Genomic DNA, 48,002 nt, shown 5'->3' with positions numbered 1-48,002 from the left:
TTTTTTAGTCTACATGCAAAACTGCAATTAAATTCCAGGAATCGCAAATAAAATTAAAAATTACCCATGCCAGTTACAGTATTGTGACATCTAAATTAGATACTTTCAAAACAAAAACTAGTAAATCTGTTCCAAATTAAAAAAAACTTGATAAAATCTGCTTACTATCTGTAAAAAGGTCAATCATATCAGCTTCAAGTTAACCTCTACTGGCGTCAGTACATTCCCTTTTTTAAAATATAAAAAAGGGCGCCTCATAAGTCAGTTAACCTGACTTATGAGACAGCCCCATTATTGTTATTAGCCTTCTCCATGTAATCGGTATGCCATGTGGTTTGTTGGGCCAACGTATTGATTAAGTGGGAATGAGTGACGAATTGCTTCAGTAATGAATTTCTTTGCAGTGTAGATTGCTTCTTTCGGTTCTGCTCCTTTAGCAAGCTCTGCACAAATCGCTGCAGAATAAGTGCAACCCGCACCGTGAGTATATGTAGTTTCGATTCTGTCCGATTCTAGATGCTCGATTTTTTCACCATCAAATAATACATCTATTGCATTTTCATGCTGAATTTTGCTTCCACCTTTAACTAAAACATATTTAGCCCCTAATTCATGGATTTTGCGTGCTGCTTCTTCCATTTGTTCAACAGTGCAGATTGGTGGCATTTTAGCTAATTGAGCTGCCTCAAATAAATTTGGTGTTACAACTGTTGAAAGTGGTACTAAAATTTCTCTTAATGCATCATTTGTCTCTGGGTGAAGAGCCTCGTCATTTCCTTTACAAATCATAACTGGATCGACAACAACTCGATCAATATTATGTTTTTTTATTGTTTTTGCAGCTAACTCAATTATTTCAGTTGAACCAAGCATACCTGTTTTCATTGCTTGAATTCCAACGCCAACAACGATTGTTTCTAATTGTGCTGCAATCGTATCTATATCAATTGGAAATACTTGATGATGCCAATGATTATGAGGATCCATCGCTACTAAAGTAGTAATTGCACTCATGCCATAAACATTACGTTCCTGAAACGTCTTAATATCAGCTTGTAATCCAGCTCCACCACTACTATCAGATCCCGCAAGTGTCAATGCTTTATAAATTGTCATGTGAAAAATTCCTCCTTTGAAGTACATAGAATTATTATACAAAAACATAAGTGCTAGGTACAAGACATGAGTATCATGAAGCGAAAATCAAGAAATAGATTTCTTAGGTTGAGTCTATTTTTGTCGAAATATTTATTGACAAACTAGATTAATAGATTGTATATTGAGTTTATAAAAATTAATTTAATATAATCTTTATCTCGTATGGATAGAGGCGCAGTTTTGATTAGTCGTTACTTTGAGGTTTATGGTACCTGTGAAAAGTAATAAAAGGTGAAACTGCCGAAGTAATAAATTTACCATTTAAATTTATTATTGGGCCTATTGCTGAATAAGCATAGGACTGTCACAAGATTTTCTTGTGGAGGGCTATTGAAGAGATGTTGATGCTGTTTGACACATATATATGAGTCTTAAACACGTGAACATTGCTTCACGTGTTTTTTTGTATTTTACCAGATTTTCCATTCTTTACATATTGACGAAAATACTGAGTAAAATACACATCATACAACACTTTTATACCGTCCCATATTCTCGCGTAAAGATAAGATTGCAAGAATGAAGAGGAGGCAATAAGATGGGACTAACAAACCCTAAAAATGATAAAGTAGTATCGAATACTCACGATGGTTCTTTAAAAAGGGGCCTTAAAGCAAGACATTTAACGATGATTTCAATTGGTGGTTCAATTGGGACAGGTTTGTTTTTAGCTAGTGGAACTTCAATTAGTCAAGCTGGTCCTGGTGGAGCTGTTTTAGCTTACGGACTAATTGGTATTATGGTTTATTTCTTAATGACTAGTTTAGGTGAAATGGCGACTTATTTGCCAGTTTCTGGTTCATTTAGTACGTATGGATCTCGCTACGTTGATCCTGCATTTGGTTTTGCTATGGGTTGGAATTATTGGTATAACTGGGCAATCACTTTAGCTTTTGAATTATTAGCTTCAGCAATGCTGATGAAATATTGGTTCCCACATTCTCCAGCTGTTTTATGGAGCGGAATCTTTTTAGTGATTATTTTAGGTTTAAATTTACTTTCAGTTAAAGGCTATGGTGAATCAGAGTTTTGGTTTTCATTAATTAAAGTTGTAACTGTAGTTGTCTTTTTAGTTGTTGGTATTGCAATGATTTTTGGTATTATAAGTGGACATCATGCAGGCTTTAAAAACTTTACTGTTGGAGATGCTCCGTTTCATAATGGATTTTTAGGCGTTTTATCAATCTTTATTGTTGCAGGTTTCTCATTCCAAGGTACAGAGTTAATCGGTGTTGCAGCAGGTGAGACAGAACATCCAGAGAAAAATGTTCCAAAAGCTATCCGTCAAATTTTCTGGCGCATCCTTTTATTTTATGTTTTAGCTATTATCGTAATTGGCTTATTAATTCCTTATACAGATCCTGGTCTAATGAAAAATGACGTGGCTGTTAGTCCATTTACTTTAGTATTTGAAAAATTAGGTGTTGCATTTGCGGCTTCTGTAATGAATGCAGTTATTTTAACATCAGTTTTATCTGCAGGTAATAGTGGAACTTATGCATCTACTCGTATGTTATATACTCTAGCAATTGAAGGAAAAGCTCCTAAATTCTTAACAAAAGTCAATAAAAATGGTGTTCCTACAAATGCTTTATATGTAACACTTGCAGTTGGTTCACTTGCTTGTTTATCTTCATTTTTCGGTGAAGGTCAAGTGTATACTTGGTTATTAAATTTATCAGGATTGTCAGGTTTCCTAGCTTGGTTAGGTATTGCGATTTCTCATTACCGTTTCCGTAAGGCTTATGTTGCTCAAGGTAAAGATTTGAATGACCTACCTTACCGCGCAAAATGGTTCCCACTAGGTCCAATCTTAGCATTTTTAGCTTGTTTATTTATTGTGCTAGCTCAAAACTGGCAAGCATTTACAGGTAATGCAATTGATTGGCAAGGTGTACTTGTTTCATACATTGGAATTCCTGTGTTTTTAATTGTTTGGTTAGGTTATAAAGTTAAACATAAAACGAAAGTTGTTCCTTATAAAGAGATGGACTTATCTAGAAAATAATAATAAAGTATAGCCCTTTCATCTATGATGGAAGGGTTTTTTAGTTATTTTAACGATTTTTTGTAAATTTGGAATTTTTGTTCACAAAAACTAATACCTTTAGTATTATAAAACTAAAGGTATTAGTTTTTATTATTAGGAGGTTATAAATTGAAGATTACGAAAAATAATTTTCTTTATGAGTTAAGCTTTTTACCCAATTTCTTTCCTGTAAATTGTTTTTTAGTTGAAGAAGAAAACGAACTTACGTTAATTGATACAGCACTTTCCTTTAGCGCGACTAAAATTATTGAAGCAGCTAATCAAATCGGCAAAAAAATCACGAATATCGTTTTAACGCATGCGCACGGCGACCATGTTGGAGCGCTTGATCAATTAAAATCACTACTTCCAGATGCAGTCGTCTCCATTTCAAAAAGAGATGCAAAATTATTAAAAGGGGACACTAGTTTAGAAGCTAATGAGCCTAATACTCCTATAAAAGGCGGCGTTCCTAAAAATATCCAAACCATCCCGGATCGATTACTCCAGGAAGGAGACACGATAGGGTCTTTAATAGCAGTTGAGGTTCCTGGTCATACACCAGGTTCAATGGCATTTTTAGATCAACGGACAAATGCCATTATCGCTGGTGATGCTTTTTTATTAAGAGGTGGTTTTGCGATTTCTGGACAATTAAGAATTTTATTTCCGTTTCCATCAATGGCAACATGGAATAAAGATGCTGCTTTAAATAGTGCTAAGAAAATTAGCGAATTAAAACCTACATTATTAGCAGTCGGTCATGGTACGATGTTAAGTGATCCACAAGAAGCAATTGACCGTGCTCTTAAAATGCAGTAAGTGGGGGATTATACGGAATGTCACCAAGAATTGGATTGAATTTTCATCAGTTACTGAGTACTTCAATTAACATTGTTGATACAGAAGGGTGGGAGGCTTTAACGATTAGTTATCTTGCAAAGAAGCTAACGATTCAACCACCATCGATTTATAATCATATTAAGAATTTGGATGAACTAAAAAATAGTGTTGCAGTATATGGAATTACACAACTTTATGAAAAACTTCGTGAATCGGTTGAAGGTAAAAATAATGAGAATGCAATTTTTGCATTAGCTTTTGCTTATCTTGATTATGCTAGAACCCATCCTGGTTTATATAAAGCTACCTTATCTCCGTCTCAAACACCAGGTGATGAGTATCGTTTAACTGGGAATAAAATTTTGAACTTAATCAATGAGTTATTGAAACCCTATAATTTAACGGACATTGAACTTATTCATGCGGTAAGAGGTTTTAGAAGTTTGCTTCATGGTTTTGTTTCGCTTGAAAAAAGTGATGGATTTGGTATAAATATTCCAATTGATGAAAGTGTACTTTTTGTATTGAAAAATTATGTAAGAAATTTAAAGTCGGATATAAAGCAATAATTAAAAGGATAGGAAGGTTTAAATACCTTCCTATCCTTATTTATAGAGAAAATACGTTATTATTTAAATTAAGCGTTTACGCCGTCTTTGAAGTTTTTATTCCAGTTTTTATCTCCCATATGTTCAAGATCTTCAGTAGTACGTTCTAATACGTCAATTAGTAACGTCTTCATATGGTGAATATTGTTATAAAATAATTTTTCTTCTTCTAAATCTGGTTTTGCATGATGAGCTGCCTTAATTGCTGTTTCTTCACGAAATCTTCTAACTTTTAAGTCTAACTCATCAAAGACGTGTTTTACATACTTTACAATATTTCTATGGTTTAACGTATTTCTCTCATTTAATTCCTCTAATTTGTTTACCATAGTCATTTTCCTCCATGAATTAAGATTAAAAGATTTATATTGATTATACTGAAACAATGTGAAAAAACAATATAAATTATAAATTTTTAACCATTATAATCAAACCCTTATGATTCAATTTGAGGTCAAAATTGTATTTTTTTCGATCTGATGTATGCTAAAATGATTTAATAATATTTTCTATTTTGAAAGAGGAGGCTATTATGAAAGCAATTGTCATTCATCAATATGGAGATAGCTCTGAGTTTAAAAATATTGAACTTTCAATACCGAAGCCATCTGGTCATCAAGTTTTAGTTAAGGTTTCTGCGACTAGTATCAATCCGATTGATACAAAGATTAGAAAAGGGATTGTACCAAATGCATTCCATCCTAATTTTCCGATGATTTTACATAGTGATTTTTCTGGTGAAGTTGTTGAAGTTGGTGAAAATGTTTCACGTTTTTCAGTTGGAGATTTTGTTTTCGGTTTAAATGTCTTTACGGGTACTCTTTCAGATTATTTTTTAATAGAAGAAACAGTAATTGCTAAAGCTCCAAAAAATTTACCTATTCAAGAAGCTGCAAGTTTACCATTAACAGCTATTACTGCATGGGAGGCACTTTTTGACAGAGGTAATTTAAAACAAGGTGATCATATTTTAATTCATGGTGGGGCAGGTGGTGTTGGCCATCTAGCGATCCAGTTGGCGAAAGCTTCTGGAGCTACTGTTACGACAACTGTTTCATCGAATGAAAAAGCTATTTTAGTTAAAAAGCTAGGTGCAGACCACGTCATTAATTATAAGGAAGAGACCGTCCAAGAATATGTTAACCGCCTAACGGATGGGCAAGGTTTTGATCTTGTTTTTGATACTGTCGGTAAAGAAAACCTAGATAAATCATTTATTGCAGTTAAACCAAAAGGTACTGTTCTAGCAATTGCTGCAAGATCGACGCATGATTTATCACTTTTACATAACAAATCTTTATCTTTACATGTAATATTTATTCTGCTTACTCAAAAAACTGAGGAAGGGCGTAAAGAACATAGTGCTATTTTAAATAAAATTGCTACTTTAGTTGAAGAAGGTAAGCTAAAGCCGCTAATCAATCCAAAATCTTTTACATTCGATCAAGTGAAGGACGCTCATGATTACTTTGAAAATAATGAAGTACAATTTGGTAAAGTATTGATTGAAAATAAGTAATTTTATTGAATCCCTTTTGCATATGCATAGGGATTTTTTCATATCATTTCATTTTGAGCTCGAAATCACACCTATCAATAAAAAAAGCTCAGTCTTCTGAGCTTTCAAGTTTTATGGTTGTATTTCAAATAGTTTTAATTATGATTATACTTTTACTACTGTAAAATGATTTAACACAGGTACCTTTGTATATACGTCACCTACATATTCCCATTTTCCGCTACCCATAACAGTTTTTCTATATTGCTTATATTTTTTAACTTCTATATCTTTATGAATTAAAAGTTTAACTGCTTGTCCAGTATATGGCGATTTTACTACAACCCCAGTTCCACTTATACTTCCTGGCGTTACTCCTATTGAATAAGCACCATATGCAACGGATATTGTAACTGTAACCTTACTTCCACTATTTGACCAATAAAAACTTCCTGGAGAGTGAAATATAGTCCCTTTTGGTGGTTGACCTTCTGCATAACCAATTTTGACCTTTTTTGCTATTTGAGTTCCCACTAGTTCAGTTTTATACTCATATAATGGAGTTCTTCCTTTACTATTTTGTTGTTCTAATTGTTGTTGTTCTTCTCTATCAATTTCTTCTTGAGGTACAGGGATTACAAAAGCTTCTTGGCTTGTCTCATCAGTTGGAATTTCTTGTGCGTTAATTGGGGTTGAAGAAACTAAGATGCTTAAAAAGACTAATAAACTTACTATTTTTTTCATAATCAAACTTCCTACTTTCATAATTTGTTTGGATACTCGGGTTTGCATCGATCTGTTTAAAGTAATATGTCTTTTCATTTATCATAATCTTGAAACCACTATTTTTATATGTGACTTCTATGTCTTTAAAAATCGAACTTTTTATTATATATTTGGATTCAGATTTTTTTAAAAATGTTCCTTTATCTAATTTTCCATTACGTTTTAAATCCTCGTAATAATAATAAAATGTATAGTTATTTTCTGGATCAAAGACCATTGATACAAATGGCAGTTCATTACAGGTAAACGTACCTCTCAATAAAAATGTCTTATTAGTGGAATTACAACTACTTGTTAGGAACACCAATATAAATGTAATAAGTATTTTTTTAGTACTAAGTTTTTCCATAAACCTATTTTTCTCCTGTAATAGAACTTGTAATGTTTTACTCACCAATAAAGAAAAAGGTTACCTCTTCATTTTGTCGACGTTAATCAAAGTATTAACTTATTTGTAACTTATTTGAAAACGACAGAAATATAAACAAATAAGATAAATGGTAAATATTTTTTAGTAAAATTTAACAGAGCGCTCAATTAAATTTTACTAAATTTTTTATGATGTTTTACTTTAACTATTGAATATTTTGTGAAATTAATCACAAAATGAGTATTCGTGTTTTCCTATGCCTTTTATTAATGAATACGTCAAGGTTTCATAAAACAATAAAATTATGTAATTAAGTGATTTTGTTTACAAATCATTTAGATTTATCTTTTCCTTCTCATGGTAATTAGTCAATAGTGGTATATAATGGAAATATAATTCGTGGAATAAAGGATGTGAAAACGAGGTAGAAATTTTCTCCCTCTATTCAAATGAACAAAATAAAATTAATTATTGCTGATGATAATTCATTTATTAGAGAAGGTCTTAAAATCATATTGAGCTCTTATGAAGAGTTTGAAGTATTAGAAACAGTAAATGATGGGAATGAAGCGTTAAAATATTGTCAAAATAATGAAGTAGATGTTGCGCTTTTAGATGTTCGAATGCCAAATATGAATGGGGTAGAAGCTACGAAGCATATTTCCGAGCAAACTAAAACAAAGCCACTTATTTTAACGACTTTTGATGATGATGAGTACATTATTGATGCTGTGAAAAATGGAGCAAAGGGTTATTTATTAAAAAATAATGAACCAGAACGTATTCGAGAAGCGATCAAAAGTGTTTATCACGGAAATACAATCATGCAAGATTTAGTACTGGATAAAATTAGAACAAATTTAACAAACAATGCAAATACAGCAGATACGAAAATCGATACGAGTTTGTTTACCCAAAGAGAGTTAGATGTAATGGGTTTAATTGCAAAAGGATTTTCGAATAAGGAAATTTCTAAGCAAATTTATATTTCTGAAGGAACAGTTGCTAATTATATTACTTCAATTCTCGGAAAAACAGGGCTAGAACATCGAACACAAATTGCTATTTTCTATATTACTGGGAAAGTAGACTAACGCGAAGGAGTTACATATGGAGCGTTGGATTATTTTAAATAAGCTCTCTGTTATATTGTATATAGCTCTAATTTGTATTCAAAAAGAAACTCCTAATTTCTCTTGGGTACTTTTTGTATTGCTTGTTTATTTTTGTTTAAATATTAGTCTTTATTTAATAAAAAATAGATCGTTGATAAAATTTTTACTAATCATATCAATTTGTTTAATTGTCTATTCCAATTTAAAGATTCAGCCATTATTTCTTTTACTACTGCCAATGTCAATTTTAGAGCTCGTTTCTTATTTCACTTCAAAAAAATGGATCGGTTGCTTTCTTGCACTATTTCCAATTTGCTACTTATCTAATTCTTTACAGCCTATCTATGGATTAATTTCATTATTTAGTTTTATCGTTTTTTCACTTGTTAATTTGTATAACACTAGATTACGGTTTAAAGAAGATCAAATTGATAAAATGAGGAGCACGATTCAAAAGCTGTCAAAAAAGATTAATAATCATAATGAGTTTATTGAGCAATCGGAATATACCTTTAAATTGGAGGAACGAAATCGTATTTCTCAAGAAATACATGATAAAATAGGGCATTCAATGACAGGTGCGCTATATCAAATGGAAGCAGCTAAACATTTAATGAGTACTAATCAAGATAAAGCATTAGAATTGCTTCAAAATGCGATTAATATTTCAAAGGACGGAATTGAAAATATAAGACTTACTTTAAAAAATATGAAGCCTCCAACTGAACAAATGGGAATTCATCATATGAAATTATTCATAGACGAATTTTCTGCTAAGCATGATTTAAAAACATTGTTTGTCTATAAAGGAAATCTCGATCTTATTACGCCAATTCAATGGAAAGTAATTCAAGAAAATGTAGTTGAGGCTTTAACAAATACGATGAAATATGCAAATGCTACAGAGGTTTCGCTTGAAATACATGTTATGAATAAAATGATAAAAACAAATGTAAAAGACAATGGTAAAGGGAAAGTGAAAATTAAAAAAGGTTTAGGCATCATTGGGATGGAAGAGAGAACAGTGGCTATAAACGGGAAAATAATAGTGGATGGTCATGATGGTTTTTCAGTTACAACTTTGCTTCCAATCCAATAATCTTAACATGTGATATGAATTTCTATTAAGTCCATCATGATTTTGCCTAAATAAAAACATGAATATTCTCATGTGAAAAGGGTGAACTAATACACTGATATTAGTTCACCCTTTTGCTTATAATAGCATCATAGTAAAAAGCTCAGAGAGGTGAGAGGATGAAAGTTTTAGAGATAAAAAATTTAACTAAAAAGTTCGGGGATTTTATAGCAGTAGATAATATGTCTTTATCAATTGAAGAAGGAGAAATATTTGGATTTCTTGGAGCAAATGGAGCAGGAAAAAGTACGACAATTAATATTATTTCAGGGCTACTTCGAAGTAATCAAGGTACTGTAGAAATCCTAGGTAAAAACAGTAAGAAGAATAGTAAGTTCGCAAAAATGAATATTGGAATGGTACCTCAGGATTTAGCTATTTATGAAGATTTAACTGCCTATGAAAATGTTAGATTTTTCGCAGGACTTTATGGTTTAAGAGGTTCGGAATTAAATGAAAGAGTAGAAGAAGCCTTACAATTTGTAGGGTTAGAAGATAAATTTAAGGAATATCCAAAAAATTTCTCTGGTGGAATGAAGAGAAGGTTAAATATTGCCTGTGCGATTGCACACCGACCTAAACTGATTATTATGGATGAACCAACTGTTGGGATTGATCCACATTCACGAAACTATATTCTTAATAGTGTACGTAAACTTAATGAAATGGGTTGTACAATCATTTATACGAGCCATTACATGGAGGAAGTTGAAGAAATATGCTCACGTATTTCGATTATTGACCATGGAAAAATCATCGCTGAAGGAACAAAAGAACAGCTTAAATCGATTATTACGAATACAAAGGATATTCGAATTGAAGTTAAAACGACTGAAAATATTGATATTACTGAGCTTAAAGCGATTAATGGCGTTGAGAACGTTCATATTTTAGATAATGTTATTACGATTACTTCAGATAATGGTGTGAATAATTTAAATAAAATCATTCAACATTTTATTAATAATGAAATCGAAATCAGTTCATTACAGGAAAATGCGCCTAACTTAGAAACTGTTTTCCTTACATTAACAGGCCGAAATTTACGTGATTAACTTCATGGGAAATTATTTAATAAGGAGGCAATTAGCTTGAATATTTTTAATATTGCTTTCATGGAAATTAAGCGTGACTTTCGAGATGTAAGGAACTTATTTTTTATGTTAGCATTTCCAATCATTTTAATGCTTGTCTTAGGTACATCACTTTCAAATGCTTTTTCAACATCCGTCCCGATTAAAGATGTGCATGTTTTATATAAAGATCAATCAACAACAGGTGAGTTTTCGCAGTATTTTAACGAATTAATTAAAAGTACGAAAAAGTCTGGAATTCATTTTGAAAAAACTGCGAGTAATACAAATGGTGAGAATGAAGTGAAACGAAATCATTATGATGGCTATATTTCTATTCAAGATAACGGAATTAAGCTTTATATCAATGAAGGAAACAGTGTTGAGGGTAGTGTTATTCAAGGAATGTTAACTTCTTTTGTAGATAAATATAATGTTGGCGTGGAAGTTGCAAAAGTCGATCCAACTCAAGTTAAAGAAGTCTTTTTAGGTAATTCTCATGATAATTATATTAAGGACACGTCGATTGCATCAAATAAACAGCCAGGTTCGATGGATTATTACGCGATTGCAATGACTACTATGATTGTTCTTTATGCAGCTATGTCTGCAAGTAAATTGATCACAGGTGAAAGAGTTAGAAAAACTGCTGATCGATTAATCGTTGCTCCTATTTCCAAATTTGAGATTTTTATCGGGAAAATACTTGGAAGTTTGGTTGCTAACTTTCTGTGCATTATTGTAGTTGTCTATTTCAGTAAATTCTTTTTTAAAGCCAACTGGGGTAGCCATCTATTATTAGTCTTTATTGTTTTACTGACGGAAGTTCTTCTATCAATTAGTTTAGGGTTAGTTGTAAGCTATATAACGAAATCAAATGCTTCATCTAGAGCAATCATCATGATTGTTGTGCAGCTATCTTCATTCTTTGGTGGAGCTTACTTTAAATTAGGCGATACTAGTGGGATTTTAAAATTCATTACTCAGCTTTCACCACTTACATGGGTTAATACAGCAATTACAAAAATTATTTATGCAAACGACTTATCAGCTGCTATCCCGGCGCTTGTCTTTAATATAGGTTTTTCTTTATTATTCCTATTTCTTGCATCTATTTCTCTACAAAGAAGGGAGGGGCTGTAGGATGCAGACAGTTTTTTGGCTAATTTCGAACACTTTAAGAGCTACTTTTAAAAATAAGAAAAATATTATTATGTATATTTTAGTGCCTCTAATTGGTATTTTTATTTCCTTTCTAGCTTATGGTGGTTCCAATAAAACGATCGTTCACGTTGGGATTGTCAATGAGGATCATCAATATATTGCAAATGATACGATTAAGTTTTTAGAACACTTAGATAACGTTCGAATTGAAATAATTAATACTACGGATGCAAATGATAAGCTCGCTTCAGGATCACTTGATTGTGTTATTTCGTTCCATGATGGCTTTACAGATAGTGTACGTTCTGGTAATCCAGATCATATTCAAATATCTTCTATAAAAGGTGCTCAAATTACGAGCTTTGTAAAATCTTATTTATATAATTATATCGATAATGTTTCAGCAATTGGTAAAGTGGCAAAAACAGACCAAACTAAATTTAATCAAATGTATTCCAACTACCAAAACGCAAGCTTCAAGGTAGCAACAAAAACATTATCAGATTCATCTCAGTCTGAAAATATGACGACATATAGTTTAGGCTTTTTGATTATGATTATGTTAATGTCTGCAGGGAATCTTTCTGAAATTATTTTAAAGGAAAAAGAAAATCGAATTTACTACAGACTTTTGTCAGCACCTATTAATGCTAGAAAATATATTTTCTCAAATGTTGTAGTAAATATGATTGTAATGACTATTCAAGTAATTATTACGCTTCTCTTTATGACTAAAGTGTTTCATATTGATATTCATATTCCGTTTTGGGAAGCGGCAATTGTTATGATGCTTTTTGCTTTGGTCTCGGTCGGGATCTCGTTAATGATTGTGGCGTTCTCTAATAGTTCAAAATCATCTGGCGCATTGCAGAATTTAATTGTTGTTCCAACTGTTATGATCTCCGGTTGTTTCTGGCCAATTGATATTATGCCATCATCCGTACAAAGAATTGCGGATTTTCTTCCACAAAGATGGACGTTAGAGACATTGACGAAGTTGCAACAAGGAAGTAGTTTAGGAAGCTTATATTTAAACATTTTAATCCTTCTAGTTTTTGCGGCTGCATTTTTCTTAATTGCTATTTATAAGTTTAGTCGCAATAGTTCTACTAGAAATTTTGTGTAGATATTAAAAAAATCCATCTCTTTATTAGAGATGGATTTTTTAGCTATTTTATTAGTCCATTGAACTACAAATTTCAATATAATGACCGTCTGGATCTGCTACATATGCTACTGTTTGGCCCCATGGTTTTGTAATTGGTTCTTTGATGATGTTTACACCTTTTGTTCGTAAATCTTCTATTGTAGAATGCACATCATCTGTTACAAATCCGATTTCAAATGTTTGAGAGGATGCTTCAGTATTTTTATAATTTAATCCAGTCAGCTCTTGAACATTGCCACGTTCAATCATAGCAAGTACGGTATTGCCAGTATCTAATTCGACATACGTACCATGATTTCCACGAATAGGAATGCCTAAAGACTCAGTATAGAAAGTAAGAGATTTTTCTAGACTTGAAACATATAAAATTAAATACCTCATTTTCAACATTTCATTAACCTCCAGAATAGTTTAATCTCTTTTTCTTTCTACATATATAAGGTATTTACCTTCTTACATTGGTTTTGGCAAGTTCTTATTCAAACTGATAGGTATAGAATGATTCCTTTGCAAAAAATGATTTTAATCGATCATCGGGTATATCCTCAAATTTTTCGATTTTTACAACGTCTTTTAGCATTGCCTCTGTCTGAGAACGGTGTGCTTTCATCGTTCTTAGTTTCTGAGTTGCAACATCCATTACATCATTCACGATATCGGGTTTTCCTAAAACTTCAAAGCGTTCTTTTGTAATCGCGATACACCATACTGTTGGACGATCTTCCTTATCCATTCGTCGAACTGCTTCAACAGCAGCTCTTGCAGTTGCATCATGGTCTGGGTGAACACCGTGTTCTGGATAAAAAGTAATTAATAATGTTGGCTGAATTTCGTCGATGATTTCCTTTATTGGACTAATTACATCCTCAGGGTCTTCGAATTCAATTGTTTTATCATGAAATCCTAGCATTCTTAAATCTTGGATTCCCATTTCTCTACAAGCGTCGATTAATTCGTTTTTACGTATTGTAGGAAGTGATTCTCTTGTTGCGAAAAATGGATTTCCCATATTTCGTCCCATTTCTCCTAAAGTTAAACAAGCGTATGTAACCGGAATCCCTTTATTTGTAAACTTCGAAATCGTTCCAGCAGCCCCAAAAGCTTCATCATCAGGGTGAGGGAACACAAGTAATACTTTTTCTTGTTTTTGACTCATTTTTAGTGCTCCTCTCTTAAAATGGCGTATAGCTTAAATGTATTGCGATTGCAAGCTTTCCATCCTCATTATGACCTGCTAGTAGGAGGCGACCTTGTTCATCAACTTCAAAATCAGTTAATCCTTCTGCAACAACCCAGCCTTCTTCAAGCTTTAATCCGACACGGAATGGGTATTTGCCTGTGATCGTAGCACGGCTAATGATTACTTTCGTATTTCTAATAAAGGCATTTACCGTCATTACTTTTTCATTAAAGTGATTAGCATATGCACCATTTGTAGTTTCTAAATGTAAATAGACTGTTTGATTTATATAATTTTGAAGTGCATCTTGGGCAGCACCAATTTCTAATTTTTGCATTTTCTCGTACCTCCTTTAAAAAGTATTATAATCCAACTTTCCCTAAATTGGTAATTTGTTGGCTTGTGATTTTGAACATAAAAAGATCCCTATCTAATTGGGTGATAGGGATTGGGGGGATGTGTATAACATGATTACTAAAATTTAACTGTTTAAATATTCAGTTAATTTATATTTAATATACATGATGGGAAAATATTCGTCAACCACTTTTGTTAAAAAAATTTAAAATATTCAAAAAATAAGAAAATGAGGTAATTAATGGTATCTTTTTATGATAATATACGTGACTAGAACTCGACAAAAAAGACGAGTTTCTGTGTAAAATAGTCAAATTTTTACTTGTTTTACCTTTTTTTTCTTTTCTAAAAAGATATTAATTGTTAAACTAGAGTAGAATAATATTTTTAAAGGGAGGTTTTTAACGTGAAGGCAGAAGCGCGAAAACTATTTAATCCACAAAGAGAAGAATTAAACAAGCCTTCTCGTAATCAATTTCCGCAGACTAAAAAAAGAAAAACAATACGAATCCATCGAATCATTTTGACAACATTATTTTTGTCTTTACTTATCGCGTCTGGAATATATATGTATAGTCAAAATAAGATCGCTTCGGCAAAGCAACATGAACTTTCAACATTACATGTTGAACAAAAAAAAGTAGCTAAAACTGAAAAAGATTTAAACAGACAGATTAGACTATTAAATGATCCGGATTTCATAGCAAACTATGCTCGTGATCAATACATGTTCTCTAAAAAAGGAGAAACAATCATCATTGTGCCGAAATCGGAAGATGAGATCACCTCAAACTAATAATTATTTAAACTTAAAGATTCTCATATATGTGGGAATCTTTTTTCTATATTCATTATAGAACTAATGTTCGTTTTGTACAAGTTTAAAGTCGAACGTAAGAACTTAAATAGGAAGAAGGGAATAGGATTTTTTCATATCTCTTACATTTTTGTCTGATAAACAGACTCTTTCTCTTATCAATTTGTTGTCTATTTAGTTCTAATTACCCACGGTTTCTACAAAATTTTTACTATTCTGAAAAATACATCTTTGATATAATTTAAATAAGCTTAAATAAGGAGGATTAACATGAAAAAGTTCATTTACGTTTTTGCTATTTTAATTGTACAAGTAATTTTGACGTTCCTTGTTAGTGTTCTCTCGGATTCATCGGCTAGTAATATTGCTATTATGGTAGGATTCGTTACGACGGTCTTCCTTTATTGGAAAACAGCTAAAAAAGTAAGTTATACTCCTCTGCAGCGATATCAATGGTTGCGTGCTGCTGGATTAGAATTTAATGACTTACATAAAGATTTTCAAAGAAAAATTGCTATTAAAGCATCGTTAATTTATAGTTTTTCAGGTTTAGTTGTTACTTTGTATACATCACATATTTTATTATAAGGCATAGTCAAAAAAAAATGGACAAGCATACTAACTGCTGTCCATTTTTTTATTTTTATTCCGATTCATGTTGTAGGCGTTTAATACGTCGTCTATATGCAATTGATGAAACAAGAATACTTAATTCGTATATAACTAACAATGGTAAGCTTGTCATCATATCAGATACAAAATCAGGCGGTGAAATTGCTGTTCCGATAATAATAAGGATAAAATATGCAAATCGTCGAGATTTTCTTAAAAATGCTGGTGATACGATTCCGATACTTGTTAAAAAAAGTATAATGACTGGTAAATCAAAGAAAAACGCAAAAGGAACAACTAAGTTAAATAAGAAGCTAAAATAGCGTTCAGCTGTGAATGTAACTGTTACTAAGTCTTCTCCAATGTCCTGTAAAAATTTTAAAACGTTTGGAAAGATGAAATAATAGCCAAATGCTAATCCACAAACGAACAATAAGAATAAAGCTGGTATGTAAAGCATTGTGCTTTTTCGTTCTTTTACATGCAAGGCTGGCTTTACAAACGCCCATATTTGGTAAGCTATGACAGGGATACTACACGCGATCGCGAACACTCCACCAATCATAAGATAAATCCAAAGGACATCACTTGGACCAAGTGCTAGAAGCTTTCCATGCAAATCTTGAACAAGGAAATTGAATATAGCTTTCGTATAATATAATCCAATCCCTAAAAAAATAACGAATGCAACAATCACTTTTATTATTCGATTTCGAAGCTCATCTAAATGGTCAATGACACTCATTTCTTTTTCTTGCATAATTTCCCCCAAAGCAAACTGTGAAAGTATTTTATTACACTTTAAAAAGTATAAATTGGCTAGCGTTGTTAATTACTCGATGTAGTTTGCCAATTTTAGGAATAAAGTGTAAGTGCAACTACGTCTTTAGTCTTCGCCTAAAAGGCTCGCCAATCGACTAGTTTTCTATAATATTGAGCTTCCTATATTTTGTCAGAAAAAAGAACAATCGTCAATGAATATAGAGACATTTATTATTCTTAAATTACCATCATTTGTTAATTTATTCATATGAAAACTAACCTTATCCGACTATAATAAAAGTATGAGTATGAAAGATAAGGATGGTAAATGTTTTGGATGGAAAAAGTCATGTAATTGTAGGATTATTTGCAACTGGTGTCACAATGTATGCAACAAAAAATGATTCTATGACCGTCCCACTTATAGTTGGTGCAATCAGTAGTTTGGCTCCTGATTTAGATCATCATAATAGTTCATTAACAAAAAAAGTTTCAATGCCGCTAAAAGTTCTCTTCAGCTTATTATTTTTAGCAGCTACATTATTTATTGTTGTGAAGACAGGGAAGTTAATTTATTCTGGATCATGGATTTATGCAGTAGGTATTCTCACATTATTTATTATTTGTGTGAGCTGGTTACGGCATTTAAAAACAATCTTAATGTTAACAGGCATATTAATTGCAGTTATTGGTTGGTTTTTCTTTTATGGTTATTGGTCAATCTTTGCGATTGGATTATTTATTGCTGTTTCATCGAGATTAAAGCATCGTGGACCAACTCATTCCCTTTACTTTTTAGCTGTTTGGAGTGGAATTTGTTATTTGCTGCAAAAAGACTTAAATGTAAATGGATTATGGTTAGCTGGTACAGTCGGTTATTTTTCTCACCTATTAGCGGATCAGTTGTTTACTAAACAAAGTATTAAGTGGTTATAGAGCTCTTTAATTATCACATTTTTTTATTAAAAATGATCCATACTAAGAAAGATGTGATGATGAAAGAAGGGTCAATATTGAAGAAAATAAATTCTCTAATATCCATATGGGTTTTGTTTTTTTTGTTAGCTTTGTCATTCCCAGTGGATGCAAGTAGCAATACGTATAACCAGCGAACTATTAAGGTAGAAGCCAATACTTTAGTTTCTAGTAAACAAACATCAACGCATCTTGCAATTAGGAGATCGTATCGTTCTAATAGAAGTTATCGTCCAACAGCACCAAGGTCGAGCTATCGTTCGTATAGAAGTCCTGGAAGGAATTTTTTAGGCTATGCAGGTGCATTTGGGTTAGGCTCTCTTTTTGGTTCGATGCTAAACCCATTTGGTGGCTACTATGGTGGTCAGCAATTTGGTTTTTCATTTTTTGGATTACTATTAGATTTTTTAGTAATAATAGTTATTATTTGGTTTATTAAGAAAATCTTTCGTAGAAACCGATATTAACTTTCCCCTTTTGAGGTGACTTGTGAAAATCTATTTTGATGAACAAGATGTTGCCAATGCAATTTGTGTATATGCGGCTGATTTGGAAGGAATTCGACCAGAAAGTGTACAAATTGAATTTCTATTTAATGAAGATGATGGTGTAAGCTGTGAAGTATCAGCTAATCATCGGAATTTAATTTATTTTGAGCAACAAATATCTGACGCAATTGGTTTTTACTTGGAAGAGATTCATCGTTTTTCATCCTATGCAATGGAAATCATTATTGGTTTTGATGAAGAAGATGGAATTACGAGTGAAATATCATTTGTCTATTCATAAAACCCGAGAGAGAACTGGATGTTCTTTCTCGGGTTTTTTCGATTGCTTAGGCATAATTCGTTACGTATTCGTAAACAATATCTTGTACTATTTCATATAATTCACGGTCATCATTTAATTGTTCGGTAACGATTTGTTCGTACAGTTTATCTAGCATATCAGCTGTAATCCACTGTTCGTGTTCTCCTCTATATTGCATTAACGCTCGTTTAATCATCTGCTTTACAAACTGTCCATCCACTTTAAGTCTTTCCTCCTTTAAGCTAATTTTAGTATAGCTAAAATTTTGTATTGTTCCTAGCGAAAAAATTTATTGAAATCGAACGTATATTCGTTTAATATATGTTTATAATAAAAACAAGAACATTAGTTCTGCTATTTTTTGGAAAATCGGAGTGATATGTATGAGCATTTGTTATGAAGAGTTACCACATCATCGGATATTATGCATCGATATGAAGAGCTTTTATGCAAGTTGTTCTGCGGTCATGCTCGAATTAGATCCATTAGAATGTTATTTAGCAGTTGTTGGAGATGTGGAGAGGGAAGGAAGTATCGTACTTGCAGCCTCTCCGCGATTGAAAAAGGAATTTGGGATTAAAACAGGATCAAGGGTTTTTGAAATACCAAAAGATCCTCGAATCAAAATTGTAAATCCTTCAATGTCAAAATATCTAGAAATCTCAACGAACATAGTAAAGTTACTAAATGAAATTGTCCCTTTAGAGGATTTACATGTATATAGTGTTGATGAATGTTTTTTAAAGGTGGATGGAGTGAAGAGACTATGGGGGGATGCGTGGGAGATTGCCGAAAAAATTCGTACTGAGATTATGGCACGATTTCAATTACCTTGTTCGATTGGGATTGGACCGAACATGCTTTTGTCAAAGCTCTGCTTAGATTTAGAAGGAAAAAAAGATGGGATAGCGGAGTGGACTTATGAAGATGTAGAAAAAAAACTATGGCAGGTAAGTCCTCTTAGTGAAATGTGGGGAATCGGTAAAAGAACCGAACGCACTTTAAATGCAATGGGTATTTTTACCGTAGGACAGTTAGCGAAATATCCTCTTCATTTGCTGGAGAAGAAATTCGGAGTGATGGGAAATCAACTATATCATCATGCGTGGGGAGTAGATCTGTCTGAGCTAGGTGCGCCAATAATGAACGGACAGATTAGCTTTGGTAAAAGCCAAATATTAATGAGAGATTATACAAAAGTTGAAGAAATTAAATTTGTTATTCGTGAAATGTGTGAAGAGGTTGCACGCCGAACTCGTAATGCTAGGAAGGCAGGACGTACGATTACATTAGGAATTGGATATAGTCGGGAAGAATTTGGTGGAGGATTTTCTCATGCATATACAATGGATGAACCTACAAATATTACTTCAGATTTGTATGAGATCTGTACAAAACTATTTGATCGATATTATGAAGGGAAGACAGTTCGGCAAATTCTCATTTCTCTTTCGAATATTGTAAGTGATGAAATCATGCAGTTAAATTTGTTTGATCAGAAAAAACCTCAAAAGCGCAATTTAGGATATGTGATGGACGCAGTCCGAAAAAAATACGGATCATCTTCGCTCCTCTGGGCTGTTTCTTATGCGGAAGGAGGAACAGCACTTGCCCGAAGCAAGCTGGTAGGTGGACATAAAGGTTAAAAAATTTCCTTTTGTCCTTTTCCCCTGCAAAGCCACTAGTTCTAACCCAGATAAAAAGAGAAGAAAAGGAGAAGAATGCCGATGATTCGTGACCGTGGCACCATTAAATGGACGTCAATGATGTTACCAGAACATGTAAAAATGCTTCGTGATTGGAAAGTATCACAAAATTATGAACAACAAAAAGAAGTAGATGAACAGCTATTAGAGAAAATGAACCGTCATCTTCAACAGGCAATTCACGAAGATGAAAGTGTACAAATTACTTATTATAAAGACCACTATCACCATAATGTAAAAGGAAAAATAGGGAAAATTAATTTACACCAAAATAGGCTATCTATTTATGAAGAACAGGCTGGATATATGGAGCTGTTATTAAGTGATATTGTGGACGTGAAAATTGGATCTTGAACATCCAAAAAAATAATTAACCATTAACGAAAATCCCCCCTTTTTTAAGTACATATACATCGAAAGGGGGAGTTGAAAATGGCTCAAATTGCTACTCAACAACTAACATTGTATGTAAATTTACATGCAGGAAAAGATGCACAAGGAAAAATCATTATCAAGAGGAAGGCATATAAAAATGTCCGAGTTGATGTTGATTTAGTGAAGCTAAGTGAAATCGGTAATGCCTTAGCATCATTGCAAGATCTACCATTAGTAGAGCTAGAAGTATTAAGCAATGGACTACTTTTAAACAGTTAAAAAAGGAGGAAAGCGATATGATTCAAACATTAGAACTTAAATTTTTAAATGAAAATGAAAAGATTGTTACGCTAACAGTAGACAATCCAACAATTCCAGTTGATCCAACATTAATCAATCAAGTAATGGATAAAATTGTAGCAAACAATGTATTCACTTCTACAACCGGAATTGTCGTAGCCAAACAAGGCGCCCGCTTGGTTGGTAAGGAGATTATTGAGATTGAGCTATAAGCTCTATTAGGAAAAGAGTTTTGTAGGCAGTCTAAAGACCTTCTGAATGCAGAAGGTCTTTTTTTGCGTTATAATAATAAAGAATGAAAACATAAAATAGAAAATAGTTAAATTGTAAAAAGAATGCTTTAGTAGAATTGGGGAATAGTTAGCATTCAGATTATAAGAGAATAGTAGAAAAGGAGAGAACGACATGGCACTAATTGCAATTGATATGGATGGTACACTGGTAAATGGTAAGAATGGAATACCAATGGAAAACATTGAAAGCATCCGAGCGGCACAAAAGGAAGGAATCCATGTTGTCATTTCTACAGGTAGAATGTATGAAAGTGCGAAGGAGGCATTAGATGAAGCTGGTCTAACTTGTCCGATTGTCTGTTTAAATGGCTCTCAAATATATGACTATGAGGCAAAAATATTGCACAACGATTCAATGGATAAGGAAATTTTTGCGAAAGCCTTAAGTATATGTGAAGCAGAAAATAAAACATTTATTATTAGTACTAGTGAAGGATCATTTACAAAGTGTCGAGATACACTATATGATGAATTTTTTACTGATAAGCAAACTGGCAAAACACACAAAGTAACAGCTACTTTAAGAAAAGTTCGAAATTACTCTTCTATTGAAGATTTTAATAATCTTGATGTATATAAAATATTATTTCTTTCTAATAATGAAGAGGTTATTAGTCGCATTCGTCTAAAACTAATGCAAGAAGAGAATTTACTAATTACTTCGTCAAGCTCAAATAACGTTGAAATTAATGCAGCAAATGTAAGTAAAGGGGCGGCATTATTAAAGCTTGCACCAATCCTTGGAGTAGATTTAAATGAGAGCATGGCAATTGGAGATAGTTTTAATGATGTCTCTATGTTTAATCGAGTAGGTTTTCCAGTAGCTATGGGAAATGCGAAAGAAGAGCTAAAAGGCCACTGTACATTTGTTACAAAAACAAATGAAGAAGCAGGCGTAGCCCATGCAATTTATCATTTTTTAGATCAAAAACAGAAATTGAAGCAAAGCTAATTAAATTCTGTTTGTCGACTGGCAAAAGAGGGAGTTCAAAAGTTAAAGTACTTTTTGAGCTCTCTTTTTTTATGGGATAAGTTGCTGATTTTTGTTATCTAACTAAATGGCAGTTTAGTTGCTTAAGGTATGTTACAATAAAAGGAAAATAATGGAATTCTATATATTGACATCCAAAAATATAAGGGGGTTTAATTTGAAATATTTAATTATACTTCTTGTAATTATTTCTACTTTTATTACGGGTTGTTCAAACTTAAAAGGAAACGAAGAACAAAATATAATAGTTCAAAAGCGTATTGCTGATGTAAATAATTATGAAGACTTCAAAGTAATTACTATAAATGAGAAAGTTCAAAAGGTAAGAGCGATATTAGATAATATTAATTGGGAACATGCAAAAGTAGATATGGTAGCACCAGCAGATTACAGATTTATATTTCAATTTAAAAATCCAGAAATAAATGGAAAAGCAGTGCTATATGAGCTTTGGAATATTCCTGATAAAGATAAAATAGAACTTGCAATAAGCGCCGAAAGTAAATTTGTTCAATTAGACAAGAACAGTTCAGCTAAACTATATAAAATACTAATTGGTGGAAAGTTAGATGACCAAAAATAATATTCTGAGCTCGAATGTAAGGTGTTTTTTATGTGCATCTTTGCATTGGTATAGTTGTGACTATTTAAAACAAACATTTGAAATTAGAGCTAACTAGTACTTCAATTTCTTATGCAACAAACGTATGCAATAGTTGAAGATCACAAGCTGCTAATATGCGGCTTTTTTTATTGAAGTAAATGGCAGATTAGTAGAATAAAGAATATAACAAAATTGGTAAATTATGTTATATTGGGTGAGTAGTTAATAATTATAGGAAGTAGTAGAAATCAATGAAATTATTTATGAAAATTGTCTTAACCTTAGCATTTTGTCTTTATCTTGTCGTCCTTACAAATCAAATACTATTTAAATATGTATCTCCATCAGAAATAATCAGTCATTTTAATTTTAACTATAATGATGATCGTTGGCATGGACATAATTTTATTCCTTTAAAAACTATTATTTATTATATTTTTTTAGCTGACATAAATTTAAATATTAGGATTACAAACTTAGTTGGAAACATTATTGGTTTTGTACCTTTTGGTTTCATCCTTCCAATATTATTGAAAGGGTTCAAAAATTTTAAAGTTATCGTAATTGCAACTTTTAGTTTAAGTTTAACTTACGAATTAATTCAGTTAATATTTGACTTTGGAAGTTTTGACATTGATGATTTAATTTTAAATACTTTTGGAGGGTTATTAGGTAATTTACCAATTAAACTTATTCAGTTAATTAATAATAGGAAAAACCATTTGAAAATAACCACCGATTTATAACAAAAATATGATTAAACTATTGAACTAACGTAATGCATTAGTTCAATAGCAAGAACCATTTGAAGTGGTTCTTTTTTTGTTATTAAATAATAACAATCGATGTATTAAGGGAAGATAACACTAGAGGTGAGTAGAAAATGAAGATGAAAGTGATGATTTTTATGTTCATTATGATGTTATCTTTCGGATCGATTGTAGGATACGCGCAACCTAAAAAGTGTCCTGTGTTAAGTGACTTAGATAAAACATTAATAAAGAATAAAAAAGAGGTAATTGAAGCCTTAAATACCTTAATACCAAAAACTTATGGTACAGGTTTAGAGGATCTTCCAGACATTTATAAGAAGTGGAATGTTGTTACGGCAAAGCCATTCCCTAAAACAGTTGGTGTTAAAGAAGAAGAGGATTATTTTGGAATGGCAAAGTATTTTTGTGGGAAAGAAATTGCTGAAAAATCTTGGCTTGTCCGTTTAGATTTTCCGAAAGCACCTGGAGCTAACTTAGCCCAGGGGCAAATATTTTTAGCCAAAAGTAAAGAAAAGGGCTGGTTTGTTTGGTTTCGTTATCATTAACCTTGTACAAATAACGCATGCATATATTCAATAAGAAATACAAAAACCCTTCTTAAAAAAGAAGGGTTTTTGTATGCTAGATTTTTTGTTATTAGAATAATCCTTATCACTTTATTAGTAAAAGGGATTATCATTTTTGCACAGAATTTACATATTATGGAAATGAAAAGGAGAGGTTTTATGAAGAAACTACTTTTATCACTTTTAGTTTTAACATTATTCGGATGTTCCAATAAATCGCTTCTTTTTAAAGGGGAAAGCGAACATTGGAAAGGAGAATACTCTGCTGATATAACCAATGATACGAGAGAAGATGGACAATTTATTTTTAAACTAAAGAAAGGTAATAAAGTAAAAAAGAATCTAGAGATTAATATCAATAATGGTCAAACTGTTCGCACAGAAGAATTAAATAACGAAAATACTATTACGATTCCTAATGCCTGCTCTGGTTGTTCTGTTACAAGTAAATCCTCACCTATTGAAGTAACGATAAAATGGAATAATCAAGAGGAAACCTTTAAATTAAAGAAAAAATAATCTGGTACTTTTATTTTTTGAAACTATGAAAACAGAAGATAAACCAATCACAGACTTAAAAAATCATATTAATCCTATTAAAAAAAGAGATAACATTGTCGTTGGATTAGTAATATTTTTGAGTGTTTTTTACTTATTTATTTTGATTTTTAGCATTCTGGGGCAATATTACTAATTCCTTGTTCAACTTACGCATGCGGTAGTACAATAAGGAATTTCCAGAGCCTTATCGTAAAGGATCATGGGAAGAAATGCAAACACTTGTGTACTTTATTGATAAAGCTTGTTTCTTATCCGAATTTTTCCTTTCTACTATTTTATAGACATAAAGATTATATAGTCTAACATAATCTAAATATAAACTATAAAGGATGTGGAAAGTTAAAATGGATGCAACCTTAAGTATAATTCCAATCATTATGATGCTTTTTAACATAGCAATTCCTGTATGTCTTATAGTAGTAGTCTACTACTTCTATAAATTATTTAAAATCCGAAACGAAGAATTAAAGAAGCAAAATGAACTACTAAATCGGATTGTAAATGTACTAGAGAGATCATAGACTTTTGCAATACATATGATTAAAAAGAACTTAGTCTGATGATGACTAGGTTTTTTTTAATCTATAAAAATTGAAAAAAAAATAAAAAAACTAGTGGACATGCTGTAACGAAAAGAAAAAACTTTCATATTAATAAACTATATCAACAATTATAGACAAGCCTTTAATATGTTACTCCTAAGAGGATTTATGTCTAAATAATAAGAAAAGGTGATACTATGAGATACCCAAGACCGCCAAGACATCATTTTCCACCAATACCTCCTGGCGAAAGTTTTGCATTTGTTACGAATAGTGGTGGAACAGTTTCCGTTATAAAAGAAGGTACAATTGTAACTTTTCCATCATTTCAGTTTTTAGGTGAAGGAGTTACAATTGATCAAGCAAATGAGCGATTAACAGTTCAGGTACCAGGTAATTACTTTATTACTTACACTGTGAATTTAAATGCGCTATTAGACGTATCTACAAGATTATTAGTAAATGGGAGACCTATAAATGCATCAGCAATCGTAAATGAAGTGAATAGATCCATTTACGGTAGTCAAATGATCTTACCATTAGACGCTGGAGATACAATTTCACTTCAACTGTTTGACTTTGTTGGAGATGTTAAGTTGTTACAAGGCGCAGGTGCAACAATTAATCTATTTAGAGTTCATTAGTATAAGATTTAATCATTACTCCTCGTGAAGATTCCCTATTCCGTTGCAAGAATGCACTGCTTTTTAAAAAGTAGTGCATTTTTTAATAGGTTAAAATCATAAAGTAATAAAGGTGAATCTAGTAATAACCACGAAAGTACATATCTTAAAGTATAAAATTAAAAGGGAGAATGATCTATGAGTAAAAAAGAGTTTATATTAGATCAATTAGAAGTCTGTCGTAATGTTGAAAGCTGGATTCAACCTTTAAGTGTAGCATTGGAGAATTTAAGTTTAGAGAATATTAGTTGGAGACAAAATGATTCTACTCATACGATCGGTGAAATCGTATACCACTTATATTTCTATAATGAAAGATGGTTAAGAAGATTTAAAGGAGAGATCCCAACTGAAGTGGTCGAAAGTAATGCTTCAACTTTTCAAGAGATGGAAAATTTAAAGAGGGAAGATTGGCAAGAGCTTGTTGAGCGGTTAGATGAGAATCTAGCGAATTGGCAGCAAGTTATAAAAGAAGTAGATGAATCAAAGCTTTATGAACAAATTCCAAATTTTCCAGTAGATGCAATCTGGTGGGGAGCATTATCTAATCTATGTACTCATAATGCTTATCATATTGGGCAAATCCTCTATATTCGAAAAGCACAAGGCTCATGGGTATCAAAGGAAGAGTAAGATCCGTTAATAATCAGAAAGATCATTAAATAATTTTATTGCCGTATAGGAAATAGTAGGCTAATTTGGAAGAAGTAGGAATAGTTGAGAATAGAATTGCAAAAAGATTAATAAGGGAAAATGGGGAACAAAAGATGATAACACAAAATGTTAGAGGTTACATTTTGAAAAAGTACAATATAAGCGAAGCGAATTTTTTAGGAAAGGGACAAGAAGCAGAAGTATACTCTTATGATCAAAAAAGAGTCTTAAAATTATATAAACCAACAGCATATTCAAAGCTAGAAATATTAAAGCAATTTTATGAATCAATGAATGCTAGTGATGTGAATTTTGAATTACCAAAAATTCACGAAATTATAAAAGAGAGAGATGCCGTTTTAACAATTGAAAAACGAATTGAAGGCAGAAATATACAAAAGGATTTATCAAATTATGATGAGCAAGTATTAGATTCGTTCTTTGAAAACTATCTATCTACAATAGTAAGTATTCAAAAGATTGAATTGGAAGAGCAATTTAAAGGCATTAAATTATTAAGTGATTATGATGAAATTTCTTCAAAGGACTGGAACGATTTTTTAAAACAATCGTTACTGAGAAAAAATACAGAAGTTGATCGATATTTGAAAAGAGATGTATCAGATTACGAAGTGAAATTAAAACGATTAATGGATGCATTTTCAGTTGGATACGAAGGGGAATATTCATTAGTACATGGTGATTATTATCCATCAAATCTATTAGTAAATTCAGATGGACAAATTAATGGTGTAATTGATTTCGGCTTAATGACGTTATATGGGGACCCGTTATTTGATGTTGCATTAAGCTGGATTTTATTTGATTTATATGATGAATTGGGTGAAAAAAAGCTAGAAAAATATTTAAATAAAGTAGTTAATCGATTAGGCGAAGAAGTTAGAAGAACAATTCATTTGTACGTGCTTTTTTATAGTATCTATTCGGCAAATTTCTTTTCGGAAACTTGCAGTGATGGGCACTACCAATGGAGCGTTCGCAATTTAAATAACGAAAAGTTTTGGGCGGCACTAGAAAATTAATGAAAATATGAAACTACTAATAAAAAATGCTCACTATTAAATAGTAAGCATTTTTTGTTTATTTATTTACTTCTGATTTAACTAAACCAGCTACAAGTATATAACGCTGTGGTGCATGTCCAATAAAATTAAACGGATAACAAGTGCTTACCGTTAAAGTTGGTCTTGGTTTTGGGATAATAACAGTGCGATCATCTTTATCAACGATACGAATCTTATGAACTTTATAAGTAAATGTACCAGCCGAAGTTTTAACAATTAGCGGATCGCCAACTTTTACTTTGCCAAGCTCACGGAATACAGTATCTCGATGTCCAGCAAGAACACTATTATCTCTTTCACCTGGCATCACAGATTTAGCATAATGACCTATTCCTTTTGCAAGCTCATCCTCATCTGTCCCGTGGAAGATTGGTAGAGTTGCAGAAATTCGAGGAATTGTTAATGAACCCATCTCATCGCCAAATTTAGGATAAGTCTTGTAAAGCGGTTCGTCTTTTTTAATTTGCTTCAATTTAGTTGCTGTTTCTGTTTTGATTTCTTTTTTGAAATCATCCTTAGACTGTTTATACAGCACATAAGTTTTAATCAAAGAATAAGCATTTGTTGTAGCAAAAAATAATCCGACAATAAAAAGGAGTGCTGAAAAAATAAGTAGTACTTTTCGTTTACGATTCATAGCTTATCGTTTAACAATTACCTTTTTACGTAAAACAACAGCAGTTAACATCATTAACATACCAACCATTGTCCATTCAGTTGTATGAGTTGCAGTAGTTGGAAGTTTACCGCCATTTTCCGTTCTTACTGTAACAGTTGGTTTTGGGTTTTTAATTGCTTTTTGAGTATCTTTAACGATATCTACAATTTGGTCATCACCAATAAGTTCCTCAGGTGAAAATAAAGCGTCTAATAATAGATTACCAGCGTTGTCATAAATCTCTAAATATACTTTTATATTTTCCATAGAATCCATAGAATCATCCATAGTAAGTAATTTAGCAAAAGTTAAAGGAGTTTTAACGCCATTTTGTTCAATTTTAACTTTAATATCGATTTTTAAAGTAGATTGAAGTTCTTTTACGATATTCATTAATTCTACTTTTAATTCAGCTGGTAATTCTTCTGGAGTAGCCTCAGTATCCATTGAGAAAAATTCAGGATAATTTTCTTCTAAAGCAGATGCACGTTCTCCTAATGCTTCTAATTTTGCTTCAACAGCAGGGTCGTCATTCACAACTTTTTCTATATATGAAGATAGATTATTAATTTCTGCCTCAGTAATTCCAAACTCTGAAAGAGCAGAAGAAATATCTCCCATAGAAGGGAATTCATCTTCGCTACTGCTACCTGACTCATCCTCATCTAAATAAATTAAGTTTTCGATATCAGAAGTAAAATAATACGTATCTAGTAATGATGCATTTTTGTCCATATCATCATAGTAGACTGCTAGATCGATAATTTCATCTTCAGTGTAACCGTACTCATCTAGAAGATCGTCTAAAGTTTTTTGAGTAAGTCTTTCACCTAAAGTATCTTTTAACTCATCAACTGAATCGAAATCAGAGATTGACTCACCGTAGTAAGAATTTAAATAATCCTCCAATTGCTTTTGAGTTAGATCGATACTAACTAAATAAGATTTTAATTCATTTGCATTTGGTGCTGCATATGCAGTTACACCTGGTACTACTAATGCTGCAGATAAAACGACTGAAGCCAATACCTTTTTCATATTGTTTCCCCCTTAATAGTTCATTCCCTAAATGTAAATGTGATTAGATCAGTTTTATGAATGATTCAAAGGTAATAAAGGTATGAGGGCATAAGAAAGCCGATTATTTAGAATTGCTAATAATCGGCGCCAGAAAAATAAAATTATTCTGATTCTTTAGGAGCTCGAACAACAGATTCGAATTTTCCTTTATGAGTACCGTCACAATATGGTAATTTACTTGACATGCCGCATCGACATAATGAGAAAGCTGCTTTTTGCGGATATGTATTCCCTTCAGCATCAACTAACTCAACAGTACCAGTGACACGTAAAGGACCATTATCTAAAACCTTAATTTGAACATCAGACATATTTAATTTCCTCCTACACATCTTAAAATTATTATATATTACATTTATATTAAAATAAATGGTGTAATTTAATAAAGTATTAATTTTTTACATGAAATTAACTTGGATTTAGTATAAAATGAAAAGGTTGTTTTTTTTTACCTAAGAAGAATTAAAGATAAACTAAGAAAAATTTAAGTTAAGGAGTGACAATTCATGATTCGAATAGCGAAAAAAGAAGATGCCAAACAAATTGTCCCTCTAATTGTACAAGCAATTGAAGATATTGTATTTATGTTAACAGGGACATCATCATACGAACAAGCAACACCAATTTTAGAATATTATGTTCAATCTGAACAAAATAGACTAAGTTACCATAATTGTTTAGTAAAGGAAATTGAAGGGAAAGTTGTAGGAGTGATTATAGCCTACCATTCCATGGAACTATCAGTACTTGATCGTGAGATGCTTGAAATAATAAGTCGTAATTTAAATATCCAAAATGTTAAAGTTGATAAGGAAGCAGATGAAGAAGATTTTTATATTGATACATTGTCAGTGCATCCAGATTATCAAGGCAAAGGAATTGGAACTGAATTATTAGAAGGATTGCTTTCTTTTGCCAAAAACAAAGGAATTTTACGAGTTTCATTAAATGTAGATCAAGACAAACCTTCTGCTCGCCGACTATATGAAAAAGTGGGATTTAAATATGAGAAAGTTAGATTTATTATGAAACATTCATACGATTATTTAGTGTACCCATTAAATGAAAAAATATTCGAAACAAAAGTCATTTAAGATGCATCCTTTTGATTGTTTAAGTTAAAATTAAGTTTGAACAATAGGAGGGATACATATGAATTTTTTTACATTTGCAAATCCAACAGAATTAATATTTGGTAAAGATAGTGTACAAAAGTTAAAAGAAAAGGCTGCTAGCTTTGGAAAGAATGTTTTACTTGTATACGGTGGTGGAAGTATTAAGAGAAATGGCCTATACGATCAAATAGTAGGCATACTTAAAGAAGCTAATAAAACAGTTTATGAACTAAGCGGAGTTGAACCGAATCCGAAATTATCAACAGTTCATAAAGGTATACAAATTTGTAAAGACGAAAATATCGACTTTGTTTTAGCTGTTGGTGGTGGTTCTGTAATCGACTGTACAAAAGCTATTGCAGTTGGAGCGAAATTTGATGGTGAGATTTGGGATGTTATTACACGTAAAGCATTCCCAACAGATGCATTAAAATTTGGAACAGTATTAACGCTTGCAGCAACTGGTTCAGAAATGAACGCTGGGTCAGTTATTACAAATTGGGAAACAAATGAAAAATTAGGTTGGGGAAGTAAATTTAGTTACCCAACATTTTCAATTCTAGATCCTCAAAATACGTTTACAGTACCTCGTGATCAAACAGTTTATGGATCAGTGGATATCATGTCACATGTTATTGAGTCATATTTCCACCATGGAACGAATACAAAAATTCAAGATCGTTTCTGTGAAGGTATTTTAAAAACAGTTATAGAAACTGCTCCGATCGCAGTAGAGAAATTGGATGATTATGAAGCGCGTGAAACGCTATTATATAGTGGAACAATGGCATTAAATGGAATCTTAAGTATGGGTGTTCAAGGTGATTGGGCTACACATAATATTGAGCATGCCGTTTCTGCAGTAACAGATATTCCACACGGCGGAGGATTAGCAATTATTTTCCCTCATTGGATGGAATATGTAATGAGCGAAAATGTTGATCGTTTCTGTCAATTTGCAGAAAGAGTATTTGATATTAAGCAAGAATCAATGTCAAAAGAAGAATTGGCATTGGCTGGTATTAAAGCTTTACGCACTTTCTGGAACTCGATCGGTGCGCCAAGTCGTTTAAGCGAGTACGGTATTACAAAAGAGCAACTACCTGAAATGGCTGCTAAAACGGTTAAATATGGACCATTTGGTAACTTCAAAAAATTAGATCAAGAAGATGCATTAAAAATTTTAGAGGCAGCTCTTTAAGAATAAAAACTGGACAGAGAAATAACTCTGTCCAGTTTTTATATTGAATGATGTTTAACGCCAATAGTATTTAAAAAGGAAGAAACAATTGAATAGTAATCATCTTTGTTTTCATTTAAACTCATAGCGTGTGCACCATTTTCAGCAATGAATAATTCTCTCTTGTTTTGATTTTTCGCTTCAAATAATTTAAGTGTATGTGTAAATGGAATATAAGGGTCTGGTTTACTATGAACAAATAAAACGGGATTTTTAATATTATGAGTTGCCAGTAAAGGGGAAATATCCTTAATGAAAAATCCATTCCGAAGCTTTAACCAAATGCTAGAAACTGGAAGGATTGCCCATTTAGGAAGTTTATAATCCATTTTCAAACGATATGTAAGCTGTTCCTCAAATGTAGAGAACGCGCAGTCTGAAATATAGAAAGCTGCAGAATCCTCAACAAAACCAGCATATTGTAACATTGTGCAAGCTCCCATTGACTCCCCATGAATGCCAAGAACAATCTCACCTTTTAAATCCTTTAAATAGTGAACCACAGATTGTAAGTCAAATTTCTCATAATATCCATAGCTAGTTGTATGCCCACCTGACTCCCCATGTCGCCTATGATCATAAGTGAGTACATTAAAGCCAAGCTTTAAAAATAGCTCAGCATATTTAATTGAGTTATTCTTATTGACCGTTACACCATGTGTAATAATGACCCAATTATTTGTATCAAAGGCCTCAAACAAGTATCCCCTTAATTCATACCCATAACGAGATTCAATAGAAAAGGATTGTTTTTGAACAGAACGATACAATCCTTCATCAAATCGGAAATTTTCCAACTCGCGCTGATAAATAAACTCAAGTGAATTTGTTTTCATAAACAAAACTTGCTGCGTAAAATAATAGCCAACTCCAATAAAATAAACGAGAAAAAGAACAGCTACAACAAGCCAGATCATCATAATAGAACCATCATCCTCTAACCAAAAAGAATATCAAGAATTGTCGTTAACTCACCGCGGGTTTTACCATCTAAAATTGAAGGATTATAAACCTCAACAAAACCGCAATTTAAACAAGATACAAATAAAAAATGATTATAATCAATATCTAGTAACTTACTTATACCTGAACCAGACATTGATACTTCTTTAGTTTTAGCGTGAGTATGTTTACATTTCGAACAAACAAATTTATCCTTTAACAATTCTTCTGCTCTAGCCATAAATAAAACCCTCCTTTTTAGTAAAGTGTATCATAGGAAGAAGAAAATTTAATAAAGGGAATTTGACAATTAAATCAAGAATGACAATTTTGAAAATTGAACATTGTCGCTTAATGTTCATAAATACCCTTCCAATGATCTAACAAGATTCATGAGTAATGGAGTTTGATTACCCATAAGGTGTCTATGAGGAAGTAACAAAGAGAAAAAGAAGGAGCTTGGTTCCACATGATGTGTTCATGTAGAAGTAAAAAGCGAAAGTGTGAAATGCTGTATATCAAATAGATTCAACTAATTTAAGATGTTTAAAAGTAGAGATTCAAATGAATATATTTTAGGGGACAACTAGACAAGCGATTATGATTTATGATAAATTATACAAGAAAAATTCCTTTAAAAACTACATATTTTAAATCGATGAAAAGGAAAGTAGTTTTTGCTATATTCGATAGCGAGCTAGGGAGGGTGGAAGCCTAGTGATGAAGCATGAATGAAGAACACCTTTGAGTTCTAACCGAAAGGGAACACTTAAGTAGGCTTAGACGTTACCAGCACGTTATTAACTGGGATAAGCGATGTTAGCTTTAAAGTTGGTCATATTATGACAATTTGGGTGGTACCGCGGAAGTTAGTCTTTCGTCCCTTTTATAGGGATAGAAGGCTTTTTTTATTGGAAATTAATATAAGGAGGCAAATTATGATAAAGACTGTAGTGAAAGATTTATACAGAAATCAAGAAAAATTTAAAGACAACACTGTTCAAATTTCAGGATGGATTCGTACTCTTCGTGATTCTAAAACGATTGGTTTTATGGAGTTAAATGACGGTACATTCTTTAAGAGTGTACAAATCGTTTTTGAGGACAATTTAGATAACTTCAAAGAAATTACAAAGCTACCTATAAGCTCAACTGTTTTAGTAGAAGGTGAATTTATTCCAACTCCGGAAATGAAACAACCTTTTGAAATTAAAGCGACAAAAATTGTGATTGAAGGATTATCAGATACAGATTATCCATTACAAAAAAAGAGACATTCTCTTGAATATTTAAGAACAATCGCTCATTTACGTCCAAGAACGAATGCATACTCAGCGGTTTTCAGAGTAAGATCACTTGCATCATATGCTATTCATAAATTCTTCCAAGAAAAAGGATATGTATATGTACATACACCAATCATTACAGGAAGTGACACAGAAGGCGCAGGAGAGATGTTCCGTGTGACAACAATGGATTTGAACCAACTTCCAAAAACTGAAGGCGGAAAAGTGGATGATAAAGGGGATTTCTTCGGCAAAGAAACTAACTTAACGGTAAGTGGCCAATTAAATGGAGAAGCTTATGCCCTTGCTTTCCGTAATGTGTATACATTTGGTCCGACTTTTAGAGCAGAAAATTCAAATACTGCACGACATGCCGCAGAATTCTGGATGATTGAGCCGGAAGTTGCTTTTGCAGAACTACCAGATATCATGGATCTTGGTGAAGACATGGTTAAGTTTGTCATTAATTATGTATTTGAACATGCACCTGAAGAAATGGACTTCTTTAATAGCTTTATTGATAAAACTCTTATTGAAAGATTAAAGAATGCATTAGAATCTGACTTTGGTAGAGTTACTTATACTGAAGCTGTTGAATTATTACAGAAATCTGGTAAAAAGTTTGACTACCCAGTTGAATGGGGAACAGATTTACAAACTGAACATGAACGTTACCTAAGTGAGGAAATTTACAAACGTCCTGTATACGTGACTGACTATCCGAAAGAAATCAAAGCATTTTATATGAGAGCGAATGAGGATGGCAAGACAGTAGCAGCGACAGACTTATTAGTTCCTGGTATTGGTGAATTAATCGGAGGAAGTCAACGTGAAGAAAGAGAAGACGTTCTTGTAGAGCGAATCAAAGAACTTGGTATGAATGAAGAAGATTACTGGTGGTATCTAGAGCTTAGAAAATACGGCGCTACAAAACATTCTGGTTATGGAATTGGATTTGAACGACTTGTTATGTATTTAACAGGAATGAAAAATATCCGTGATGTAATACCATTCCCACGTACACCAGGAAATGCAGATTTTTAATATAAAAATGAACAATAGGATGCTGCGGCATCCTATTATTTTTATGAAGAACAAAGAATATGAGTTTTAGCATTTGAAAAAAGAAAAATAGTAGATTTATAATATAACAAAAGATGAAATACTTCTCTTTCTACTATAAATTAATGATAAAATAATGGAAATGGAAGGTGAAATAAAATGAAAAAAAGAAAACCACAGCAGCCTGTAAAACCGGCGTATGAACAGAAGGAAAAAATATCATTAGGATCATTAATGAATGAAGAAATTCTTCAAAAATTAAAAAATACAAAAAAACAATTGCAAGAAAATGAAACAAAGCAAAAAGAGGAAGAAGAAGCACGTATTCGTGAAGAAAAGAGATTACGTGAGAAAAATAAATCATTCGAAGAGTTATTAAACGAGAGTAATATCTCTTGGAAGGACTTTAAATAAGACGCAAATGGCGTCTTATTTTTTTTTACATTAAATTAATCATTTTTTTATAAGAGATTTCACATTATGAAATTTTTTGATTGTTCAAAATTTTATAATTTTTTATAGTGAAATTAAGTTAAATAAAAGGTAGTAGGTGGTGTAAATAATTTAAGATAGTGAAATTGAACTTTTTGAAAGCGCTTTAAAAAATTTCCGAATTCGATTTAAAAAACAAATGTTAAAAAAATTACATATCGGAGTGGAGGAATTATTAAATGGGTATTCGTACAGGGGCGCAATATATTGATGGATTAAAATCTAGAAAGCCAGAGGTATGGCTAGGTGGAGAAAAGGTAGAAGATATCGTAAACCACCCAGTTTTCAAACAACCGATTCTTGAGATTGCAAAATTATATGATATGCAGTTCGATCCAGCTTATCAAGACAAAATCACACATATTTGTGAAGAAACTGGTGAGCGAATTTCTAATGCATTTCTAGTGCCTAAATCATCTGAAGATATTAAAAAGCGTGGAGATTTGTTCGAAGCATATGCAAAGTCAACATTTGGTTTAATGGGAAGAACACCTGATTTCTTGAACATTGTTTTAACTTCAATGGCAAGTAATTCATGGTTTTTAGATAAATATAACCCAGAGTGGTCAAAAAATGTCCAAAATTATTTCAAATTTGTTCGTGATAACGACATCTTCTTAACGCACGCAATTATTAATCCACAAAATGATCGAAGCAAGCCATCTTATGAACAAAAAGATTTATTTACTCATTTAGGTGCTGTTGAAGAAACGGTTGATGGATTAGTCGTTAGAGGAGCTAAAATGCTTGCAACATTAGCGCCAATTACAGATGAAGTCATTATTTATTCATTCCCTGGTTTCCACGAAGGCGATGAGCGATATGCTTTAGCATTTGCACTTCCGATTGACACGCCGGGATTAAAAATTTTATGTAGAGAGCAGATGCAAGATGGTAAAAGATCATTTTTTGATCATCCATTAGCATCTAGATTCGAAGAAATGGATGCTGTTCTTGTATTTGAGGATGTGTTAATTCCTTGGAATCGTGTATTTATTCATAATAATGTTGAAGCTGCAAATAATCTATACCCAAAAACAGGTATTGCACAACAGCCTGCTCACCAGTCTGGCGTAAGAGGCTACGTAAAATTAGCTTTTGCAGTAGAGGTAGCATGTAGGTTAGCTGATTCAATTGGAGTAGATGTTTATTTAAATGTCCAAAATGACTTAGGTGAATTACTACAATCAGTTGAAACAATTCGTGCGTTACTTCGAGTTTCTGAAATAGAGTATGAGACATTACCTTCAGGCGAAGTAAGACCGGCATGGGAACCACTAGAGACGATTCGTGGCTTGCTTCCAACTATGTACCCAAGAGCAATTGAAGTGATTCAAACAATTGGTGCAGGTGGCTTATTAATGTCACCAACAGAAGCAGACTTTGAACATCCTGAGCTAAGAGATGCAATGGATAAATACTATGTTGGACGTGAAGGTGTATCCTCTTTAGACCGAATTCAATTATTCAAACTTGCATGGGATTTATGTGGAGAAGCTTTTGGACAAAGAGCACTTCAATATGAAAGATACTATACTGGTGATCCAATTCGAAAAAGAGCAATTTACTATAACCAAATGAAACGTAAGAAAACGTTTAGTATGGTGGACGATGCGTTAAACGGAGCAAAAAACTTAAAAGGAGTATCGACTAATCTAGCGAATTCTAAAGTTAACTGATTAATTTTAGAAAGCAGGGATTTTATGAAATTTTTTAGCATCAAAGAGGAGGGGATCTAATGATCTCTTCAGTTCAAAAGATTTCTAGAATATTAGATTGCTTTACAGAAGAAGAACCAGTCCTGGGAAATTTAGAAATAGCTGAAAAGTTAAATATGAATGCAAGCTCGGTCCATCATTTAGTTCGTACTCTTTGTGCTGAAGGGATTTTAATTCAGGATAGTAAGAAAAAGTATCGACTCGGTTGGAAGCTGCTTGAATGGAGTAATCACGTTATGTATCAGCAAGACATATATAGTGAAGCCATTCCATTATTAGAAAATCTATTAAAAAATTATGATAGTACCGTTCATATCGGAATGTTTGATAAAGGGGACGTAAGATTTGTCTTAAAAGTTTCCTCTAAACATTCGATCCCTGTCCCAACATTTATAGGTGCTAAACGGCCTGCCTATTGTACGAGTACCGGTAAAATTCTACTATCATATAATCCAGCATACTTAAAAACAACGATTGAAAGAGGCTTTGAAGCTTATACAACAAATACAATTACGACTATTGATGCATTAAAAAAAGAAATGACTGCGATTAAAGAGAATGGCTATAGCATTAGCAACAATGAAAATGATTTAGGATTATTCGGAATTGCAGCTCCAATTCAAACATATACCGGTCAAACTTTTGCAGCATTAAATATGGTTGGACCAGTTTCGTATATGATGAGCCAAGACATTGGTCGAATGATTCAGGATGTTGTGAAAACTGCTAAAACAGTCTCAAATCAGCTTGGTTATATTAATGCATAATGATAGCGCTTACTTAAATTCAAATAAAAATGATTAATTGGAGGATTAGAGATGAATCTTAAAAGTCGAGTTTTTAATATTTTCAAATTGATTGAGGATAATAAAGAGCTATTAAAACCACCAGTTAATAATAAAGTTATTTGGGAAGATTCAGAGTATGCTGCAATGATTATTGGAGGTCCAAATAAACGTAGAGACTTCCATATCGATCCTGCAGATGAATTTTTCTATCAAATTAAAGGCAATTGCTATGTTGAGTGTATTACACCGGATGGTAAGCGTGAAGTTGTAACAGTAGGAGAAGGTGAAATTTTTATGCTTCCTTCTTTTGTTCCACATTCACCTCATAGAGTAAAAGATTCATATGGAATTGTGCTTGAACGAAAAAGAGCAGAAGGTGAATTAGAAAGCTTTGTTTGGTTCTGTGATGAGTGTAATGAAGAAATGCATAAAACGACAGTTCAATTAACGGATATTGGTACGCAAGTAAAAGAAGCAATTGAACATTTCAATGCTAGCCTTGAATTAAGAACATGTAAAAACTGTGGTCATGTCATGAAAGAGGAAGCGGATGAATGGGTATGCGTATAGATTTTCATACACACATAATTCCTTTTGATTTACCGAATTTTTTTGAAAAATACGGTCATGAAAGATGGCCTATTTTACAACCGACATGTTCATGCGGTGCCAATATTATGGTTGCTGGAAAAGTATTTAGGGAAGTAACTGATCAAGTTTGGAGTCCTGAAAAGAGAATTGAGGATATGAATAATGAGGATGTAACAATGCAAGTGCTATCGCCAATTCCAGTTACCTTTTCGTATTGGGCACCAGCTTCAGTTGCATTGGAAATGGCTCAGATTCAAAATGATTTCATTGCAAATACAGTGAAAAAAAATCCTTCAAAGTTTATTGGATTAGGGACAGTACCAATGCAGAACGCTGAAATAGCTATTCAAGAAATGGATCGCTGTATTCATACGCTTGGATTAAGTGGACTAGAAATTGGTACAAATGTAAATGGAACAAATTTAGACAGTGATGAGTTTAGTCCATTTTTTGAAATGGCTGAAAAATGGAATGTCCCATTGTTTATTCATCCGTGGGAAACATTAGCGAAGGATCGAACTCCAGATCATAACTTTATGTACACGGTTGGAATGCCGAGCGAAACAGCTTTAGCTGCAGCTAGCTTAACATTTGGCGGAGTGATTGAAAAATATCCGAAATTAAAGATTTGTTTTGCACATGGCGGGGGATCATTCCCATTTATTCTACCTCGATTAGATCAAGGATGGAAGGTATGGCCTCATTTGCGGAAAACGGCCTATCCACCAAGTCATTATGTAAATAATTTCTATTTTGATTCTCTTCACTATGATCCTATTAATATTCAATTTTTAATTAACCGATTTGGTTATGACAAAATTGTGATGGGCTCGGATTATCCTTTCTTATTAAGGGAAACGCCACCCGGAAGAGTGATTAATCAAATGGATATTAATAAAGAAATGAAAGAAGCGATATTAGGCAAAAATGCCCTGAAATTTTTAAATATTAAGGAGGCAGATTTACTTCATGGAAAACAAAGTATTGACTCCAGAAGATAGATTAATAAGTTTAGGTTATGCACTTAAACCAATAAGACCGGCTTCAGGTAATTATGTAAAGTCTGTTCGTACTGGTAATCTACTATTTACATCTGGTCAAGGTGTAGATGAATACCATGGGAAAGTTGGACGAGAGTTAACGCTCGAGGAAGGTTATGCTGCTTCTAGAGAGTCAATGTTAAATTTAATTAGTGTATTAAAGTACGAATTAGGTGAACTTTCGAAAGTAAAACGTATTGTAAAAATATTAGGTTTCGTAAATAGCACAGAAGATTTCTATGATCATCCGAAAGTGATGAATGGAGCTTCTGACCTTTTAGTAGAAGTGTTTGGTGAAAGAGGAAAACATGCTAGGTCTGCTGTTGGGATGGCACAGCTTCCACATAATACAGCGATCGAAATTGAAATGGTAGTAGAAATAGAGGATTGAAAAATTTGGTGGCACTCGTGTCACCTTTTATTCTATTAGAATGGTAGGTGCCTATTATGCAAGTTACAGAGAAGAAAAATAAAACATTACCGATTGATTGTAAGCATTTTATTGATGGACAATCTATTCCTTCCTTTAATCAAAAAACATTTTTAAATATTAATCCAGCGACCGAAGAAGTGCTAGGTTCTGTTTCTGAAGGTGGCGAGTTAGAAATTGATCTAGCAGTAAAAGCAGCAAAACGAGCTTTAAAAGGTGAGTGGAAACAATTTACTAGCAATCAAAGAGCGGCAGTATTAAGAAAAATCGGCGACGGAATATTAGCTCGAAAAGAAGAATTAGCGGCGTTAGAGGCAATGGATACTGGAAAGCCATATGATCTTGCTTTAGAAGTTGATATTACTAGATCGGCTCATAATTTTTATTTTTTCGCTGACTATATTACAACGTTAAGCTCTGAGTCTCATATGCAAGATCAAACTGCCTTACATTATACATATCGTAGGCCAGTTGGTGTAGTTGGGATGATTAACCCATGGAATCTACCTTTATTATTATTGACATGGAAGCTTGCACCTTGTTTAGCGGCTGGCAATACAGCAGTTATGAAGCCAGCTGAATGGACACCAATGACAGCTACAGTCTTAGCTGAAATTTGTAAAGATGCAGGCGTACCTGACGGAGTTGTAAATGTCGTACACGGATTTGGTGCAAATGCGGCAGGTTCAGCTTTAACAGAGCACAGAGATGTTGATGCCATCACATTTACTGGTGAAACAAAAACAGGTTCAGCAATTATGAAGGCGGCAGCTCCAACGTTAAAAAAATTATCGTTTGAGCTTGGTGGAAAAAATCCAAACATCATCTTTGCTGATTCAGATTTAGACGAAGTGATTGAAACAACTTTAAAATCATCTTTCATGAATCAGGGAGAAGTTTGTTTATGTGGATCTAGAATTTACGTCCAGAGATCAATCTTTGATGAATTTATTGATAAATTTGTCGCAAAAACAAAGGAATTAAAAATTGGCGATCCATTTGAAGAAGGCACAAAAGTCGGTGCGGTCATTAGTAAAGAACATTATGAAAAAGTGTTATCTTATATCGAGATTGCAAAAGAAGAAGGCGGAACTATTTTAACAGGTGGTAGTAGACCAGCATCAATTGAAAAAGGGTGCTTTATCACACCGACAATCATTACTGGGCTAAGTCGTGATTCTAGATGTGTAAGAGAAGAAATATTTGGTCCCGTCGTAACAGTTATGCCTTTTGATTCGGAAGAAGAAGTGATTGAATGGGCAAATGATACTCATTATGGTTTAGGTGCAACAATTTGGACAAATGATTTACGCAGAGCCCACCGTGTTGCTCATCAAATCGAGGCCGGAATTATTTGGGTAAACACTTGGTATTTAAGAGATTTACGTACACCATTTGGAGGAATGAAGCAAAGCGGTTTAGGTCGTGAAGGTGGAATTCATAGCTTTGAGTTTTATAGTGAATTATCGAATATCACGATTAAATTATAAGAATTAAAAAGGGACGTGAGAAAGTGAAGATTACTAGTGTAGACGAGCTTACGATTCTGCTACAAGAAGCAGAAGAGAGTGGAGTTAGTATAAAAGCTTTAACTGAAGTTTTTCCTGGATTAACTGAAAGGGAAGCCTATCAAATTCAATTAACAAATGTTGAAGAAAAATTGAAAAAAGGGCAGAAAATTATCGGGAAAAAAATTGGATTAACTTCGATTGCCATGCAGGAGTTATTAGGGGTAGATGAGCCAGATTACGGTCACTTACTAACAGATATGAATATTCCTAATTTCGGTGAAGTACAAGTTGCAAATATGATTTTACCAAAAGTAGAAGCTGAAATTGCATTTGTCTTAAAAAAAGACTTAATCGGTCCAAATATTACATTTGAGGATGTAGTAAATGCAACAGATTATATTGTCCCTGCAATTGAGGTAGTTGATAGTAGAATTGAAAATTGGAAGATTCGATTAGAGGATACAGTAGCCGATAACGCTTCATCATGCTTATTTGTTCTTGGCAATGAGCGTTTCGATGTAAAGGAAATTGACTTACCGAATGTTACGATGGAATTATATCGTAACGAAGAATTGATGAATTCAGGTAAGGGAGAAGCAGTGTTAGGAAACCCAATTCATTGTGTAGCATGGTTAGCCAATAAATTAAGCGAATTTGAAATCTCTCTAAATGCAGGAGAAATTATTTTATCAGGAGCTTTATCAGCTGCAATTAATGTAAATGCTGGGGACTTATTTACTGCGAAGTTTCCATTATTAGGTGACGTCTCGATTTCATTTAAATAAATGAGGTGCTATTTATGAATAAATTAAAAGTTGGAATCATTGGTTCGGGGAATATTGGAACAGATTTAATGATGAAATTACAGAATAATCCATTTCTAGAATTAACAGCAATGATCGGAATTGATCCAGAATCTGATGGGTTAAATCGTGCAAAAGAATTAGGAATTGAAGTAATCGATAATGGTATTCAAGGTTTCATTGAACGAAAAGAACTGGCTGATTTATTGTTTGATGCGACTTCTGCAAAAGCTCATTTTCATCATGCAAAAGTACTTGGTGAATTAAAGAAGCGTGTGATCGATTTAACGCCAGCGGCAATTGGGCCATTTGTCGTACCACCTGTCAATTTAGGTTCACATATAGTCGAAAGCAATGTCAATTTAATAACATGTGGTGGGCAAGCAACGATCCCAATCGTTCATGCAGTAGGTCAAATTGCAGAAGTTGAATACGCTGAAATCGTTGCAACAATTAGCTCAAGAAGTGCCGGTCCTGGTACACGTGCTAATATCGATGAGTTTACTGTAACAACGGCTCGAGGACTTGAAGAGATTGGTGGGGCTAAAAAAGGAAAAGCGATCATTATTTTAAATCCTGCAGAACCGCCAATTATGATGAGAGATACAGTTTATTGCAAAGTTACGAATGAAGATTTTAACCATGAAAGCATGATTCAATCCGTTAAGCAAATGGTGAAAAAGGTTCAAGCGTATGTTCCAGGGTACCGTTTAAGAATGGATCCAATTATAGATGGTTCAACTGTAACTGTTTATTTAGAAGTTCAAGGATCAGGGGACTACTTACCAAGCTATGCAGGAAACTTAGATATTATGACTGCATCAGCAGTAAAAGTAGCAGAAGAGATTGCACAATATGAAGTTGTAAAAACCGTTTAAAAAATCGCCTAAAGAAAGTGAGGGAGTGCAATGTTTGGAAAAGAAGTTATTGTAACTGAAGTAGCACTTCGAGATGGAAGTCATGCAATTGCACATTCATATACAGTAGATCAAGTCGTTCGAATTGCGAAGGCTCTTGATGATGCAAAAATGCCTTATATTGAAGTATCACATGGAGATGGTTTAGGTGGTTCTTCACTACAATATGGTTTATCAACAACAAATGAATTTGAATTGATCGAAGCAGCAGTAAATACGTGTAATCATTCAAAGATTGCTGTCTTACTATTACCTGGTATTGGAACAGTAAAAGAATTAAAAACGGCAGCAAAAATCGGAGCAAAAATGGCTCGTATAGCTACCCATGTTACTGAAGCTGATGTTTCGAAACAACATATTACGATGTCTAAAGAGCTTGGATTAGAAACAGTCGGGTTTTTAATGATGTCCCATATGGCACCAACTGAAAAATTAGTTGAACAAGCCAAATTAATGGAAAGTTATGGTGCTGATGTCGTATATATGGTTGACTCAGCAGGGGCGTTTCTTCCACATGAAGTAAAAGAACGTATTGCTGCTTTACGAGGGTCTCTTGATATTGAAGTAGGATTCCATGCACATAATAATCTTTCTCTAGCGATGGCAAATACACTAGTAGCAATAGAAGAAGGAGCTACTAGAATTGATGGCAGTGTACGATGCTTAGGTGCTGGTGCAGGAAATACACAAACTGAAGTGTTAATTGGGGTATTAGAGCGATTAGGAATCAAGACAGGAATTGATTTCTATAAGATGATGGACTTAGCAGAGGAAATCGTTGCACCGATTCTTCAAACACCACAAGAGATTACAAAAGGGAGTCTAATTTTAGGCTATGCAGGAGTGTATTCTAGTTTTCTATTACATGCCAATCGAGCAGCTAAAAAATGGAATGTTGATGCAAGAGATATCTTAATTGAATTAGGAAAACAAAAAGTAGTCGGTGGGCAAGAGGATATGATTCAAGAAGTTGCTTGTATGTTAGCAAATAAAAAATTGTCTGTTTTTTGAGAGGAGACGGTACTTATGATAACTGAAATTGCAAATAAAATATATATGCACCAAAAAAATGGTTTAGAAATGGATAAAATTACGATTGAACATCCAGAATTAAACGTTAATAATGCTTACGAAATTCAAAAATTAAGCATTGATCATGCGATTAAAAATGGAGATCCATTAATTGGTTGGAAAATGGGACTAACAAGTATTGCTAAACAAAAATCTGTTAATGTTGATGAGCCGATTTATGGACGCTTAACAAAATCGATGGAATTAGAAGAAAATGAATTAAAGATGGAAGGTTCAATCCATCCGAGGGTGGAGCCAGAAATCGCATTTATGATTAATAAACCATTATTTGGACATGATGTAACAGCAAAAGATGTATGGGAAGCAACTGAGTATATTGTACCTGCATTAGAAGTAATCGATAGTCGATATAAGAATTTCTCATTTACACTGACAGATGTAGTGGCAGATAATGCATCTTCATCAAAATTTATCATTGGTAAACAACAATATTCACCTACATATACTTCATGGGATGAAATTAACGTTGAATTATATAAAAATGGTGTAAAAGTACAAAGTGGTGTAAGCTCTGATGTACTAGATCATCCTGTAGAATCTGTCGTAAAGTTAGTGCAGATGCTAAGTAAAAACGGCGACCAAATTGAACCAGGGATGATTATCTTAACGGGCGGTATTACAGAAGCGATCCACGTTGAAGAGGGCGATATTGTAGAAGCACGTTTTGAAGGAATCGAGACAATGTCACTACAAGTAACGAGGTAGTACTTTATGCCAATCATTCAAATTCAACTGATTGAAGGTAGAAGTCCAGATTTAAAAAAACAATTAATGAGAGAAATAAATGAAGTTGTTTGTCGTACATTGGATGTTCAGCCAGCGCAGGTAAGAATTTTAATAAACGAATTCGAAAAAGCAAATTGGTCCGTTGGAGGAGTTGCAAAGGATGAGTAAAAAAGTCCCTTTTTTAAGGGGCTTTTTTCTTGTTGGGAATTTAAGGAGGGGATTTTTTGATTATACAAGTGGGATCTATGGTGGATCAATCTATTTTAAAAATAATTTAAGCAATAAAAAATAAAATAACCTTAACTATTTAGTGCCTAGGTTAAGGTTACTTATTTTTTAATAATATTAAGTAAAGGCAAGTTCAATCAGCTTAATACTTTAATAGTCTTATAGAGAACTAATCTATGTTACATACATCCTTTGGGCAGTTATCACAGCCTATTTCATTTTTAAGAAATTGTAAGTCTTTGATAATAATTTTTCCATCAGGAGAATAACTAATAACATTTTTTTTCTTTAAATCACTTAACATCCGATTGACACTTTCTCTTGTAGCAGCACAAAACTTAGCTAATTCTTGATTGGTAAGATGAATATTAAGAAGAATTCCGTTTTCTATTAATTCCCCGTATGAGTTCGATATACGAATAAGCGTGGAGTAAAGTGCGCCTTTTTTACCATTTAACACTAAGTCTCGAATCTTAGATTGATTTTTTCTAAGGTGAGTAGAAATCCATTTCATAAATTCAAATGTCAATGGAGCATGGTTAATTAGTTCTTTCTCCAATAGATCTTTAGGAATGACCTGTACTTCTGCTGCTTCTAAAGTATAAGCGCTAAGCATATAATTTGCATTTTCTGAAAAAAGAGTCAATTCTCCAATTAAATCATCTTTTTGACAAATGCGAAGATTTAATTCATCACCATATAGAGTCACCTTACTTATTTGGATAATTCCTGATTTAATTAGATACAATTCTTTAGCATCTTCTCCTTCTTGAAATAAGAAGGTGCCTTTTTTTACTGAACGTGTTGATCCGATTGACTGTAATAAGGAAGCCAAATCTTTAGAAACGATTGAAAGGTCACTTTTTCTATTATTATTTTTTTCCATCAAAGTATCTCCGCCCCGTTATAATTGAACACTAATGTTTTTATGTATATATCCAGAAAACAAGTATTTTAGGTATTACATTTATTATTATAATACCATGCTATTGAATAGCATAGAACTCTAAGGAGATAGAATATGAAAAGATTGACGTTGAAGCGGGATAAACTTTATGTGGCAAATTGATAAGTTACTCGGCCATCAAGGACAAGGTTGTGACATACATCATACGGCGAAATAATTTTGTGTGCTAATCTAAACTAAAAACCGTACAAAAGAAGGGGTGAGAAAAAAATGACGAATATTTTCGATACCCGCAATCGACCATTACGAGATTTAAGAATTTCTGTAACAGACCGTTGTAACTTTAGATGCAGCTATTGTATGCCTAAAGAGATATTTGGAGTTGACTATCCCTTTATGAGTAAAGATGAAATCCTATCCTTTGAGGAAATTGTTCGATTAGCAAAATTGTTTGCAAAAATAGGTGTGGAAAAGATTCGTTTAACAGGAGGGAACCTCTTTTAAGAAAAGATCTACCAATACTGGTTAAACGTCTTTCAAAAATTGAAGGAATTAAATATGTGACTTTAACAACAAATGGTGTATTTTTGGCAAAAAACGCCAAAGCGCTAAAAGAAGCCGGAATTTGCCGCGTAAATGTAAGCTTAGATTCTCTGGAAGATAAAGTTTTCATGAAGATAAATAATATGAATATGAGCGTTTCCACAGTTTTAAACGGAATTTTTGCAGCTAGGGAAGCAGGGCTAGAAGTCAAAGTAAATATGGTAGTAAAGAAAGGTCTAAATGATACGGAAGTATTACCTATGGTCGGTTTTTTAAAAGAAAAAAATATTACATTACGATTTATAGAGTATATGGATGTAGGGTGTACAAATGGATGGAATTTTAAAGACGTTATCTCAAAGAAGCAATTATTTGATATGATCCAAGAACAATATCAGTTGGAGCCTATAGAGCAAGATTATATTGGTGAGGTAGCAAAACGATATCGATATAAAGGAACGAATACTGAAGTAGGATTTATCTCATCCGTTACAGAAACCTTCTGCGGTTCATGTACGAGAGCCCGACTATCTACAAATGGAAAGCTATACACCTGCCTATTCGCTTCAGAAGGCTATGACTTAAGTGAGTTATTGCGTTCTGGAGTTTCGGATAAGTACATATTAGCAACAATACAATCAATATGGGAAAAACGAGATGAAAGATACTCCGAGATCCGTACAGAAGAAAGTCATAAAAATCGTAAAATTGAAATGTCTTATATTGGTGGATAAAAATTCAACTATTTTTTAATAGTTGTTTTTTATTGTCCCTTAAATCATCTTTTCGTAAGAGGATGACCGAAAACATTCAGCATTAATTGGATATTGGTTTGAAACAAACATAATAAAAAAACTTCTCATTTTATGAGAAGTCAGAGTGTTGAAAAGTATTGTGGTCAATATAAAAAATACGAACAATAAATGATGTTCGATGAAATTGTAATATTTTTAAATATGATCTATCTATCGTCTCTTACCTGAAAGACAATTGATTGATAATATATTTTTTAACTAACTTGCAAAAATTTAACATAGTTAACGTCATTATTAAACAAATATCTTTTTGGGGATCATTATTTATATGATTTGTAAGTCGTGGATTATCTATCACTTACAATTAGATTAATAAAGGGAAATTCATTCGTTTAATAGACTAATCTATTGATTTTAAGATTATTTTTTTTTATTAAGAAGTTGATTGGAACGGAAGGGTGCTCGACTCCTATGGGATAAGC

At 32.8% G+C, this 48,002-nt stretch carries 55 protein-coding genes, 1 pseudogene, 1 riboswitch and 1 other annotated feature; of the genes and pseudogenes, 42 read left to right on the top strand and 14 right to left on the bottom strand.

Annotated elements, in window-relative coordinates; genetic code table 11:
• Nucleotides 1–300 precede the first annotated feature (300 nt).
• Nucleotides 301–1,116 carry a pyridoxine/pyridoxal/pyridoxamine kinase gene (gene pdxK, locus COE53_RS23270; RefSeq protein WP_091021039.1) on the bottom strand — a complete coding sequence of 272 codons (816 nt, stop codon included), beginning with the start codon at nucleotides 1,114–1,116 and terminating at the stop codon, nucleotides 301–303.
• Nucleotides 1,117–1,317: 201 nt separating this feature from the next.
• Nucleotides 1,318–1,496, top strand: a riboswitch (Lysine riboswitch).
• Between the two features lie 200 nt (nucleotides 1,497–1,696).
• Between pdxK and COE53_RS23265 the strand changes: the two genes are divergently transcribed.
• The 3 genes from COE53_RS23265 to COE53_RS23255 all read left to right on the top strand — a co-directional run bounded on the left by COE53_RS23265 (nucleotide 1,697) and on the right by COE53_RS23255 (nucleotide 4,599).
• On the top strand, nucleotides 1,697–3,166 hold the full coding sequence (locus tag COE53_RS23265; RefSeq protein WP_069033416.1) for an amino acid permease: 1,470 nt from the start codon (nucleotides 1,697–1,699) through the stop codon (nucleotides 3,164–3,166).
• Nucleotides 3,167–3,316: 150 nt separating this feature from the next.
• Nucleotides 3,317–4,009, top strand: a complete 693-nt coding sequence (locus tag COE53_RS23260; protein ID WP_098948783.1) for an MBL fold metallo-hydrolase — start codon at nucleotides 3,317–3,319, stop codon at nucleotides 4,007–4,009.
• 17 nt (nucleotides 4,010–4,026) lie between these two features.
• Complete coding sequence (locus tag COE53_RS23255) at nucleotides 4,027–4,599, top strand: TetR/AcrR family transcriptional regulator (protein ID WP_098948782.1); 573 nt, start codon at nucleotides 4,027–4,029, stop codon at nucleotides 4,597–4,599.
• 68 nt (nucleotides 4,600–4,667) lie between these two features.
• On the opposite strand, the gene COE53_RS23250 is transcribed toward COE53_RS23255, so the two are convergent.
• Nucleotides 4,668–4,967, bottom strand: coding sequence for a hypothetical protein (locus COE53_RS23250; RefSeq protein WP_069033413.1), 300 nt, complete (start codon nucleotides 4,965–4,967; stop codon nucleotides 4,668–4,670).
• A gap of 203 nt (nucleotides 4,968–5,170) precedes the next feature.
• Between COE53_RS23250 and COE53_RS23245 the strand changes: the two genes are divergently transcribed.
• Entirely contained in the window at nucleotides 5,171–6,157 is a 987-nt protein-coding gene (locus COE53_RS23245) for a zinc-dependent alcohol dehydrogenase family protein (RefSeq protein WP_069033412.1), read from the top strand.
• Nucleotides 6,158–6,301: 144 nt separating this feature from the next.
• On the opposite strand, the gene COE53_RS23240 is transcribed toward COE53_RS23245, so the two are convergent.
• The gene (locus COE53_RS23240) at nucleotides 6,302–6,880 is read right to left on the bottom strand and encodes a hypothetical protein (protein WP_098948781.1); all 579 of its coding nucleotides are present in this window, start codon (nucleotides 6,878–6,880) and stop codon (nucleotides 6,302–6,304) included.
• Nucleotides 6,881–7,741: 861 nt separating this feature from the next.
• Here COE53_RS23240 and COE53_RS23230 point away from each other — a divergent pair.
• The 5 genes from COE53_RS23230 (at nucleotide 7,742) to COE53_RS23210 (ending at nucleotide 12,908) form a co-directional block, all read left to right on the top strand.
• Nucleotides 7,742–8,386: a response regulator transcription factor gene (locus COE53_RS23230; RefSeq protein ID WP_069033409.1), complete on the top strand. Its 645-nt coding sequence runs from the start codon at nucleotides 7,742–7,744 to the stop codon at nucleotides 8,384–8,386.
• A gap of 16 nt (nucleotides 8,387–8,402) precedes the next feature.
• Complete coding sequence (locus tag COE53_RS23225) at nucleotides 8,403–9,506, top strand: sensor histidine kinase (protein ID WP_069033408.1); 1,104 nt, start codon at nucleotides 8,403–8,405, stop codon at nucleotides 9,504–9,506.
• Nucleotides 9,507–9,664: 158 nt separating this feature from the next.
• Nucleotides 9,665–10,600, top strand: coding sequence for an ABC transporter ATP-binding protein (locus COE53_RS23220; RefSeq protein ID WP_069033407.1), 936 nt, complete (start codon nucleotides 9,665–9,667; stop codon nucleotides 10,598–10,600).
• Nucleotides 10,601–10,636: 36 nt separating this feature from the next.
• A complete protein-coding gene (locus tag COE53_RS23215) occupies nucleotides 10,637–11,761 on the top strand; it encodes an ABC transporter permease (protein ID WP_098948780.1) in 1,125 nt (374 codons plus the stop codon).
• 1 nt (nucleotide 11,762) lies between these two features.
• The gene (locus tag COE53_RS23210; RefSeq protein ID WP_069033405.1) at nucleotides 11,763–12,908 is read left to right on the top strand and encodes an ABC transporter permease; all 1,146 of its coding nucleotides are present in this window, start codon (nucleotides 11,763–11,765) and stop codon (nucleotides 12,906–12,908) included.
• 51 nt (nucleotides 12,909–12,959) lie between these two features.
• On the opposite strand, the gene COE53_RS23205 is transcribed toward COE53_RS23210, so the two are convergent.
• From COE53_RS23205 to COE53_RS23195, 3 genes are all read right to left on the bottom strand, one after another.
• Nucleotides 12,960–13,340, bottom strand: coding sequence for a VOC family protein (locus tag COE53_RS23205; protein ID WP_069033404.1), 381 nt, complete (start codon nucleotides 13,338–13,340; stop codon nucleotides 12,960–12,962).
• Between the two features lie 85 nt (nucleotides 13,341–13,425).
• Complete coding sequence (bshB2, locus tag COE53_RS23200; protein ID WP_069033403.1) at nucleotides 13,426–14,106, bottom strand: bacillithiol biosynthesis deacetylase BshB2; 681 nt, start codon at nucleotides 14,104–14,106, stop codon at nucleotides 13,426–13,428.
• Between the two features lie 16 nt (nucleotides 14,107–14,122).
• Nucleotides 14,123–14,467: a YojF family protein gene (locus tag COE53_RS23195; RefSeq protein WP_069033402.1), complete on the bottom strand. Its 345-nt coding sequence runs from the start codon at nucleotides 14,465–14,467 to the stop codon at nucleotides 14,123–14,125.
• Between the two features lie 426 nt (nucleotides 14,468–14,893).
• On the opposite strand from COE53_RS23195, the gene COE53_RS23190 reads away from it, so the two are divergent.
• Both COE53_RS23190 and COE53_RS23185 read left to right on the top strand, forming a co-directional pair.
• Complete coding sequence (locus COE53_RS23190) at nucleotides 14,894–15,283, top strand: FtsB family cell division protein (protein ID WP_069033401.1); 390 nt, start codon at nucleotides 14,894–14,896, stop codon at nucleotides 15,281–15,283.
• Between the two features lie 291 nt (nucleotides 15,284–15,574).
• On the top strand, nucleotides 15,575–15,892 hold the full coding sequence (locus tag COE53_RS23185; protein WP_056475504.1) for a hypothetical protein: 318 nt from the start codon (nucleotides 15,575–15,577) through the stop codon (nucleotides 15,890–15,892).
• 55 nt (nucleotides 15,893–15,947) lie between these two features.
• On the opposite strand, the gene tatC is transcribed toward COE53_RS23185, so the two are convergent.
• On the bottom strand, nucleotides 15,948–16,676 hold the full coding sequence (gene tatC, locus COE53_RS23180) for a twin-arginine translocase subunit TatC (RefSeq protein WP_069033400.1): 729 nt from the start codon (nucleotides 16,674–16,676) through the stop codon (nucleotides 15,948–15,950).
• 335 nt (nucleotides 16,677–17,011) lie between these two features.
• Between tatC and COE53_RS23175 the strand changes: the two genes are divergently transcribed.
• The 3 genes from COE53_RS23175 (at nucleotide 17,012) to COE53_RS23165 (ending at nucleotide 18,442) form a co-directional block, all read left to right on the top strand.
• Nucleotides 17,012–17,614 carry a metal-dependent hydrolase gene (locus COE53_RS23175; protein ID WP_069033399.1) on the top strand — a complete coding sequence of 201 codons (603 nt, stop codon included), beginning with the start codon at nucleotides 17,012–17,014 and terminating at the stop codon, nucleotides 17,612–17,614.
• Between the two features lie 122 nt (nucleotides 17,615–17,736).
• Nucleotides 17,737–18,120 (top strand): hypothetical protein, encoded by a 384-nt coding sequence (locus COE53_RS23170; protein WP_069033398.1) that lies wholly within the window; start codon nucleotides 17,737–17,739, stop codon nucleotides 18,118–18,120.
• 22 nt (nucleotides 18,121–18,142) lie between these two features.
• Nucleotides 18,143–18,442, top strand: coding sequence for a DUF2653 family protein (locus tag COE53_RS23165; protein WP_069033397.1), 300 nt, complete (start codon nucleotides 18,143–18,145; stop codon nucleotides 18,440–18,442).
• Nucleotides 18,443–18,488: 46 nt separating this feature from the next.
• Here COE53_RS23165 and COE53_RS23160 read toward each other — a convergent pair whose 3' ends face one another.
• On the bottom strand, nucleotides 18,489–18,683 hold the full coding sequence (locus tag COE53_RS23160) for a YqzH family protein (protein ID WP_069033396.1): 195 nt from the start codon (nucleotides 18,681–18,683) through the stop codon (nucleotides 18,489–18,491).
• Nucleotides 18,684–18,846: 163 nt separating this feature from the next.
• On the opposite strand from COE53_RS23160, the gene COE53_RS23155 reads away from it, so the two are divergent.
• The 12 genes from COE53_RS23155 (at nucleotide 18,847) to COE53_RS23100 (ending at nucleotide 27,554) form a co-directional block, all read left to right on the top strand.
• Nucleotides 18,847–20,109 carry a Y-family DNA polymerase gene (locus tag COE53_RS23155; protein WP_069033395.1) on the top strand — a complete coding sequence of 421 codons (1,263 nt, stop codon included), beginning with the start codon at nucleotides 18,847–18,849 and terminating at the stop codon, nucleotides 20,107–20,109.
• Nucleotides 20,110–20,190: 81 nt separating this feature from the next.
• On the top strand, nucleotides 20,191–20,523 hold the full coding sequence (locus COE53_RS23150) for a YolD-like family protein (RefSeq protein WP_098948779.1): 333 nt from the start codon (nucleotides 20,191–20,193) through the stop codon (nucleotides 20,521–20,523).
• A 78-nt stretch (nucleotides 20,524–20,601) separates the two neighbouring features.
• Nucleotides 20,602–20,823 carry a DUF1659 domain-containing protein gene (locus tag COE53_RS23145; protein ID WP_069033393.1) on the top strand — a complete coding sequence of 74 codons (222 nt, stop codon included), beginning with the start codon at nucleotides 20,602–20,604 and terminating at the stop codon, nucleotides 20,821–20,823.
• 17 nt (nucleotides 20,824–20,840) lie between these two features.
• The gene (locus COE53_RS23140) at nucleotides 20,841–21,056 is read left to right on the top strand and encodes a DUF2922 domain-containing protein (RefSeq protein WP_254664575.1); all 216 of its coding nucleotides are present in this window, start codon (nucleotides 20,841–20,843) and stop codon (nucleotides 21,054–21,056) included.
• 193 nt (nucleotides 21,057–21,249) lie between these two features.
• Nucleotides 21,250–22,089, top strand: a complete 840-nt coding sequence (locus COE53_RS23135) for a Cof-type HAD-IIB family hydrolase (protein ID WP_069033392.1) — start codon at nucleotides 21,250–21,252, stop codon at nucleotides 22,087–22,089.
• A gap of 151 nt (nucleotides 22,090–22,240) precedes the next feature.
• Nucleotides 22,241–22,711: a hypothetical protein gene (locus COE53_RS23130; protein ID WP_098948778.1), complete on the top strand. Its 471-nt coding sequence runs from the start codon at nucleotides 22,241–22,243 to the stop codon at nucleotides 22,709–22,711.
• A 272-nt stretch (nucleotides 22,712–22,983) separates the two neighbouring features.
• Nucleotides 22,984–23,478 carry a VanZ family protein gene (locus COE53_RS23125; RefSeq protein WP_098948777.1) on the top strand — a complete coding sequence of 165 codons (495 nt, stop codon included), beginning with the start codon at nucleotides 22,984–22,986 and terminating at the stop codon, nucleotides 23,476–23,478.
• 137 nt (nucleotides 23,479–23,615) lie between these two features.
• Nucleotides 23,616–24,050: a hypothetical protein gene (locus tag COE53_RS23120; RefSeq protein WP_286162619.1), complete on the top strand. Its 435-nt coding sequence runs from the start codon at nucleotides 23,616–23,618 to the stop codon at nucleotides 24,048–24,050.
• A 180-nt stretch (nucleotides 24,051–24,230) separates the two neighbouring features.
• Nucleotides 24,231–24,590: a hypothetical protein gene (locus tag COE53_RS23115; protein WP_069033388.1), complete on the top strand. Its 360-nt coding sequence runs from the start codon at nucleotides 24,231–24,233 to the stop codon at nucleotides 24,588–24,590.
• 781 nt (nucleotides 24,591–25,371) lie between these two features.
• On the top strand, nucleotides 25,372–25,818 hold the full coding sequence (locus COE53_RS23110) for a BclA C-terminal domain-containing protein (RefSeq protein ID WP_069033387.1): 447 nt from the start codon (nucleotides 25,372–25,374) through the stop codon (nucleotides 25,816–25,818).
• 177 nt (nucleotides 25,819–25,995) lie between these two features.
• Nucleotides 25,996–26,490, top strand: a complete 495-nt coding sequence (locus COE53_RS23105) for a DinB family protein (RefSeq protein WP_091021049.1) — start codon at nucleotides 25,996–25,998, stop codon at nucleotides 26,488–26,490.
• Nucleotides 26,491–26,624: 134 nt separating this feature from the next.
• Complete coding sequence (locus COE53_RS23100; protein WP_139116354.1) at nucleotides 26,625–27,554, top strand: aminoglycoside phosphotransferase family protein; 930 nt, start codon at nucleotides 26,625–26,627, stop codon at nucleotides 27,552–27,554.
• Nucleotides 27,555–27,612: 58 nt separating this feature from the next.
• Here the strand turns inward: COE53_RS23100 and COE53_RS23095 are convergent, their stop codons facing one another.
• The 3 genes from COE53_RS23095 to COE53_RS23085 all read right to left on the bottom strand — a co-directional run bounded on the left by COE53_RS23095 (nucleotide 27,613) and on the right by COE53_RS23085 (nucleotide 29,645).
• Complete coding sequence (locus COE53_RS23095; protein WP_069033384.1) at nucleotides 27,613–28,233, bottom strand: class D sortase; 621 nt, start codon at nucleotides 28,231–28,233, stop codon at nucleotides 27,613–27,615.
• 3 nt (nucleotides 28,234–28,236) lie between these two features.
• On the bottom strand, nucleotides 28,237–29,292 hold the full coding sequence (locus tag COE53_RS23090) for a processed acidic surface protein (protein WP_091021051.1): 1,056 nt from the start codon (nucleotides 29,290–29,292) through the stop codon (nucleotides 28,237–28,239).
• Nucleotides 29,293–29,435: 143 nt separating this feature from the next.
• Complete coding sequence (locus COE53_RS23085) at nucleotides 29,436–29,645, bottom strand: CDGSH iron-sulfur domain-containing protein (protein WP_069033382.1); 210 nt, start codon at nucleotides 29,643–29,645, stop codon at nucleotides 29,436–29,438.
• A 195-nt stretch (nucleotides 29,646–29,840) separates the two neighbouring features.
• On the opposite strand from COE53_RS23085, the gene COE53_RS23080 reads away from it, so the two are divergent.
• Together COE53_RS23080 and COE53_RS23075 are read left to right on the top strand one after the other, a co-directional pair.
• Nucleotides 29,841–30,428, top strand: a complete 588-nt coding sequence (locus tag COE53_RS23080; protein ID WP_098948776.1) for a GNAT family N-acetyltransferase — start codon at nucleotides 29,841–29,843, stop codon at nucleotides 30,426–30,428.
• Nucleotides 30,429–30,486: 58 nt separating this feature from the next.
• Nucleotides 30,487–31,650 (top strand): iron-containing alcohol dehydrogenase, encoded by a 1,164-nt coding sequence (locus tag COE53_RS23075; RefSeq protein WP_069033380.1) that lies wholly within the window; start codon nucleotides 30,487–30,489, stop codon nucleotides 31,648–31,650.
• Between the two features lie 38 nt (nucleotides 31,651–31,688).
• Here the strand turns inward: COE53_RS23075 and COE53_RS23070 are convergent, their stop codons facing one another.
• Complete coding sequence (locus COE53_RS23070) at nucleotides 31,689–32,606, bottom strand: alpha/beta hydrolase (RefSeq protein WP_439097776.1); 918 nt, start codon at nucleotides 32,604–32,606, stop codon at nucleotides 31,689–31,691.
• A gap of 20 nt (nucleotides 32,607–32,626) precedes the next feature.
• On the bottom strand, nucleotides 32,627–32,872 hold the full coding sequence (locus COE53_RS23065; RefSeq protein ID WP_069033378.1) for a zinc ribbon domain-containing protein: 246 nt from the start codon (nucleotides 32,870–32,872) through the stop codon (nucleotides 32,627–32,629).
• Nucleotides 32,873–33,280: 408 nt separating this feature from the next.
• Nucleotides 33,281–33,519: a binding site (T-box leader), on the top strand.
• A gap of 50 nt (nucleotides 33,520–33,569) precedes the next feature.
• On the opposite strand from COE53_RS23065, the gene asnS reads away from it, so the two are divergent.
• From asnS to COE53_RS23000, 13 genes are all read left to right on the top strand, one after another.
• On the top strand, nucleotides 33,570–34,961 hold the full coding sequence (gene asnS / locus COE53_RS23060) for an asparagine--tRNA ligase (RefSeq protein ID WP_069033377.1): 1,392 nt from the start codon (nucleotides 33,570–33,572) through the stop codon (nucleotides 34,959–34,961).
• A 177-nt stretch (nucleotides 34,962–35,138) separates the two neighbouring features.
• The gene (locus COE53_RS23055; RefSeq protein WP_069033376.1) at nucleotides 35,139–35,393 is read left to right on the top strand and encodes a YqkE family protein; all 255 of its coding nucleotides are present in this window, start codon (nucleotides 35,139–35,141) and stop codon (nucleotides 35,391–35,393) included.
• Between the two features lie 257 nt (nucleotides 35,394–35,650).
• Nucleotides 35,651–37,150, top strand: coding sequence for a 4-hydroxyphenylacetate 3-hydroxylase family protein (locus COE53_RS23050; protein ID WP_069033375.1), 1,500 nt, complete (start codon nucleotides 35,651–35,653; stop codon nucleotides 37,148–37,150).
• A 59-nt stretch (nucleotides 37,151–37,209) separates the two neighbouring features.
• Entirely contained in the window at nucleotides 37,210–37,956 is a 747-nt protein-coding gene (locus tag COE53_RS23045; RefSeq protein WP_098948775.1) for an IclR family transcriptional regulator, read from the top strand.
• Nucleotides 37,957–38,007: 51 nt separating this feature from the next.
• A complete protein-coding gene (locus tag COE53_RS23040; RefSeq protein ID WP_069033373.1) occupies nucleotides 38,008–38,547 on the top strand; it encodes a 3-hydroxyanthranilate 3,4-dioxygenase in 540 nt (179 codons plus the stop codon).
• Complete coding sequence (locus COE53_RS23035; RefSeq protein ID WP_175403475.1) at nucleotides 38,532–39,569, top strand: amidohydrolase family protein; 1,038 nt, start codon at nucleotides 38,532–38,534, stop codon at nucleotides 39,567–39,569. The genes COE53_RS23040 and COE53_RS23035 overlap by 16 nt, the downstream gene beginning before the upstream one ends.
• Nucleotides 39,538–39,999 carry a RidA family protein gene (locus COE53_RS23030; RefSeq protein WP_069033372.1) on the top strand — a complete coding sequence of 154 codons (462 nt, stop codon included), beginning with the start codon at nucleotides 39,538–39,540 and terminating at the stop codon, nucleotides 39,997–39,999. The genes COE53_RS23035 and COE53_RS23030 overlap by 32 nt, the downstream gene beginning before the upstream one ends.
• A 56-nt stretch (nucleotides 40,000–40,055) precedes the next feature.
• Complete coding sequence (locus tag COE53_RS23025) at nucleotides 40,056–41,528, top strand: aldehyde dehydrogenase (RefSeq protein ID WP_091021054.1); 1,473 nt, start codon at nucleotides 40,056–40,058, stop codon at nucleotides 41,526–41,528.
• Between the two features lie 23 nt (nucleotides 41,529–41,551).
• Nucleotides 41,552–42,334: a 2-keto-4-pentenoate hydratase gene (locus COE53_RS23020; protein WP_091021055.1), complete on the top strand. Its 783-nt coding sequence runs from the start codon at nucleotides 41,552–41,554 to the stop codon at nucleotides 42,332–42,334.
• 14 nt (nucleotides 42,335–42,348) lie between these two features.
• Entirely contained in the window at nucleotides 42,349–43,230 is an 882-nt protein-coding gene (locus COE53_RS23015) for an acetaldehyde dehydrogenase (acetylating) (protein ID WP_069033370.1), read from the top strand.
• Between the two features lie 30 nt (nucleotides 43,231–43,260).
• Nucleotides 43,261–44,280 (top strand): 4-hydroxy-2-oxovalerate aldolase, encoded by a 1,020-nt coding sequence (gene dmpG / locus COE53_RS23010; protein WP_069033369.1) that lies wholly within the window; start codon nucleotides 43,261–43,263, stop codon nucleotides 44,278–44,280.
• A 15-nt stretch (nucleotides 44,281–44,295) separates the two neighbouring features.
• Nucleotides 44,296–45,066 carry a 2-keto-4-pentenoate hydratase gene (locus tag COE53_RS23005; RefSeq protein ID WP_091021057.1) on the top strand — a complete coding sequence of 257 codons (771 nt, stop codon included), beginning with the start codon at nucleotides 44,296–44,298 and terminating at the stop codon, nucleotides 45,064–45,066.
• A 6-nt stretch (nucleotides 45,067–45,072) separates the two neighbouring features.
• Nucleotides 45,073–45,255: a tautomerase family protein gene (locus COE53_RS23000; RefSeq protein ID WP_069033367.1), complete on the top strand. Its 183-nt coding sequence runs from the start codon at nucleotides 45,073–45,075 to the stop codon at nucleotides 45,253–45,255.
• A gap of 229 nt (nucleotides 45,256–45,484) precedes the next feature.
• Here the strand turns inward: COE53_RS23000 and COE53_RS22995 are convergent, their stop codons facing one another.
• The gene (locus COE53_RS22995) at nucleotides 45,485–46,201 is read right to left on the bottom strand and encodes a Crp/Fnr family transcriptional regulator (RefSeq protein ID WP_069033366.1); all 717 of its coding nucleotides are present in this window, start codon (nucleotides 46,199–46,201) and stop codon (nucleotides 45,485–45,487) included.
• A 291-nt stretch (nucleotides 46,202–46,492) separates the two neighbouring features.
• Here COE53_RS22995 and moaA point away from each other — a divergent pair.
• Nucleotides 46,493–47,499, top strand: a pseudogene (gene moaA, locus COE53_RS22990) (GTP 3',8-cyclase MoaA).
• The last annotated feature ends 503 nt before the right edge of the window (nucleotides 47,500–48,002 follow it).

The sequence above is a fragment of the Bacillus sp. AFS029533 genome, from assembly GCF_002585125.1.
Lineage (GTDB): Bacteria > Bacillota > Bacilli > Bacillales > Bacillaceae_G > Gottfriedia > Gottfriedia luciferensis_B.
Note: the sequence above shows the minus strand (reverse complement) of the source record. Positions and strands in the feature narration are given on the sequence as shown.

Excerpts from the sequence above, each read along its gene's own strand:
- COE53_RS23230 (WP_069033409.1), top strand. The coding sequence starts at position 7,742 with ATGAACAAAATAAAATTAATTATTGCTGATGATAATTCATTTATTAGA.
- COE53_RS23110 (WP_069033387.1), top strand. The coding sequence starts at position 25,372 with ATGAGATACCCAAGACCGCCAAGACATCATTTTCCACCAATACCTCCT.
- COE53_RS23035 (WP_175403475.1), top strand. The coding sequence starts at position 38,532 with ATGGGTATGCGTATAGATTTTCATACACACATAATTCCTTTTGATTTA.
- COE53_RS23185 (WP_056475504.1), top strand. The coding sequence starts at position 15,575 with ATGAAAAAGTTCATTTACGTTTTTGCTATTTTAATTGTACAAGTAATT.
- COE53_RS23195 (WP_069033402.1), bottom strand. The coding sequence starts at position 14,467 with ATGCAAAAATTAGAAATTGGTGCTGCCCAAGATGCACTTCAAAATTAT.
- COE53_RS23105 (WP_091021049.1), top strand. The coding sequence starts at position 25,996 with ATGAGTAAAAAAGAGTTTATATTAGATCAATTAGAAGTCTGTCGTAAT.
- COE53_RS23085 (WP_069033382.1), bottom strand. The coding sequence starts at position 29,645 with ATGTCTGATGTTCAAATTAAGGTTTTAGATAATGGTCCTTTACGTGTC.
- COE53_RS23005 (WP_091021057.1), top strand. The coding sequence starts at position 44,296 with ATGATAACTGAAATTGCAAATAAAATATATATGCACCAAAAAAATGGT.
- COE53_RS23100 (WP_139116354.1), top strand. The coding sequence starts at position 26,625 with ATGATAACACAAAATGTTAGAGGTTACATTTTGAAAAAGTACAATATA.
- COE53_RS23130 (WP_098948778.1), top strand. The coding sequence starts at position 22,241 with ATGGAATTCTATATATTGACATCCAAAAATATAAGGGGGTTTAATTTG.
- COE53_RS23115 (WP_069033388.1), top strand. The coding sequence starts at position 24,231 with ATGAAGAAACTACTTTTATCACTTTTAGTTTTAACATTATTCGGATGT.
- COE53_RS23225 (WP_069033408.1), top strand. The coding sequence starts at position 8,403 with ATGGAGCGTTGGATTATTTTAAATAAGCTCTCTGTTATATTGTATATA.
- COE53_RS23150 (WP_098948779.1), top strand. The coding sequence starts at position 20,191 with ATGATTCGTGACCGTGGCACCATTAAATGGACGTCAATGATGTTACCA.
- COE53_RS23245 (WP_069033412.1), top strand. The coding sequence starts at position 5,171 with ATGAAAGCAATTGTCATTCATCAATATGGAGATAGCTCTGAGTTTAAA.
- tatC (WP_069033400.1), bottom strand. The coding sequence starts at position 16,676 with ATGCAAGAAAAAGAAATGAGTGTCATTGACCATTTAGATGAGCTTCGA.
- pdxK (WP_091021039.1), bottom strand. The coding sequence starts at position 1,116 with ATGACAATTTATAAAGCATTGACACTTGCGGGATCTGATAGTAGTGGT.
- COE53_RS23220 (WP_069033407.1), top strand. The coding sequence starts at position 9,665 with ATGAAAGTTTTAGAGATAAAAAATTTAACTAAAAAGTTCGGGGATTTT.
- bshB2 (WP_069033403.1), bottom strand. The coding sequence starts at position 14,106 with ATGAGTCAAAAACAAGAAAAAGTATTACTTGTGTTCCCTCACCCTGAT.
- COE53_RS23090 (WP_091021051.1), bottom strand. The coding sequence starts at position 29,292 with ATGAAAAAGGTATTGGCTTCAGTCGTTTTATCTGCAGCATTAGTAGTA.
- COE53_RS23240 (WP_098948781.1), bottom strand. The coding sequence starts at position 6,880 with ATGAAAAAAATAGTAAGTTTATTAGTCTTTTTAAGCATCTTAGTTTCT.
- COE53_RS23265 (WP_069033416.1), top strand. The coding sequence starts at position 1,697 with ATGGGACTAACAAACCCTAAAAATGATAAAGTAGTATCGAATACTCAC.
- COE53_RS23015 (WP_069033370.1), top strand. The coding sequence starts at position 42,349 with ATGAATAAATTAAAAGTTGGAATCATTGGTTCGGGGAATATTGGAACA.
- COE53_RS23145 (WP_069033393.1), top strand. The coding sequence starts at position 20,602 with ATGGCTCAAATTGCTACTCAACAACTAACATTGTATGTAAATTTACAT.
- asnS (WP_069033377.1), top strand. The coding sequence starts at position 33,570 with ATGATAAAGACTGTAGTGAAAGATTTATACAGAAATCAAGAAAAATTT.
- COE53_RS23255 (WP_098948782.1), top strand. The coding sequence starts at position 4,027 with ATGTCACCAAGAATTGGATTGAATTTTCATCAGTTACTGAGTACTTCA.
- COE53_RS23095 (WP_069033384.1), bottom strand. The coding sequence starts at position 28,233 with ATGAATCGTAAACGAAAAGTACTACTTATTTTTTCAGCACTCCTTTTT.
- COE53_RS23050 (WP_069033375.1), top strand. The coding sequence starts at position 35,651 with ATGGGTATTCGTACAGGGGCGCAATATATTGATGGATTAAAATCTAGA.
- COE53_RS23075 (WP_069033380.1), top strand. The coding sequence starts at position 30,487 with ATGAATTTTTTTACATTTGCAAATCCAACAGAATTAATATTTGGTAAA.
- COE53_RS23155 (WP_069033395.1), top strand. The coding sequence starts at position 18,847 with ATGAGCATTTGTTATGAAGAGTTACCACATCATCGGATATTATGCATC.
- COE53_RS23045 (WP_098948775.1), top strand. The coding sequence starts at position 37,210 with ATGATCTCTTCAGTTCAAAAGATTTCTAGAATATTAGATTGCTTTACA.
- COE53_RS23070 (WP_439097776.1), bottom strand. The coding sequence starts at position 32,606 with ATGATCTGGCTTGTTGTAGCTGTTCTTTTTCTCGTTTATTTTATTGGA.
- COE53_RS23055 (WP_069033376.1), top strand. The coding sequence starts at position 35,139 with ATGAAAAAAAGAAAACCACAGCAGCCTGTAAAACCGGCGTATGAACAG.
- COE53_RS22995 (WP_069033366.1), bottom strand. The coding sequence starts at position 46,201 with ATGGAAAAAAATAATAATAGAAAAAGTGACCTTTCAATCGTTTCTAAA.
- COE53_RS23135 (WP_069033392.1), top strand. The coding sequence starts at position 21,250 with ATGGCACTAATTGCAATTGATATGGATGGTACACTGGTAAATGGTAAG.
- COE53_RS23080 (WP_098948776.1), top strand. The coding sequence starts at position 29,841 with ATGATTCGAATAGCGAAAAAAGAAGATGCCAAACAAATTGTCCCTCTA.
- COE53_RS23210 (WP_069033405.1), top strand. The coding sequence starts at position 11,763 with ATGCAGACAGTTTTTTGGCTAATTTCGAACACTTTAAGAGCTACTTTT.
- COE53_RS23205 (WP_069033404.1), bottom strand. The coding sequence starts at position 13,340 with ATGTTGAAAATGAGGTATTTAATTTTATATGTTTCAAGTCTAGAAAAA.
- dmpG (WP_069033369.1), top strand. The coding sequence starts at position 43,261 with ATGTTTGGAAAAGAAGTTATTGTAACTGAAGTAGCACTTCGAGATGGA.
- COE53_RS23250 (WP_069033413.1), bottom strand. The coding sequence starts at position 4,967 with ATGGTAAACAAATTAGAGGAATTAAATGAGAGAAATACGTTAAACCAT.
- COE53_RS23030 (WP_069033372.1), top strand. The coding sequence starts at position 39,538 with ATGGAAAACAAAGTATTGACTCCAGAAGATAGATTAATAAGTTTAGGT.
- COE53_RS23120 (WP_286162619.1), top strand. The coding sequence starts at position 23,616 with ATGAAGATGAAAGTGATGATTTTTATGTTCATTATGATGTTATCTTTC.
- COE53_RS23140 (WP_254664575.1), top strand. The coding sequence starts at position 20,841 with ATGATTCAAACATTAGAACTTAAATTTTTAAATGAAAATGAAAAGATT.
- COE53_RS23125 (WP_098948777.1), top strand. The coding sequence starts at position 22,984 with ATGAAATTATTTATGAAAATTGTCTTAACCTTAGCATTTTGTCTTTAT.
- COE53_RS23025 (WP_091021054.1), top strand. The coding sequence starts at position 40,056 with ATGCAAGTTACAGAGAAGAAAAATAAAACATTACCGATTGATTGTAAG.
- COE53_RS23065 (WP_069033378.1), bottom strand. The coding sequence starts at position 32,872 with ATGGCTAGAGCAGAAGAATTGTTAAAGGATAAATTTGTTTGTTCGAAA.
- COE53_RS23000 (WP_069033367.1), top strand. The coding sequence starts at position 45,073 with ATGCCAATCATTCAAATTCAACTGATTGAAGGTAGAAGTCCAGATTTA.
- COE53_RS23040 (WP_069033373.1), top strand. The coding sequence starts at position 38,008 with ATGAATCTTAAAAGTCGAGTTTTTAATATTTTCAAATTGATTGAGGAT.